The organism is Paenibacillus sp. J14 (genome assembly GCF_000518465.1).
Taxonomy (GTDB): Bacteria; Bacillota; Bacilli; order Paenibacillales; family Paenibacillaceae; genus Fontibacillus; species Fontibacillus barengoltzii.
The window spans coordinates 1-47,638 of record NZ_JADQ01000037.1; the positions used below are offsets into that span (position 1 = coordinate 1).

The following is a 47,638-nucleotide window of genomic DNA, read 5'->3' on the forward strand; positions in this document are numbered from 1 at the left end:
AAGCCATTTGGCCACTTCATCGCGATAATCGCCTCGATACAGTCGGCCTCGCTTTGAAAACGGCTACTGATAGATTTAAGCCCCATGCTCGTACCTAATTCCATGTCCGATCCCTCCAATTGAAGTTCCTCTAGTCACTGAATACGCACGTGAGTTCCCTTTTTTTCATTATAGCAAACATACGTTCTTGTATCAACTAAAAAATCCCAAATCTTCACGAAAAATGTGGATGTTCAGATCACTGTGCAGCCTTAGTTTAATCCCCCTGATCGATTCGCCAATTCTGAATCAAAGGGATAATCGTGCAAAAAGGGGGTTGGAGGGCTAGAGGGGCTAGAATCCCCTCTACTCTCTTCCCTAATCTCTCAATTCTGATCGAAAGGGATAATGGTGCAAAAGGGCACAACGAATCACAACGAATCACAACGAGGCACACAAAGGCACAATCTTCTATCGCGATCTCCGTATTCTGATCGAAAGGGATAATCGTGTAAAAGAGGCGTGCCGAAAGCCCAAAGTTCGGAGGCAGGCGGTGTCAAAAGGCGGCATTCGCCAATTTATACGGCGGGCGGGTAGTCGTCCATGATGCACGTGTCCCCTCAGCATATATTTATTAAGACCCAGGAAACGAAAGATTGAAATCCACGAAGATAGGATGAAGAACCTTGGAGAACGTCAACGAGAATCGATACGGCGAGGCTTATCAGGCCGGATACCAGGATGGGATTCGGTATGGCGGATGCCAGGCTGTGCTGGAACGCATTCCGCCGGTTTCTCGGCCGAAAGTGGACCTGCGGGTGCTGTATGTGCCTCAAGGGTTCGATGCGATTGACGAAGGGGTTCAGACGGCGCTTGCGGAGTTGACGCGGGAATGCATCGTTGCCTCACCGGAAATGATGCTGCAGGAAACCGAGCACCATCGTCCCGATCTGGTGCTGGTCATGAATTCGCTGCACATTTTTCCGCCTGATCATACTACGCAGTTGGAGCAGATCCGGAGAATGGGGATTCGGACCGCTGTTTGGTTCGTGGATGATCCTTATTTTACCGATGATACGACCGCGCTGGCTTTAAGCTACGATGTGGTGTTTACGCACGAAATCGAATGTGTGCCGCTCTATCGCTCCTTAGGGGTGCAAAGCGTACACCATCTTCCGCTCGCTGCGAATCCGCGTCAATTTCGGCCCATTCCGGCTAAGCCTGAATATCGCTATGATGTTTGTTTTATCGGTAATGCTTTTTGGAATCGAGTAGCCTTGTTTGATCGCTTAAGCTCGTTCCTGCAAGACAAACGCGTGCTGATCGCAGGATACCATTGGGATCGCTTGCCCAGATACGAGAAGCTGGCGAGGTTCATCCGCCCAGGGTGGGTTCCCGTTGAGGAGACGGTCCGTTATTACAATGCCGCCAAAATTGTACTCAACATCCATCGACCAACGCAAACCGGCCAGGACAACCGGAACGGGAGCGATACGCCTGGGAGTTCGATCAATCCGCGAACCTATGAAATTGCCAGCTGCGGCGCTTTTCAAATTACGGATATCCGCGGCGATTTAACCTCGTTCTATCGGCCGGGCTACGACATCGAGACGTTTCGAGATGAGGCGGAGTTAGAGGCGAAAATCCGCTATTATCTTGAGCATGATGAGGAACGACGCTTAATCGCTTGGCGCTCGCTGTGGACGACGACGGCGTTCCATACGTATATGGACCGGGTTAGCCGCCTGTTGGCTGCAGTCACCAAAAGCTAGTAGAGGAGTCAACCCACTGGAACTACCCCAACGAGAACCAACTATCAAGAACTCATCAGCTAGAACTATCCAACTAGATTCAACCTAGTAAAGGAGTGACCTTATGTTCATGGAAGAAGCGGCTGGCCATCCAACTCAACCCGTGATGAGCCCGGAGGAGAGCGGTAGAACCAACGGGTTCCGTGACGGCTATGCCGAGGGGTACCTGAGAGGAAGGGCCAGCTATATTGTCAGTCAACCGCGGCCGAAATTCCCGGTACGCAACTTAAAAATATTATATGTTGGCTCGGGGAAAGGATTTCCTTATTCTCCGATTGATGAGGCCGTAACTTCCACGCTCCGCACGTTAACTGCTGAAGTGATTACCGCTGTGCCGGGCGATTCGATACCGGATTTGGCATCGCTGCATAAACCGAACTTGCTGCTCGCCCTCGACGGCTTGGAGCTTCCTCTGGAACATGTCAACGCCGTGCGGGCGATGGGTATCCCTACGGCGATATGGTTTACGGATGATCCCTACTACACGGATCTGACGGTTCCGCTGAGTACGCAATATGATTACGTGTTTACTCTTGAACGAAATTGCGTTGATCTGTATCGCTCAGCCGGCTGCAGCCAAGTTCATTATTTGCCGTTTGCCGCCTTTCCGGAGCACTATCGTCCGACCTTGATGCCATCCCCGCACCGCCGCAATTTAAGCTTTATCGGTTCAGCGTATTGGAATCGGGTGAACTTTCTCCGGCCTATTTTTCCAGCGTTGATTGAACAAGGCTTAATGATTAACGGTATCTGGTGGGATCGGCTGCCGGAGTACCCGGACTATGTGGACCGGATCGAGCTGGGAAAATGGATGGGTCCGGTGGAAACCGCCGAAGTGTACAGCGGGTCGAAAATTGTACTGAACTTACACCGCTCCCCGTTTGAGGAGGATGTTAATAACAACAAAGCGGGTATCACAGCGGCGTCGCCAAACCCGCGGACGTTCGAAATTTCGGCCTGCGCAACGCTTCAATTGGTTGATTCGCGGGATGACCTAGCTTCGTTCTACGTCCCCGGCGAAGAAATTGAAACCTTCTCCTCGCCGGAGGAGTTGGTTGAGAAGGTGCGTTTTTATCTGAATCACGAGGAAGCAAGACGGGAAATTGCGTTGCGTGCGCTGAATCGGACCTTGCGGGACCATACCTATTCCAATCGGTTAGATCAGCTGCTAACCGTGATTTTCGGGTGAATCCAGTGAAGTGGAAGCTGGTTCCTGAGCCTCGGACAAACGCACAGGCAAAGGAGGGGCAATTGTGTCGGATAGAAAGAAGCTTCTGCTGTTCTCGCACGTGTGCAATTCCAGAAACGTAACCGGCGCCGAAAAGCTGTTGTTATTCAGCGCGAGAAAGCTGTCGGCTTATTACGACTGTACCATCGTGGTTCCAAGACAGGGCAGTTTGTCGGTGCTGGCCCATCGTTATGGGATTCGCACACTGCTGTGTGATAACCCGTTGATATACGCGATGTGTTCCCCGAACTCCAGTCTGTCTGGCGAAATCCATACGATTGCCTGGAGCGACTCGGTGCAGCGTACAATCGGATTGCTCCAAGAGGAGCGGCCGGATGCGGTACTGGTAAATACCAGCGTGAATGTAGCACCGGCGATTGCGGCTAAACAGTTGGGAATCCCTGTGATTTGGCAGATTACGGAGGTCATTGCATCCAATGAGTTTACGGCGGAAGCAGTGAATCTGATCGACAGATACAGCGATTTGATTGTTGGCATTTCCGAATCTGCCCTGCTTCCTTTCGCTGGAACGCAGGCTATGCACAAAACCGTATTGCTCTATCCTTCGTGGAACCCGGAGGATATCCATCCCGAGCTTTGGCCGGCACAACGCTGGCAACGAAGAGCACAATGGAAGATCAAACCGTCCGAATTTCTGGTCGGCTATATTTCCTCTTACCTGATTCCAGAGAAAGGTGCCAACCATTTTATCGAAGCAGCGCTGAACCTGGCGCACCGGTTCCCGGAGGCCAAATTCGTCATGATCGGTGCGGAAGTTCAACCTGAGTATTATCGGAGTTTAAAGCGAGCGGTACAGGGGTCACCGCATGGGCAGCGATTTATTTTTGTGAGTATGGAATACCATGTGGAATCCGCCTTTAGTGCGATGGACATCGTCGTTGTTCCGGGCATTCTGCCCGAAGGGTTTGGATTAACGGCGCTGGAAGCGATGATCTTCGGAAAACCGGTAGTAGCCTATGCTTCTGGCGGATTGCGCGAAATTTTGGAGTCGACAGGTAACGGAGCTTATCTGGTACCGACAGGAGACAGCCTTGGACTTGTGGAGAAGTGTGCAGAGCTCCTGTCTTCTTCGGAACTGTCCCGCAGCGTAGGGGAAAGGAATCGAGTTCAAGCAGAGGTTATGTTTGGCCCTGCTGCCTACGAGCTGCGGCTTCAAGAACTCGTTCAGCGGATGCAGGGATTGTCGGGGGTTGCCGTACCTCTGCCTGAGCCGGTCCCGACCACGACTTCCCCAGATGCGGCGGAGTATCGAGGCTCTGGATCGGCGGCGGGTGCAGCGAGTCCGTCAAGCCGCCGCAGACGAGTCAAATTGAAGCGAGCCAAACTGCGTAAGCGAAAATCCGGTGCGGGAAGGAGCTTCACCGCCCGACGCGGCGGGAAGCGACGCGCAAGTAAGACCACCCGGCGCAAGGCGGGGGGCACCCGGAAGATGAACCGAATCCGCCGCAAACCTAGCCGGAGAACCAGAAATCCCCGCAGGCAACGCGTGCGGAAACGCCAGAAATTTACAAGGAGATGAGTCAGCAAGGAGATGAGACCGTGAAGATCATGACCATTTTGGGGACCCGACCGGAAATCATTCGGCTCAGCCGGATCATCCCGTTGCTGGATCAATGGGCCGATAAGCATGTACTGGTGCATACGGGCCAGAATTTTACGGCTAGTCTCAGCGATGTTTTTTTCCAAGAGCTGGGTTTGAGACAGCCAGACTATGTCTTTCAAGATCAGCAAACGACGCTGGGCAGCCAATTAGCGGCGATGTTTGGCCAGATGGAGCAGATCTTGGAGGCGGAGAGACCGGACCGCGTATTGCTGCTAGGGGACACAAACAGTGCGTTGTGTGCCATACTCGCTGAACGTCTCGGTTATCCTGTGATCCACATGGAGGCGGGTAACCGCTGCTTCGACCTCGAGGTGCCTGAGGAGAAAAATCGGAAGCTTATCGATGCGGTGTCGACGATCAATATGCCATACACCCCGCAGAGCAAAGCTCATTTGCTGGCGGAGGGGGTGCCGAGCAACCGGATCGTGCTGATCGGCAATCCGATTTACGAGGTGATGAAGCATTACGCGCCTCAGATTGAAGCAAGCGATATTCTGCAGCGGCTGGGACTGAGAGAAGGAGATTATTATCTCGTGACGACCCACCGGGCGGAGAACGTCGATCGACCACCCTCCCTGCAAGCTATTATGGATGGGCTGAATCGAGTCGCAGAAATGTCGTCCAAACGGTTAATTTGCAGCATTCATCCTCGGACGAGATCGCGGATTGAACAGGACCTGAAGTTGGAGATGCATCCTTTAGTGGAATTTTATGAGCCGTTTGGTTTCTTTGATTTCGTGAAGCTGGAGAAGCATGCGCTATGTGCGTTGACGGACAGCGGCACCGTGCAGGAGGAATGCTGCATCATGCAGGTACCAACGGTAACAATTCGCCGTACGACAGAGCGGCCGGAGACCGTGGATTGCGGTAGCAACGTCGTATCCGGCATCGACGCCGGCAGAATCGCCGAAGCAGCGAAGATGATGTCCGGTATGGAACGTTCATGGCCTTGTCCTGAAGGATATTTGGAGGAGAAGGTCTCACAAAAAGTGGTCAAATTCGTGCTTGGGGGGAAGTTGAATGTTTAAAGATCAAGTGATTCTCGTCACCGGGGGGACCGGTTCCTGGGGTTACGAGCTGATCCGCCAGCTCCTCCCCCAAGACCCGAAGGAGATCATCATTTACTCCCGTGGTGAAGCGGCGCAGGTTGCGATGAGCCGCACCTTTCATGATGAGCGCCTGACGTTTCGAATCGGCGATATCCGCGATAAGGAGGCTTTGATCACGGCCTGCCAGAACGTGGACATCGTCTATCATCTGGCTGCTTTGAAACACGTGCCCATTTGCGAAGAGCAACCTGCTGAAGCGCTGAAAACCAATGTGGTCGGCACCCAAAACGTTATTGAAGCCGCCATTAAAAACAAAGTGAAAAAAGTCCTTTATATCTCTACGGACAAAGCGTCGAACCCCTCGAACTTCTATGGCATGACCAAAGCTATCGGTGAAAAGCTGGTTGTTTACGCCAACCTGATCCAGGATGAAACCCGATTTGTATGCATTCGGGGCGGCAACGTTCTGGGGACCAACGGCAGCGTGATTCATTTGTTCAAGCAGCAGATTCGGGAGCAGAAGCGGGTAAAGATCACCGATTTGGAAATGACTCGATTTTTCCTTACGATGCCGGAAGCGATCCAGCTTCTATTTAAGGCTTCTCGGGAGAGCATCGGCGGGGAGATTTTCGTCATGCTGATGCCAACCTGCCGGATTATCGATCTGGCGGAGGTGCTGATTGAGGCTTCAGGCATCCCCGATGTGTCGATTGAGGTGACGGGGATCCGCCCTGGCGAACGGATTCACGAGTTGCTGCTCAGTGAATATGAAAGCCGGTCGACCGTGGTATACGACAAGGAGTATCTGGTCATCATGCCTGCGCTCGAGATCGCGGGTCTGCGAGATCGTTACGGCCATTTGCCGCTCGTTCCTTACGGCGAGTTGAGTTCGGAACATGAGCTGATGAGCAAGGAGGAGATCCGCAACATGCTGGATAAAGGAGGATTTCTCTCATGAAATTGCTGATCCTTGGGGGCCATGGAATGGCCGGTCATGTATTGGTACGACATTTTCGCGAGAAGGAAGGCTACCAGGTGTTCTATACCTCACGCGACCCTGGTGACCGCAACTCATTGATCTTGGATGCCGGAGATATCGTCGCTGTCGATCAGGCGGTGCAGTTAGTTCGTCCCGATGTCATCATTAACGCGGTTGGGGTGCTAAATCAATTTGCCGACCAGGATAAAATTATGGCTTATCACATCAATGGATTTCTGCCCCACCGGCTGCGCCATTTAGCTGACAAAATCCATGCGCGCCTGATTCATATCAGTACGGACTGCGTCTTCCGCGGTGACCGTGGCAGCTATAAGGAGGATGATCAGCCCGACGGTGTCACAACGTATGCCTTAACGAAGGCGCTTGGGGAGATCCGTGACGCAGGACATCTGACCATCCGTACCTCCATTATCGGACCGGAGATTCGCCGTCATGGAATTGGTCTCTTTCATTGGTTTATGAATCAGAAAGGGAAGGTGTCCGGGTACCGCCAAGTCAAATGGAACGGCGTGACGACGATCCAGCTTGCGAAGACGATCGAATTGCTGTTGGACCGGCCCGTGTCCGGGTTGATCCATTTAGCGCATCCAGAGGTCGTCAGCAAATACGAAATGCTGCAAATGTTTCAAGAAATTTGGGGGAAAGACGACGTTGAGATCGAACCGGATGATGGCCCGAACCTCGACCGAACGCTGGTGAACACCCGTCCGGATGCGGTAGTCCCTCTACCTTCGTTCCGAAAGATGATAGAGGAAATGGCGGAATGGATGAAACAGCATGGGTGACCGGGCGACGGTTCTGATAACAGGAGCCGGCGGTTTTACCGGGCGTCATGCTTGCCAACGTTTTGCTGCCAAGGGATACCGGGTTTTCGCTATGGTCAGGAAGGCAGTCGGATGGCCTGTCAACGAGAAGTTAGAGTACATTCCGTGCGATTTGACTGACCGGGCAGGGGTCAAGCAGGCCATTGAGCAAACCCGGCCGCAGTACGTGCTGCACCTAGGCGGGAAAAACTCCGTCCCGGATTCCTGGGCTCAGCCCCTCCTCTACATGGAGAGTAATGTCATGACGACCCTATATCTGCTGGATGCGTTACATTCCTGCGGTCTGGGGGATACCCGTATCCTCGTAGCCGGTTCTCGGCTTAAATTTGGACTGGATCGGCCGCTTCATCCCACGCATCCTTATGGGTTAAGCAAAACTTTGCAAGAGGCGGCCGCTTTAGCCTGGGGGAAGTTGTTCCAACTTGGCGTGTTGATCGCCGAACCCGGCAACTTGATTGGCGCCGGTCCATCCACAGGGATATGCTCTCTGCTCGCCCGGCATATCGTCCGGCTGGAGCGGGGAGAGTCCCCTCTCCCTTTCCAGTTGTCTGCGGCGGATGCTAGGCGTGACTTCCTCGACGTACGTGACGCGGTGGATGCCTATGAAATGCTACTGCGCAAAGGGGAGATCGGAGAGGTGTATCCCGTCTGCTCCGGGCGAGAGCGAAGCTTGGCCGAACTGGTGGAGGACTTCGCACAGCTAACAACCGTAACGGATATGAGGATCCAAGCGGGTCCTTCATCCGGAAGCGGCTCGGCGTCCCCTGCCGAGCCGCCCCTTCCCCAGGCACTTTGGGACCTGGGGTGGCGGGCCAATGTGGCTTGGGAACAATCGCTGCTGGACATCCTGGACTATTTTCGCAAAGAGGGGGCCGCAACATTATGAATCCACGCGTGAGCATCATTATTCCGTTTTATAACTGTCCCTACATTGAACAGGCAGTGCAAAGTGCACTGAGTCAAACGTATCCGCACACAGAAATTATCGTTGTGGATGACGGTTCGACTGTCCACGCCGAACGGCTTGCGCCTTACCGCGGTCATATCTATTATTTGGGCAAGGCGAATGGAGGAACGGCCTCCGCGCTGAACCACGGAATCCGACACGCATCCGGGGAGTATATTGCGTGGCTTAGCTCGGACGATCTGTTCGCGCCTCAGAAAATCGAAATGCAATTAAATTTCATGCTAGGGCAAGGCGCTGAAATTTCCCACACCAATTTCCACTACATCGATGAACACGGCCGAATCACACAATACAATGCTGGCATGCAGCCCCTCGGCATGCGAGAGCTGGCGAACACGTTGTACAGCGGCAACCCGATTAACGGTTGTACGGTCATGATCAAACGCAGCTTGATTCAGCGTGTAGGCCTATTTGATGAAGGACTGCCGTACACCCACGATTACGATCTTTGGCATCGAGTCATGCTCTCTCGGACGGCTTTTCCTTATTTGAACGTTCCGCTTATCTCTTACCGACGGCATTCGGGGATGGGGACGCTGCGCCATCAGGCGGCGATTTCGGCGGAGATCCGGTTCATTCAGAACCGTTACCGGGATGCACTGACCCATCTCATAGCGACTTCATAACGATACTAGCGGGCCTGTCCAAGCTATCGACGAAGCCTAAGAAGACAAAATAAGCGGTTATCTTGATAAAGATGTCTATACCAAAACCTTCTTCGGTTCATAACCTGTACTAGATTACAAGAAGGTGGTGATTTAAAAGATGGGTGTCTTTCTTGATGCCAGAAGCTCCGTGAACTCCAACCAGCCTGGTTTCCCCGGAACTCCACTCACAGATACTCCTGCATTGTTCGGGATTATCGGGCTGCAAACGCAGAACGTTCCGAATCCGATCGTTGTGCTGTCGGGTACTATCGGAATTCTGGGAGACGTCGGCGATACGTTTACGATTGAAATCGTTCGCGGTGCTACGTACAACCCTGCCAACGTCATCTATACCCTCGACGGCGTAGTTAGCAGCGCCGTATCCACAGAAGTTACGTCTTTCGTAGCCGCCGACCTTCTGGCTCCGGCTGCTCCGGAAACCGTCTATACGTCCTTTATCTCTGGAGCAACAACGGCAGTCCGTAACGGTCCAGAATCATTAGTAGGCATTGCCCAACAGGGTTAGGTTGAACCCAGAAAGCCTGCCTCGGGGTGACCCGGGCAGGTTTTCTGCTAAACAAAGGATATCAGCTCCGATAGAAAAGGATTTGAAGGAATGAAGCGGCTAAAAATTTTGTTCGTAACGAAGGATTTCAGTCGGTATTTGGAACGGAATTTTCACTACATGCAATTGGAACTGCGAAAATATGCCGATTTAGCCTTGGATCATCGGGGCGGAGAGGTGCGGGCCATTCTCCGGCGAGCTCCCTTTCAGCCCGATTTTGTTCTGTTTAATGATCGGTTTCATGCCACGTATTGTCCTCCGGTTGAAGGGCTGGAACATCTGAAGTTACCCTGGGGCATGATCATGCATGATCTGCATGCCAAAGTCGAGCAGCGACGAGAGTTCCTGCGTCGACATCCTTCAGCCGCCATCTTTGTGATGTATCAGCAAGCGTTCCGGCAACGGTATCCCGAGTTTAAGGGCCGTCTTTATTGGCTGCCGCATTTTGTAGAACCTACGGTGTTCAGGGATTATCGGCGCCGGAAAAACATCAACGTTCTGCTTATGGGAGCAACGAACCCGAAGGTTTATCCGTTGCGCCATAAGATGAAGACGGCTTTGTCCGGATTTCCCGGCTTTGTGTATCACAGTCATCCCGGGTATACGAACTTCGATTCCGATGCCCAGGCGCTGGTGGCGCGAGGCTTTGCACTTGAAGTGAACCGATCCAAGATCTTCCTGACTTGCGATTCCAAATTCCATTATCCGCTTCGCAAATATTTTGAAGTGCTCGCCTGCAACACGCTACTGCTTGCATCCGAGAACGCTGATCTCCGTGCGCTTGGATTTAAATCTGGCGTGCATTATGTGGCGGTATCGGAGCAAGATTTTCTCGCCAAAATTCATTTCTATCTGCATCCCAACAACGAATCGCTTCGAGCCAAAATCAGCGGGCAGGGCTATGAGTTCGTTCGGGAGAAACATACAACCTCCGTTCGCACTCAGCAGCTGCTTCAAATGATCCGTTCCATCGTTGGTTAAATTTTTGCATTAGAGAAAGCCAGAGACTCGTCCTTATGTTCAAACTTCAAGCGAAAGGGGAGATGGATGTTGTCACGAATCATAGCCATAGTTGGTATGGGATATGTTGGTCTGCCATTGGCCGAAACGTACCTAGACCAAGGCTTTCGCGTTATCGGCATCGACAAGGACGAACAGAAGTTACAGCTGTTGCAGCAGGGGCGCAGTTACATCGCTGACGTTCCTGATGAAAAAATCCAACGATATACCGATGCGCAGCAATTGACGGTATCGTCGGACTTCGCCAAAATCGCAAGCGCAGAAGCGGTCATTATTTGTGTACCAACTCCGTTGACAAAGAAGCATGTGCCGGACATGACCTATCTGATCGATGCTGCCGAAAACATCGGAAAGCATCTTAAGCCCGGGCAGTTGGTCGCATTGGAAAGCTCTACTTACCCCGGAACCACTCGGGAAGTCATTTTGCCGCTGTTACAAAAAAGCGGTCTGAACCTCGGGACGGAGTTCTTTGTTGGATTTTCGCCAGAGCGGGTGAATCCCGGAAGCCGCCGTTACTCGCTGCGGGATATTCCTAAGATTGTTAGCGGAGTTACCACGGCTTGCGCAGATCGGATGGAAGAGCTATATCGTGCAGGATTTCGCACTGTGGTACGGGTATCCTCGACAGAAACGGCGGAAATGGCGAAACTGCTGGAGAACACCTTTCGTTTCGTAAACATTTCATTCATCAACGAGTTTGCTTTGCTCTGCGATCAAATGGGAATCAACGTTTGGGAAGTGGTGGAGGCCGCCTCCTCGAAGCCGTTTGGTTTTAAGGCGTTTTATCCTGGCCCAGGCGTAGGCGGACATTGCATCCCGGTGGATCCGATCTATCTGCAATGGAAAGCACAGCAGTTGGGAATGGAGAGTTCGTTCATCGAGCTCAGCACGCGGATTAACCGCGAAATGCCAAGTTACATTGTGTCCAGACTGCAAGAGGAAATGGACGGTTCCACTCTTGCTGGCAAGCGGATTTTGGTGCTCGGAGTTACGTTCAAAGAGGATGTCGCCGATATCCGCGAATCAAGCGTGCTTGAGGTGATCCGGCTGCTCATGGCCGCTGGTGCTGTAGTCGATTATCATGATCCGTTGATTCCCAAGGTGGAGATCGGCGGAACTCAGCTGCTCTCGGTGGAGTTGACAGCTGAGCGCTTAGCCTCCTCGGACGGTGTGTTGATTGCGGTACGTCACCGCGGATTACCGCTTGAGGAGGTCGTAAAGCACGCACGTTTCGTGTTCGATACTCGGAATGCAGTGGCCGGTATGCAAGGCAAGGCGCGGATCGTTAGGTTGGGGGGCGGAAAAACAGGATCCGCTCAAAACGGAATTTCTCGATGAATCTAGTTACGAAAGGAAGGTATATAGATGTTTAGAGAAAAAATCGTGTTAATTACCGGCGGGACCGGATCCTGGGGGAAAATGTTGACGAGGAGGCTCCTGCAAGAGGGACCGCGGGAAATTCGCATTTTCTCGAGAAACGAATACGCTCAGGTCTTGATGCAGCGGGAATTTAGCGGGCACGTCTCCATGCGCTATCTGATCGGCGATGTCCGGGATTACACGGCGGTGGAGGCGGCTTGTAAAGGAGTCGATTATGTCTTTCATCTCGCAGCGCTAAAGCATGTGCCGGTTTGCGAATTCCAGCCGGAAGAAGCGCTTAAGACCAATGTGCTCGGCACAGAAAACATCATTCGGGCGAGCATCGCGAATAAGGTTATCAAGGTGATTGACGTATCTACCGACAAGGCGGTGGATCCGACCAATACGTACGGGATGACCAAAGCGATCGGGGAGAAGCTGATGATTCGCGCCAACGATTTAAGTGAACATACCCGATTCACTTGTATCCGCGGGGGGAACGTGCTGGGGACGAACGGCAGCGTAGTTCCGCTGTTCATTAACCAACTGCGGGACGGGAAAGACTTAACGATTACCGCTCGAGAGATGACGCGCTTCTTCCTGACCTTGTCCCAAGCGATCGATCTTCTGCTCAAAGCGGCCACGACAGCCATCGGAGGCGAAACGTTCGTGATGAAAATGAAGGCTTGCCGCATCATCGATATTGCCGAGGTGCTTGCAGAGCATTATGTCGGACATCACGTTCCGGTGCAGGAAATTGGCATTCGGCCTGGAGAGAAGCTGCATGAGGTGCTGGTCTCCCGGTACGAAGCTCCTTATACACTCAAGTACAGCGATCAATATTATGTCATTCTTCCTCCCAGCTCCAAGGAGCTCATTGCCCATTATTCCAGCTTGCCTCGCGAACTGTTCTCTGAATACAATTCCAACGCTTCTTTGCTTGATAAAGCCGAAGTGGCAGAACTGCTGCGGGAGGGAGGGTTCCTGAACTGATCACGATAAGTTTATGTATGATTGTCAAGAACGAAGAAGCCCGTTTACCCGTATGCTTAAAGTCCGTCTCCGATCTGGTGGACGAAATAGTGATCGTAGATACGGGTTCGACCGACCGCACGAAGGCGGTTGCGGAGGAATTCGGGGCCAAGGTGTATGATTTCGCTTGGCAGGACGATTTTGCGGCTGCACGGAATTTCGCTTTCTCCTTGGCAACCTGTGAATATATTCTGTGGATGGATGCCGATGATGTGTTCACCGAACCCAACCGCGCCAAGCTCCTTCAGCTCAAGCAAAATTTGAGCTCCGACATTGACGCGGTTCTGATGAATTATGTGCTGCATGAGGAGGAACAGACCGGAGCGCCGCTGGCCTACACCCGGCGGAACCGATTAGTCAAACGGAGCCGGAAGTATCGCTGGATTGGCATCGTACATGAATACTTGGATATTCCGGATGGAAAGCAGCTGCTAACGGATATCGCTGTAACTCATCGCGGAACCGGGGGCCATTCCGGCCGAAATTTAAAGATCATCGAGCATCATTTGGCTTCCGGCGGTGAACTGCAAGGAAGACTGCGTTTTCATTTCGCATGCGAGCTCGCAGATGCTGGACGATATGAGGAAGCCGTACCGCAGTTTACGGAATTCCTTCTCGATCCGATGGCGAACCGGGATGATCTGATTCTGGCCTGCGCTCGTTTAGCGGATTGCTATGGTTTTTTGAGACGCGAAGGACAGAAACTGGAGACGTTGCTGCGATCTCTCCAATATCAAATTCCGAGTTCGGAAATTTGCTGTGCGATCGGAAGATGTATGGAGGATCGACAGGAATGGGCGATGGCAGTCTATTGGTACGGTCAGGCGTTACAGAATGCCCATGTTGGCAGTTGGACAGCGATCGTTCAGTCGGCGCCCCGAACCTGGTTGCCGCATAGTCGGTTATGTTTGTGTTATGCGCGGCTTGGCCATTTACGTCAAGCGTATGAACATAACCGGGAGGCACTTCGTTATTTGCCAGAGGATCCAGGCCTCCGTGAAAATGAGAAGAAGTTGAAGTTGGCTTTGGAAAATACGTCTACCTCATAGGCGGCTCCCCAATAGTATATGCATTTTGCAGAACAATTGCCGACAAAAGAACCTCCAGATTTCTGGAGGTTCTTTCATTTGTTTCTTTATTTTACTCCTAAGCTTTGCAACATTTGGCGGAAGGAATCAGCATATTGTTGCGGCGACAGCCACTGGTGGACATGCTGTTCCCCCATGCTGCGGATCTTCTCCCGCTGTCCGTGATGATCCATCAGCTCCAATGCGCCGGCAACCGCTTGGCCCACTTGCGGGTACGCGAAAAATTTTCCCGTCTCATTATGTTTGATAAAGAGACGTACACCATCCGAATCAGTGGTCAGCACGGGGCAACGGCAAGCTAATGCTTCGGCAACGGCATATCCGAAGCCTTCCAGCGTAGATGTGGAAATCATGAGTCCGCCGGAATCGCCGACGCGGGATAAATAATAGGGCATCTCCCGGTTGGGGGTATTCGGATACAATTTCAGGTTCGATTCTAATCTTAAGCGTTGAACATACTGCCAAAACTTGTTTTTCGTCTCCTCAGACGGAAGTTGATAATCGAGGAACATCCAAATTTCCATCTGTGGACGTTGACGGAGCAGGGCGGCCGCAATTTTCAGAAATAATTCCCAGTTCTTATTCGGGTCCAGACGTCCGACCCAAGCGATAATGGGTACCGGATACTTCGGTTGTGCGATATGACGGAAGTGCCGAGTATCCAGCGGATTCATCAGTACGAACTTGGGCAATGTGGGATAGTGGGTGGAGGCCAACTCCATCAAATGGGGGGTTGGAGGCATCAGCGAAGCCTGGCAATTTCGTAAGATTTCGTCCTTGCCTTCCCGAAGCGTCTGATCCGCTTGCTCCCGCGTGCCCAAGCCTTGAATTTCAAAAATTATCGGTTTGTGAAACCCAAGCCGGCGCAGCCGTTCGGGCATCCAATAATCCGAGGTAGCTATAACGGCATCATATTGCGGCAAACGTTGAGCGAGTTCGGCATCGCTTGGGTCCACCATTACGGGAATATTAGCCTGCTGCGTGTTGATGAGCCCGGTACCGGGACGCAAATACAAAATATGGCCTTCAATGTTCCGGCTTCTGAGCGCTTCGCAGCGCAAGCGGTTTAATGTTTCGACCCCGCCGCTCGGAACGTAAAACGTAAACAGCACTTTCATGGGCCAGCACCCCTTGAGGTTAATCAGCGTCTCAGATTTAGTGTACGCGTCATCTGATTTGGACGTGTGGGTAGATTTCCCGCGATAAAAGCCTGCAAAAGCTCAGGTGGCAGGTGGGTGGCTCGGTTATGTTTACCTGTATGACGACTACGGGATTTGGCGCATCATAAGTCCTGTTTCATACATTACTTTTTCGGATGGAGGTTGACTACATGCGAGGAGCGAAAGTCGTAAACTTATCGTTATCCGCAGCGTTAATTGCAGGGATGGCTTTAGTGGCAGGCTGCGGTGACGGAAAGGGCGACAATAATGTGCGTACGCAAAGCTTACGGGGCAATAACCGCAATTATGATGTCAATTCTTTGAACCCCGGCAACCGTCTGTTCTCCCGCAGCGCCGGCAGCGGACAGGATACGCGTATCCGTTCCCTGCGTTACAGCCCTGCGCTTAGCAACAAGGTGGCACAGCTTCGCGACGTTCAAACCGCACATGTCGTTGTTACCGACCGTGATGCATATGTAGGTGTCACACTCCACGGCATGAATATGAATGGCCGGACTAGCGCCTATGGTATGCAACGGCCAAACGGAGTGGGCCTGGGTACGACGAATGTTGGCGGGCCTTACGGTGCGGACTATGGTACCCGCGGGGCTGGGGACAACGGACTAGCTCGCGGCAACGATCGAGCCGGTTTGGGCGGGCTCTTTGACCTTGGACGCGGATGGTTTGGAACCGGGAACAACGTAAGCCGTAACAACAACGGCTCTATACAGGGCACCGGTACAACTGGCAACCGCTCCGGGTCGATGTATCCTGGGGGCAATATGGGCATGTCCAGCGTGAACCGAGGTACCGGAACGACAACAGATCGAATGGGTACGCGTGGAATGACGAACACCCCTTCGGGCTTCACGACAGGGAACGGGGCCTTGGGAGCTGGAACGAGCAACGTTTCCCAGGATTTGAAAAACCGGATCGAGGCTGCCATTAAGCAAACGGCACCGCATATCCGCAACGTTTATGTAACAAGCGATTCCGATTTTGTATCCACCATCGGCCAATATGCTACAGAGTCCCGTGGCGGAGGAACGCTGAACAACTACATCAGAGATTTTGAAACGATGCTTAACCGTGTATTCCCCGGCCGTGCAGGGACGATGACTGGACCAAACGGCTATGCGCCAACTAGACCTAATGCCGGCATGGGCAATGGGACAGGAACAGGTGCACGTGACATGAACGCCGGCTTCACCGGAGGGACGACCCGCTAACGGCGGTTTAACAGTAATGCCAAAAAGCGCGAGATGCGGGAAGAAATCTTCCTGCGTCTCGCGCTTTATCTTGTGTTTGGAGGATTTGGATTATTCGTGATCTTGGAATGCACGGCCTTTGACCCATACACGCTGCAGTTCCAAATCACGGTCAACCAACAGCAAATCCGCCTGTTTGCCGGTTTCGATCGAGCCGGTGTAATGATCGATGCGAATCAGCTTCGCCGGATTGACGCTGGCGGCTTCCGATGCGCGTTCGATCGACAATCCCACCTCTTGGACGAGATAGCGGAAACCGCGAATCATCGTTAACGTGCTTCCGGCTAACGTGCCTTCGCTGTCGCGCAGCGTGCAGACATTATTCTTCACGACAACCGGCAAATCACCAAGCATGTAGTCCCCGTCACCTAAGCCTGCAGCCGACATCGCATCGGTGATCAGGAGCAGGTTGCTGCCGGTCTTCACGCTGCTAAGCAGCCGGATGGCTGCTGGATGAACGTGAATGCCATCGGCAATAATTTCTGCGCTGATGCCCGGCGTACTCAGGATGGCCCCGGCGGTACCCGGTTTGCGGTGATGCAACGGCGTCATGGCGTTAAACATATGCACGGTGTGATTCAAGCCCACCTCGTAAGCGGCTATGATTTCTTCGTACGTGGCATCGGTATGTCCGGCAGCCGCGACGATTCCCTGCTTCCGCAAATAGCGAATCAACTCATGTGCTCCATCCCGTTCAGGCGCAAACGTAACCTGTTTAATTAGCCCCGGATACTGCTGTTCCCAGCCTTCGATCCATTCGCGATTCGGCGGGACGATGTGTTCGGGATTTTGGGCGCCCGGCCATTTCGGGCTGATAAATGGCCCCTCTAAATGTACGCCAACCAACTGGGCATAAGGCATCTCGCCAGCCATATATTGATGGACTTCTTCCAGCACGTTGTCGATCATCGCCTTCGGAAGGGTCATCGTTGTCGCCAACATCGATGTCGTTCCCTGACTGCAGTGAAGCTTCGTAATCGCGTCCAGACCTTGCTTGCTTGGTTTAGAGAAATCCTCCAGCATGCCGCCATGGACGTGCACGTCGATAAAGCCGGGCAGCACATAGCTGCCTTTGGCATCCATCGTCTCAACACCTGCGGCATGAGCTTCAGGCAATCCTGCGGTGGTGCCGACGTAAGTGATGACGCCGTCTTTCACCGCCACTGCGCCGTCGCGGAACGTCCCGCGCGGGGTGACAACTTCGGCATGAATCAGGTTGAAGGTACGTCCGGCGCTGCTCATCACAGGAATCTCCCCGCAGCTTGGTCAACGACGACAACTACATTCGGATGGGTTTGCAGCAGTGAAGCTGGACATTGGGTCGTGATCGGCCCCTTCAACGCTTTGGCGATAATCTCGGCTTTGTCTTCGCCTTTGGCCATAAGCAGGATTTGTTTAGCCTGCAGGATCGAGCCGATCCCCATGGTGAGCGCGTGAGTTGGCACCTCGTCAATGGAGTTGAAGAAGCGTGCATTCGCCAGCCGTGTGCGCTCTTGCAGCTTCACGACATGCGGTGGCCCCGTCAATTCATCTGCTGGCTCGTTAAACCCGATATGGCCGTTATGTCCAAGGCCCAGCAGCTGCAAATCGATTTGGCCAGCTTGATCCAGTAGTTTGGCATAGTCCTTGGCAGCTTGCTCAGGATCCGGAGCATTTCCCTCAGGGACATGCGTATTTTCAGGCAAAATATCAATATGATTAAACAGCTTCTCGTCCATGAAACGGCGATAGCTCTCTGGATGGTCTGCCGGCAAACCGATGTACTCATCCAGATTATAGCTGCTGGCTTGCTTAAAGCTGACGCTGCCTTGCTTATACAATTCGATCAGCTTCTCATACACTCCGACCGGCGTGCTGCCGGTAGCCAGCCCCAAAATCGCCCGAGGTTTAGATTGCAGGAGGCTTGCGATGATACCAGCCCCGGTTTCATTAAATTGCTGCTCACTGTTGGTTTTAATAATATTCAGCATTCGTGTTGCCCTCCTTGGGTTTTACGATAAATTTGAACATTCTGATACGAGCTCTCCAGCTTCGGAATGAAGTCCTCGAATTCCAAGCTGACCATGCCCGTAAATAAAATATCGATGACGTGCAGCTGCGCAATCCGCGAAGCCATATCGCCTCGGCGCATGCCTTCCTCTAACGAGGAGGAGAATAAAGCAATATCTGCAAGTGAAGCCAGAGAGTTGCTGCTGTACTGCGTGAGCGACATCGTGATAGCACCGCTGTCCTTGGCGCAGCGCAGGGCATCGATCGTTTCTGGCGTTTCACCTGAGTAGGAGATCGCCAACGCTACGTCGCCTTCGTTGAGCGAAGAGGCGGAAGTGATCTGCATATGGGAATCCGCAAAGGCGGTGCAGTTCTTACCGATACGCACCAGCTTCTGGTAAAAGTCCTGGGCGACAATTGAGGAAGTCGCCACACCGTACAGATCAATGCGCTTGGCGCAGCATAGTGCCTCAACGGCCCGAGACAGCTGGTTCATGTCCAGCAGCCGGGTGGTGTCGGTAATCGAGGCGAGATGGTTGGTTTCCATCGCTTCGACGATTTTTTGCAGGTCGTTGCCGGCGATGATGTCCTGGTAGTGGTTCTCGGCAGGCTTGTGAGCCAGCTCGGAAGCCAGCTTCATTTTGAAATCAGGGAAGCCTTTAAAGTGAAACGTCTTGCAGAACCTTGTCACCGTGGAGGGACTAATCCCGCACGCATTGGCTAGCTCTGTGATTCCCTGATGAATCACGGTGGCCGGCGACTCCAAAATGTATTCGCCCAGCTTGCGTTCCTGCGGCGACAGCGTCTCTAAGTGACTGGATACCGCATGCAATATGGGTGTCATAGATAAGTCCCTCCCTCAGGAAGTTCAGCCGTTGATAAGCTTGTTCGCTTTCTGCGAAAATAATTTTTATTAATTTTCTGCAGATTATGAAAATTATTTTGATATCTCGGTTTCATCATAAGCGATTTTCCCGCCCTTTTCAAGTAGGGTTGCCCGTCAAATGGCGACAGATTCCTTGAATTTTCGGTGTTCGCATAATACACTTTAAAAGCAGGGTTATTATCGGAGAGAGGAATGGTATTGTTGTCCTTTGATCTCGACAATTACATAGATCGGATCGAGTCGGTATGGACCCGTTCGTTTCGGAAAGTGAAGAGCGAATTAATGCACCATCAGGAACTTGGTCTGACGGGCCCGCAATTTCATACGCTGATGTTGATTGCGAAGAAGTCCAACTGCAATGTCAGCTATTTGGCTGACAAGCTGGAAGTGAAGCCCAGCGCGATTACAGTGATGGTCGATCGGCTGGTCCAAAGCGGATTCGTGGAGCGACGGCATGACGAACAGGACCGGCGGGCGGTGCTGCTGTCGGTAACCGAGCGGGGGGCCGAGGTGTTGGCGGAAGCTCGAAAGAAATCAAGGGAAGTATTGAAAACGCATTTATCCGTTCTCAGCCAACAGGAGCTGGAGATGATGATCACAATTTTGGAGAAGCTATCCAACAATTCCAAGGCGGATGAGGAACGGTGAACATTTTAACGGAAAGGAACCATGGAGATGAGCCGTGGTTCTTTTTTTATCTCCTGTTCTGATAGCGTACACGTAAGTTGCCGGGTTATGATAGACATAAGAATGTAAGCGTTATTTCATCAAACCGAAACGGAGGAGTTTCATGGAAAAATATATCTTGGCCTTGGATCAAGGCACAACGAGCTCGCGGGCGATTCTTTTTAACCGGCAAGGGGAGATTGTTCATTCGGCACAGCGAGAATTTCCACAGTACTTCCCCGAACCCGGTTGGGTTGAGCAGAATCCTAACGAGATTTGGGGCTCGATCCTGTCAGTGATCGCTTCCTGCTTATCCGAATCCGGGATCAAGCCGCGGCAAATTGCCGGAATCGGAATTACGAACCAGCGGGAAACGACGGTCGTCTGGGAAAAAGACAGCGGCACTCCGATATACCCGGCGATTGTCTGGCAGTCCCGGCAAACGGCGGCCATTTGCGAGGAGCTGCGGAATGCTGGGCATGACGCTTTGTTCCGAGCCAAAACGGGGTTGCTGCTCGATCCTTATTTTTCTGGAACCAAGGTCAAGTGGATCCTCGACCATGTCGAAGGCTCACGGGAGCGGGCGGCGAAGGGCGAGTTGCTGTTCGGCACCATCGATACGTGGCTCATCTGGAAGCTGTCCGGCGGACGCTTGCATGTCACCGACTATTCGAACGCTTCGCGGACGCTGATGTACAACATCCACGAGCTGACCTGGGACGATGAACTGCTTGCTCTGCTGGATATCCCAAAGGCGATGTTGCCTGAGGTGAAATCCTCCTCCGAAGTGTATGGCACCACGGTTCCGTATCACTTCTTCGGGGAGGAGGTGCCGATCGCAGGGGCGGCCGGAGACCAGCAGGCAGCTCTGTTCGGGCAAGCTTGCTTCCAACCAGGAATGGTCAAAACAACGTACGGAACCGGCTGCTTCATGCTGATGAACACCGGCAGCACCCCTGTCGTATCAGAGCACGGGCTGATTACCTCCTTGGCCTGGGGCCTAAACGGAAAGGTGGAGTACGCTCTTGAGGGCAGTATCTTCGTGTCCGGCTCGGCGATTCAGTGGCTGCGCGACGGGTTGCGCATGTTCCGGAACGCCAAAGACAGCGAGATGTATGCATCGCGCGTAAACTCCACGGAAGGTGTCTACGTTGTTCCGGCCTTCGTCGGTCTCGGCAGCCCGTATTGGGACAGCGAGGTTCGCGGCGCGGTATTTGGCTTGACGCGGGGAACGACGAAGGAGCATTTTATCCGGGCGACGCTTGAGGCGTTGGCTTACCAGACCAAAGACGTTCTTGGTGCGATGGAGCAGGATGCCGGATATGCTGTTCGGTCCATGCAAGTGGATGGCGGCGCGGTGGCAAACAACTTTCTGATGCAGTTCCAAAGCGACCTTCTTGGAGTTCCTGTAGAACGTCCGGCGATTGGCGAAACGACGGCGTTGGGCGCGGCCTTTTTGGCGGGTCTCGCGGTTGATTACTGGAGCGATATGGATGAAGTCGCGCAGTGCAAACGCCTGGAACGCCGGTTTATCCCAACGATGCCGCAGACTAGACGGGAAGCGCTCTACCAAGGCTGGCTGAAAGCGGTTCAGGCCGCGATGGCCTTCAAATAACGGGCCGCCCATTTCTATACGGCACCGCACCATTAACCCTGTTTCTTCATAAGATGTGTTGACTGTATCCCTGAACCTTGTTAAACCACAAAACCCGAGCAAGGAGGGGTGACGCATTTTGAAGAGCAGCGATCGTAACAGCAAATTTCTGTTAACTAATCGTGAACGAGAGGTCTTCGAGCTTCTCGTGCAGGATAAAACGACGCGCGACATTGCCGGGCAACTGTTTATTAGTGAGAAAACCGTCCGTAATCACATTTCTAACGTCATGCAAAAGTTGAATGTCAAAGGTCGCGCGCAGGCGGTTGTCGAGCTGATCAAGCTTGGGGAGCTGAAAATCTGACGGTGAACTACGTGTTCGTAGAAAGCCGCAAGCCTTCTTTTTCACCCCGCAAGGGGGAAAGGGAAGGTTTTTTTGTGCGCATTTTTCACCAATAAAAAAACCTCCAAGCATCCTATTCACATCAGATGCCGGAGGTTATTGGCTAAACGAACGTTGCTTACAGCGACTTCAAATAATGAACGATCGTGAGCAACCCTTTGTCGAAGTTCTCCAGGTTAAAATGTTCGTTCGGCGCATGCAGGTTTTCATCCGGCAGCCCGAAGCCCATCATCACAGCTGGAGCCGACAGGACGCGGGACAAGGTCTCGACGATCGGGATCGAACCGCCGTCCTTCGTAAACAGCGCCCGAGTGCCGTAAATGGCTTCGTAGGCATCGGCCGCTTTTTGCAGCATCGGATCTTCCGGGTTGCAGGTGAAGGCACGCGCTTTCTCGGTCGCTTTGACCTTCAAGGTTGCTCCCGGTTGCAGATGTTTGTGCAGATGCCGTTCGATGCGATCGATCGTGGCTTGCGGATCCTGGTCGCCAACAAGACGGCAGGTGATTTTGGCATGGGCTTCCTTCGGCAGTACCGTTTTGGTTCCTTCCCCTTGGAATCCGCCGTACACCCCGTTGAGTTCCAGCGTTGGCCGAGCGCCGGTCCGTTCGACGAAGGTGTACCCTGCTTCGCCAAACAGCTCCTTCAAGCCAAGGTCCTGCTTGAGCTTCTCTTCGTCAAATTGTTGCTTGGCGAACTCTTCACGTTCGAGTGCAGACAACTCGTGAACGCCTTCGTAGAAGCCTTCGACCGTGACTCGGCCTTGCTCGTCATGCAGGGAAGCGAGCAGCGATACCATCGCATGCAACGCGTTAGGGACGCCGCCGCCATAGGTACCGGAGTGCAAATCCGTGTTGGCGGTATACACCGAGACTTCCATCGCACACAAGCCGCGCAGGCCGATGCAGATCGCCGGTTTGCCCGGTGCCATCAGCGCGGTGTCAGAGATCAGGATCACGTCAGCGGCCAGCTTGTCCTGGTTCGCTTCCAAGAAGGCGGGCAGGTTCGGGCTGGTCACTTCCTCTTCCCCTTCGATGCAGAACTTAATGTTAACGGGAAGTTCTTTCTCCTGCTTCAAAATCGCCTCTACGGCCTTGATATGCATAAATACTTGGCCTTTATCATCTGTCGCTCCGCGGGCATACAGCTTGCCGTTCCGAATGGATGGCTCAAACGGCGGCGTCTCCCACAGATTCAGCGGGTCTACCGGTTGAACGTCATAATGCCCGTATACGAGAACGGTTGGCTTCCCAGGCGCATGCAGATGCTCGGCATAAACGATCGGATGCCCTGCGGTAGGATGAATCTCTACCGATTCCATCCCGGCGCGGCGCAACGCTTCGGCGATCCATTCGGCAGCTTTTTGCACATCGCCTTTGTGTTCGGACAAAGCTGAGATGCTGGGAATCCGAAGCAAATCGCCGAGTTCCTTCAAGTGTTGTTCACGGTTCGTATTAAAGTAAGCTTGATAATCCATCGTCAAATGTTCCTCCCGAACTAGAACTAGGTTTACCCGTATATTCTACACCTTTTTTGCCAAGAAAACGAATGATTGGGTAATGTCAGTCACCGCGCGGGCTTTTCGTTTCCTTAAATGCAACTTAAAAGAGATGTGCTTTTTTTCAGGAATATTTAAGGTAAATTCGATGGATATCTGGTAAAGTCAAGAAAGCACGACTGAATTGAATCTTGAACGCTTCAGAAGAAGGGAGTCGCAAAGACGTATGGACGAAAAAGAAAGAAATGAGCAGGGAGCAAATGATGGGTATGATACGCCGGTCATGGTTCCCATGAACGGGGAGACCGAGACTGCACCGGGACAAGCCCCACAAGCCCCGAAATCCAGCAATAAAGTATGGCAGATCGTTTCGTTGGTCCTGGCCGTTTTGCTGGTTGTGGTGTTGATCAAACCGCCGTTTGCAACGAATAAGGCTGAGGCCGTTGCGACGGTGAACGGTGTGGAAATTACGAAGGACCGGCTTTATGAAGAACTGGCTGCCAATGGCGGAGAGCAGGCGCTGACGAACCTCATCAATCAAGAGCTTGTGAACCAAGAGGCGGATAAGAAAAATATCACGATCACGGATGCCGATGTCGACACCGAAATCGAGACCTACAAAACCCAGTTCGGTTCGGAAGAAGCGCTGAATCAAGCTTTGGAACAATACGGGATGACCATGGACGATTTGCGCAAGCAGGTCGTGATGGAGCTGAAGCTGACGAAGCTGCTGGAACCGCAGATCAATGTCACCGATGATCAGGTGAAGGAAACGTTCGAAACCTATAAGGATTCCTTTAATACACCGGAACAGGTGCGGGCTTCCGTGATTTTGGTCGCAACCGAAGAGGAAGCGAAGGACATCGTGAAGCAGTTGAAGGAAGGCGCCGATTTTGCAGAGCTGGCGAAGAGCAAATCGTTGGATACGGCGACGAAGGATCAAGGCGGGGACACCGATTTCTTCGCCCGCGGCGAGAGAGAAGAAGCGGTGGAAGAGGCCGCTTTCAAGCTGGCCAAAGGCGAAATTAGCGACCCCGTTAAGACAAGCGAAGGATATCAGGTCATCAAAGTCACCGATAAGAAGGAAGCCCATACAGCAACGCTGGATGAGAAGAAGGACGAGATCCGCAAGACCCTGATCTCCCAACAGGTATCCAGCATGTCGGGAGCTTGGCTGGAGGATGTTCGCAGCAAAGCCCAAATCACCAATACGTTAACGGATGCAGCCGCAGCCGAGTAATTCGGTTGCAGAACGCAGCCCTTCAAACCGTCGGAGCAGAGCTTCGGCGGTTTTTGGCATGTCGGTTTCCGAATCCTGCACAGCAAGATCGCTTTGTGTTTCTGGAAATCTGACAGTACAATGAGGATACACGGATGCATTAAAGTACATCTCTAAATGGGACGGAATGCATGGAGGCAGGGGCACATGGCGGAATGGTATGAGCTAAGTTTCGGGGAAGATTATTTGCTGGTGTATAAGCACCGCGACGCGCAAGGTGCGAAACACGAGGTTCAGCGGATGATTCGCTGGCTTCATCTTCCTCTCGGCGCAAAGGTGTTGGATTTATGCTGCGGCATGGGCCGCCATTCACTGGCGCTGGCCGAAGCAGGGTACCAGGTGACCGGCGTGGATTTGTCAGAGGTATTGCTGCGCGAGGCGAGACGCCTCGACCCCGAAGGTCGGATCATCTGGCACCGAGCGGATATGCGCAAGTTGCCGTTTCAAAGCGGGGAGTTTGCGGCGGTGGTGAACTTATTCACTTCATTTGGATATTTTAAAGAGGACGAGGAGCAGATCAAAGTGCTGCGCGAAGCGTCTCGCGTTCTGAAGTCAGGCGGCCGCTTCCTTCTCGATTTTCTGAATCCTGCGTATGTTGCCGCTCATCTTGTTCCGTATTCGGAACGGGAGGACGAGGGGCAGCAGATTGTGGAACGACGTCGGATTGAAGATGGGTATGTCATCAAGGATATTGAAATTACCGCACCTGGCGGAGAGCCAAGGCATTACATGGAACGAATTAAACTGTACGAGTTGGATGATTTTCGGCAGATGCTGAAGGAGGCCGGTTTAACCTTGCAGAACGTTCATGGGGATTATGACGAAGAGCTTTACGATCCAAACACGTCTCGGCGCATGATTTTGGTGGGGGTGCGGGCATGACATTACTACCGGAAATCCAGCTCTGGGACCGGGAGCTCGTGGCCCGGGTTCCGATCTCGATGGCCCCTCCCCTTCGCCGGGTGAACAGCTATGTGCTAAAGGGCGATGAGGGGATTACCATCATCGATCCGGGACCGCGAACGGAGGAGACGATTGAGGAGTGGCGTGCAGCCTGGCAGGACCTCAGGATTTCGCCGCGCGACGTGACGCAAATTGTCTTAACCCACCATCACCCCGATCATTATGGCCTGGCGGGATATATGCAGGAAATCACCGGAGCGACCGTCTTCATGTCACCGCGGGCGTATGAAGAAACGCGGTTGATGTGGGGGCCGGAGAGCCGGATGCACGAAACGCTGCCTGATTTGTATCGGCGGCACGGAATGCCCGAATCATGGTACAGCCAGCTGCCGGGACACCTGAACGGCTTCTTTACCCAGGTGACTCCGGCTCCTGAAGTGACCTTCCTCCGGGAGGGGGAGTTGATCCAGATGGGGGGACGAGCCTGGTTGCCGATTGAAACGGCTGGACATGCTCCGGGGCACCTGTCGTTTTATCATGCCGAGCAGCAGCTGATGTTCTGCGGGGATGCGGTGCTGCCGCAAATCTCGCCCAACGTCAGCTTTCTGCCCGGCAGTGATCCGCAGCCGCTGCAATCATTCCTGGATTCGCTGGAGAAGCTGAGCGCTTACGAGGTGGCAACCGCCTATCCGGGGCACCGCCATCCGTTTGATTATTTTACAGAGCGTGTGCGGCTGTTGCTTGAGCATCACGGTGAGCGCCTCCTGCGCATCGAACGGTTGCTGCAGGAGCGGACCCAAACCGCCTTTGACGTTTGTACCGCCTTATTTGGCACAGAGCTGAGCATTCACCAAATGCGCTTTGCGATGTCGGAGACGCTGGCGCATCTCGTGGAGTTGGCCCGGCAAGGGCGGGTGGAAGAGCAAAAGACTGGAGCCGCTGAAACCGAGATCATCCGGTACGCTCCGGTGAGATAATCTAATAAAACCCAAAGAAGGACGGCTTGGATTTGCCGTCCTTCTTTGGGTTTCATGATGCGGCCTACCGCTCGGAGTCGAGGGATTCCTCACCGCGTTCTTTTTCCCGTTCGGCTTGTTTGCGATGGGCGATCCGGCTGCTGGCCGAGGCAGCAATGGCGCCGACAATGTCATCCAAGAACGTATTGCAAGGCCCCAATGTCTTATCGTTCAGCCGCTCCAAAATGCCCGGTTTCAGCTTATCGACATAACCGTAGTTGGTGAAGCCGATGCTTCCATACACGTTGACGATCGAGAAGGCCAGGATTTCGTCCACCCCGTACAACCCCTCGTCATTGGCAATCATCTCCTGCAGTTCAGGGATCAGCATCCCCTGCTCCGCCAAAATATCGAGCTGAATGCCGGTCAGTACCGCATTTTGCACTTCGCGTTTGGTCAGCACCTGCTCTACGTTATGTATGCACTCTTCCATCGTCAGGTTCGGGTAGTATTTTTGCTGCAAAAACATTACGAGTTCCGCGATTTGCTCCGTCGTTACGCCGCGCTTGTGCAGCCACTCCTTGGTGGCATCAGCGACCTTTTTGCTGTTCAGGCTGTAAGGCGCTTTGGCCTTTGGTTGTTCCATCCCCATACACTCTACTCCTCGTCATTAATAGTTGGATTGGCAAGATATGAAGAAGTTTGTCCAGATCCCGGAAAAATATAGTTATGTTTCGGGACAAGGCTCGTATATATAGTAATACAAACCTTAGCCAAATGAAAAACTTAGGGAGGCACGAGCAAAAATGAAATGGAACCGCCGATTACGAAATACGGCTGCCGCCGGGGCAATTACGCTTCCGCTGCTGCTGTCGGGCTGCGGTATGTTTGGGGGAAGCTCCGCTCAAATCGATCCTCCGCCTACCGATATTGAAACGCAAATGTTGGAAGGTCTGGATGCCGCGGAGCAGACAAGCTTTGCCCAGGAGGAAGCACTCTCTACAGTTTACTTGGTGAACGAGCATGGCTTGCTGGCCCCGGTCGCCTTGCACTTGCCTGATGGCGAGGCTTCGCTGAAGCTGAACCGGATGCTGGAGATGCTGGTGAAGGACGGCAAGTATGCGAGCCTCCTCCCGGTTGGTTTTAGCGGCATTCTTCCGGCGGGCAGTGAAGTGAAGGCTGTAACTGTTAAAAAAGATGAGAAGCTGGCTGTCGTCGAGTTTAACCAAGCATTTACGGGCTATGAAGCCGCCGATGAGCGCAAAATTCTTGAAGCGTTGACCTGGACATTGACCGGAACGCCGGATGTGGAGGAGGTTCAGCTATGGGTGGACGGGCAGAAGTTAAACGAAATGCCGGTGAACGGTACGCCGCTGGATCGGCCGCTTAGCCGTAATTTTGGGATTAATCTCGAAATTAAAGCAGAATCCGGCTTATCCCAACTAAGCCCGGTCATTGTCTACTTCTCCGCAGCAACGCCAGAGGGGGTTCAATACTTCGTCCCGGTGACGCGATTTGTCCCTGCCGACGGCGATCGCGTGAAATCCGCGCTCGGCGAGCTGCTCAAAGGGCCGCAACAAGGAGACGGCCTGGAGCGGGTCGTGACCGATAACACGAAGCTGGAAAGCGTCGAGGTCTCGAAGGACGGCATTGTGACCGTTGCGCTGAAGGACGATATGTTTGAAGCTGGGGAGAAGCTGCCAGCACAAATGCTGCAATCCCTGGTGCTGACGGTGACGGAGAACCGGGACGACAGCAAGGTGCGCATTTGGCTCAACGGTCAGAAGGAAGTTGTCGGCCTGGATAACCAGACCTACAGCGAACCGGTGATACGGCCGGAAACGATTAACGAAATCCCGCTGTAACTATGTTGTCCGCGGCACGCCCTACGATGCAAACCGGACCCTGCGAGGTGCAGGGTTCTTTTTTTTGGCCGAATGGAAAGGTGCTTTTATGCCCACACTTTGGTAGAATAGGGAAAGCATATTGACAGCAAGAACACGTAGGAGGCAGTAAAAGATGAGAAGCAACGGACGCCAGGCGGACGAGCGCCGGCCGATGAATTTAACCGTCAATGTTAATAAATACGCAGAGGGGTCTGTCTACATCGAGGTGGGCGATACAAAGGTGATGTGTACCGCTACGGTCGAAGAGAAGGTCCCGATGTTTATGAAAGGGCAGGGCAAAGGCTGGGTAACGGCGGAGTATTCGATGCTCCCTCGCGCAACTCAAACGCGGAACCAGCGGGAATCAGCCCGAGGGAAGCTGAGCGGCCGCACGATGGAAATCCAGCGGCTCATCGCCCGTGCACTGCGTTCGGTCGTCGATCTGCAGGCGCTTGGTGAACGATCTATCACGATCGATTGCGACGTCTTGCAGGCCGATGGCGGAACGCGGACGACGTCAATTACCGGGGCGTTCGTGGCGCTGGCGTTAGCGATGCACAAGATTGCTCAGAAGCACGCGCTGCCGAAGTTTCCGATCACCGACTTTCTCGCATCCGTCAGCGTAGGGATCGTTGGGGAGAACACGCTGCTGGATCTCAACTATGAGGAGGATTCCAAAGCGAAGGTCGACATGAACGTGGTGATGACTGGCAACGGCCAATTCGTTGAGGTGCAAGGCACCGGGGAAGAGAACCCCTTCTCCCGAGCGGAATTGGATCAAATGCTGGCGCTCGCCGAGAAGGGAATTCGGGAGATGATCGAGCAGCAGCGTGAGGCGTTGGGGCCGATTGCGCTGCTGATCGGAAGCGGGCAGTCCGGAACGGTGGTGTAAGCATGATCGAAGGAACGGAGATTATCGTGGCGACCCGGAATGCCGGGAAGGTGCGGGAATTTGCTCATGCCTTGGAGCCGCTGGGCAAAGAGGTTCGGAGCTTGGCTGACTATCCGGATGCGCCGGAAGTTGTGGAAGACGGGGCAACCTTCGCCGAAAATGCCCGCAAGAAGGCCAAAACGGTTGGCGACGCCCTGGGCCGTCCTGTCCTGGCCGACGATTCGGGCCTCTGCGTCGACCAGTTGGACGGTGCGCCGGGCGTGTATTCGGCCCGGTATGCCGGGGAAGGCGCCAGCGACGAGGATAACAACGAGAAGCTGCTCGCCGAGCTGGAGAAGCGGCGGCTGGGCGAGGATACGGAGCAGCCGCTGCTGAGCACGGCGCGTTTTGTCTGCCATCTGGCCTTGTACGACCCGGCCAAAGGGCAGTTTATCGAAGCCTCCGGCGAAGTGGAGGGCTGGATCACCTCCGAGCCGGCGGGCGGCGGCGGGTTCGGATATGACCCGCTGTTTTACCTGCCGGCGTACGAGAAGACCATGGCCGAGCTGACGCTGGAGGAGAAGCAGGCCATCAGCCACCGCGGTGCGGCGCTGCGGGCGTTGGCGGACAAGCTGAGCGGGACGGCTGCGGGGAAGTAGGCTGACGCACAGCCGCAGGCTTCGTGTGAAATTAACGGTAAAACCTGCTGTTAATTTCGCTTAAACTGGGGGGGACGGCCCAAATGCCCGAAATTAACGTTAGAAAATACCGTTAATGTATGTCAAAGAACTTAAGCCGGTCAAATTAACGGCAGGTTTTCCAGTTATTTTTCGCTTAGCTCTCATAAGCGACATCACAAAAAGCAAGTCAGGAACCTTGGGGAGGTTCCCGGCTTGCTTTTTCGCATTTCAATTACCGGATTTTCACGTTATATGTTTTCAGCCAGAAGTTCACCTGCGACAGATACGCAAACAGCTGCGGCCCGCTCATCAGCTGGCCGAACCAAGGCAGGTTAGAGGACGATTCCTTGGACGCGGCGATGGCACGAATTTTGTCCGCATTAATGAGCGGCAAGATCGGCGAGGTCGGGTCGTCGAGAATCTTCAGCATTTGATCGCGGACAGCCGTCAGGTAGTTCGGATTATGCGTTTTGGGATACGGGCTTTTTTTGCGGTAGAGAACGTCTTCAGGCAGAATGCCTTCCAGCGCTTTGCGCAAAATCCCTTTCTCCCGGTTCCCGGTCGTTTTGATCTCCCATGGGATATTCCAGACGTACTGCACCAGACGGTGATCGCAATAAGGCACGCGAACCTCCAATCCTGCCGCCATACTCATGCGATCTTTGCGGTCCAGCAGCGTTGGCATGAACCGGGTGATGTTCAGGTACGACATGACGCGCATCCGAGCCCGCTCCCCTTTTTCCCCTTCCAGCTTCGGTGTCTCTGCGACCGCTTCGCTGTAACGATCGGCGATATACTGTTCCGGTTTGATCCACTCGCGGATTTCCGGTGACAACAGATCTGCGCGCAGCCCGGTTGCCACCGACCACGGAAACGTTCCTGAATTGAGGAGCTCCTCGCGGTGGAACCATGGATAACCGCCAAAGACTTCGTCTGCGGCTTCGCCGGAGATGGCGACGGTGGCTCCTTTTTTGATCTCCCGGCAAAAAAGCAACAATGAGGCGTCCACATCTGCCATGCCTGGCAAATCGCGGGCAATCGTCGAGTCGGGCAGCGCCGCAACCAGTTCAGGCGTATCGAACTTGATGGCGTGATGGGCGGTCTGCAGTTCCTCGACCATCCGCTGGATCCACGGACCGTCCGCACCAGGCTGATAGCTGTGGGCTTGGAAATGCTTGTCGTTGTCGACATAATCAATCGAATACGTGTTAACTTGACCTTGGCCGGTCCGCTTGTAATAATCGACGGCCAGTGCGGTTAATGCGCTGGAGTCCAGACCGCCGGACAGCAAGGTGCATACCGGCACGTCGGAAATGAGCTGACGATCCATCGTGTCCTGCAGCAGCTGGCGAATCGTTGCGGCCGTTTCCTCCACATTGTCCGTATGCGGCTCGGCTTCCAGCTTCCAGTAAGCGTATTTGCGCAGCCCATTGCGGTTGAAGATCATGACGTGGCCTGGACGCAGTTCTTTTAGATCCTTGTACACGCCATGGCCCGGCGTCCGCGCTGGACCGATGACAAAAATTTCGGCAAGACCTTCGGGCCCGACGACGGGCTCGACCTTCGGATGGCGTAAGATCGCTTTAGGCTCGGAACCAAAGATCAACGTACCGTCAATTTCACTGTAGAACAACGGTTTGACGCCAAGGCGATCCCGGGCAAAAAAGACATGCTCCCGAACGCTGTCCCAAATGGCGAACGCAAAAATCCCATTCAGCCGGTAGACGCAATCCGGTCCCCATTCGATATACGATTGCAGCAACACCTCCGTATCACAGTTGGTACGGAACGTTCGGCCTCTCCGCTGCAGTTCAGCTTTCAGCTCCAGTGCGTTATAAATTTCCCCATTATATACAATCGTGAATACCGCATCTTCCTCATGAATAATCATCGGCTGTGCCCCGTTCTCGGGGTCCATGACGCTGAGGCGACGATGTCCGAAGGCACACGGGCCGGAAATCCAAGTTCCCTGGGCATCCGGTCCCCGTTTTTCCAGACAGGACGTCATGGATAACACCAAGTCCGATTCTTTCGTCAGGTCCCGGTTCCATTCGATAAAGCCGGTTATTCCGCACATTTTTGCTATCTCCTCTCCGCATTGCTTTACAGTCCCCGCTTGCCGACCGGGTGAAAAGTATTAACAAATTATGCCGAACGAGGGCATAAAATGTCTGTCCATTATGGAAAACTATGGCGTGGAGGCAGTATATCGCGAGCTGGAGCAAGGCATAAGAAGGAGGGCTAATTATGGAAAAAAGGACTTATTACGTTTCGGTACAAGGGCGATCGCTACTTGAAGATCCCGGTGCTGCCGCGTACGAATGGGAGATTCAAGCCACCCGGGAGGAGGCGGATCACCTGAGTCATATGCTCGAGCATTTGGGGGAGAAGGAGGAGAACGGATTTATGGCGTTTACCTATCCTTGGCCGGATACGCCGGAAGATGATGTCAATCGCAGCTACGAAAGCTATCTGAACGCGTTATATCGTGAAATTTACCGTTTAGGTACGGCAGAGACGCGGGCGCAGATGGAACGCTCCGGTTTTGCCGCGCAGCTGTAGCTGGTTTGGATGTTCACCAGAAAGGAGCGACGTCTGTGACCTATTACATCAAGGATGCGGAATATCGGCGGATGGATGAGCACCAAGGGCGGCCTTGTGCTGTGATCCAGGTGTATCCTGGTGCGGTGGGGGACCCTGAGCTTTTTGTCTATGTGGCACGTGCTGCGGACGGGAAAGGGTATGAAATTATCCGAATGATTCGCAGCGATGCCGACTTGGAGATCGACTGGTATGATAACGATCTGCATCAGGCGTTCTCCGAGGTGGCGGAGGAGCAGTTTGGCGATCAGGGCTGGCCGGAGCCGGAAGTTCAGCGGAAGGAGTTCCTGGAGAACCTGCTCGCGAAGGAGCAGATCGTTGCTCAATTGGAGCAGTTGCCCCGCTGACAAATGAGATGCCAAATTTATGCTAAAAACGCTTTGAAAAACAAAAAGGATGCGCTATAATAATTAACGCATCCTTTTTTTATAACGATGTGTCCCAGTAGCTCAGCTGGATAGAGCAACGGCCTTCTAAGCCGTCGGTCGGGGGTTCGAATCCCTCCTGGGACGTGACGAAACACTCTCCAAAACGGAGAGTGTTTTTACGTTTCCGGGAGGGTGAGAACCCCAGGTGGGGTTCGTCGGAGCGGGACCGCCCGCACAAGCAGGGCGGACAAGCGGAGACTCGAGCGGCGCGAGAGTACCCTGACGGGGACGTGCTAAAAAAGCACCCATATGGGTGCTTTTTGTTATGTACCGGGTCGGGCGAGAAGCCCTATCACACTAAATGGATTTTCTACGGTTATTTTGGCCGTTTTTGAGCAAAACCGAAGAATTAGCGGTAATTCCTACTGTTATTTCAGTTCAAATCAGCCACTGAGCAAGAAATCTGCAAAATTAACGGTAGATTTTCCCGTTAGTGCTTTGCCCATGAGAAAAAGCCAAAAATTAACGGTAAGATTTCCAGTTAATTCATTTCAATCTGGACTAGGGGAGGCACATATTAGCCACGGGACCCATACGGGACCCACCATATCTCCCCAATAAAATCAAAAAAACCCTTTGTTAATCAAAGGGCAAGAAATTGAAAAAAAGGTTATGGAGCGGGTGAAGGGAATCGAACCCTCGCCTCAAGCTTGGGAAGCTGGCGTTCTACCATTGAACTACACCCGCAAGAGCTAAGCAAGAAATATTATAACGCCAACACAAACAAGAATCAAGCCCCGCCATAAAATACTGGTGGGGCGTTCGATTTATTTTACGATGATTCTTCGGGATGCAGCCATCCCCCTCAATTCGACGTTCAAAGCCTCCTTTTCCTCGTCGTTAAGCTCCAGATGTAACCCATAATGGTGATTGGGGGGCTCCAGCTCTCTTTGCCAGCGGATTTCGCCGGAGAAAGTGCGATTCTCATCGCTTAAGCGAACATGCAATAGGACACGTATCACGTGGGAGGATGCGTGCAGATTCAATTCGGTGCGGACCCGGCAACCGGATTTGCTGATATCGATAAGCTCGATCTGCGCCGGTTTCAGGGGCAGCGCCTGCCCGTCAATCGACACAATTTCGAGCGATGCGGCGATCGGCGGATTCAGAGAGTAACGAAAAGGCTCAGTTCTTCTAGTGTTTATCATAAATAAAATTATAGCGAAAATTGTCGATCAGAACACCGTTTTTATTCTAAGAGGCACAGCAAAAAACCGCCGCAGCATGAAGCTGCCAGCGGTTTTGGTGATCTAGGCGTCAGGCCTTAACATTAACGGTCAGCTGCCGTACTAGACAGCAACGCTTGAAGGTCCGGCTCAATCTCAGATGGTTCGGTGCGAGCCGAATAACGCTTGACGATCTCGCCGTCTCGCCCAACCAGGAACTTCACGAAGTTCCATTCGATATCCCCTGTATCGTAAGGTTCTGGTGTATGCTCCCGCAGATAACGGTATAACGGGTGGGCGTTCTCACCGTTTACGTCGATTTTGGCGAACAGCGGGAAGGTGACCTGATAATTCGTTTCACAGAAAGCTTTAATCTCCGCCTCCGTTCCAGGCTCTTGTTCGGCGAATTGATTGCATGGGAACCCAAGCACGGAGAAGCCTTGATCCTTGTACTTGCTGTACAGTTGCTGGAGCCCCGCATAATGCGGTGTCAACCCGCATGCACTGGCGGTATTAACGATAAGCAACACCTGCCCCTGATATGGCGCGAGCGTCGTGGTTTCCCCCGTAATCGTACGGACTTCAAAATCATATAGGCGGCTCATCAGCTTACACCAAATCGCAGGCGTCCGCTGGCATCCAGTGAGCATCCTGCCCTTCCCATTTCACATTACAGCCGATCGGATTGGTTAACGGAATTGAAATTTCGCAACCAGTGGTAAGTTCCTCCAACACCCGATCCAGATCGTTGACCGTCATTTTGCTCGTGTCACGTGGGTTATCCACGCCGCGTCCCGTATAGACAAGCTTGCGGCCAGAATCAAAGACGAAGAAATGCGGCGTGCGCAGGGCCCCATAGTCTTTCGCTGCCGTCTGTTCCTTGTCTCGCAAATACACCCAAGGGAATCGATGCTGCTCCATCCGTTTAACCATGTGCTCGAAGGAGTCTTCCGGGTGAGTGTTCTCGCTGTTCGAGTTAATTCCTACGAACACGACCCCCCGATCCTTATACTTCTCCGCCGTTTGCCGCGTGACTTCATCGGAGCCGAGTACATAAGGACAGTGATTGCACGTAAAAAACACGACAAGCACCTTGGCCGAAGCAAATGATTCTAAAGAGTAGGTCTGGCCATCTGTAGCCGGCAGATTAAAGTTTGGAGCCGCACTTCCCAAAGATAACGTGAAACTCATTTACCATCACCTCTCACCTATTTTGATAACGGTTACTTCCATTCTACCTTAAATGTTTCGATCATCTCAAATTTTAAGAATGACCTGCCAAATAGCTGTCATAGATATGACACCTTGAAATTTTCTATTGTCTATTCTGTGAAAATGATGTAAAGTAGCTTATCAAACAAACAAATATTTTTTTATGTTAGTTAACTTAACACTTCAATTGACCATAGTTCGATAAATCGTCACTTTTAGCGAAATTACGGCAAAGAGAAATGTGATTTACCGTATATCGCTCATTGAATCCTTCTGCATAGGCTTCCGCTTTACTTGATTGCTGTGCGGAAGCGAAGATGTACATTCGTCCGCGTTGTAGAGACATTTCGAAGGTCGAGTGTCGTAACTTAGAGAAAGAGGGGCTAAGTTACACCTTAATGCTTTAGGAAATTACAGTGCGACAGATGAATTGTACATTTGTCTATTGTTGGCGGACATTGTCGAATTGCGAGATTCCATTTTCACGGGAAAAGAGGCTGTAAACATGATTCAACCCATTTTGCAGATTAAGGATTTGCATACCCACTTTTTTACGGACCGAGGCGAAATCCCTGCGGTGGACGGCGTGAACCTGTATGTGAATCCCGGCGAGGTGCTTGGTGTCGTTGGCGAATCGGGCTGCGGCAAAAGCGTTACCTCCTTATCGATCTTAAAGCTGATCCCTCAGCCGCCTGGCAAAATTACGGGAGGGTCGATCGAGTTTAAGGGGAAGGACATTGTTCCGATGAAGGAGCGGGAAATGCGAGCGATTCGCGGGAACTCGATTTCCATGATTTTTCAGGAGCCGATGACGTCGCTGAATCCGCTGTTTACCGTCGGCCAACAAATTGGGGAGACGGTTCGGCTGCACCGGGGGCTCAGCAAGAAGCAAGCACGGGAACATACCATCGACATGCTGAAAAAGGTTGGCATTCCTCGGCCGGAGGCCATCATCGATGAATATCCGCATCAACTCTCCGGCGGGATGAGACAACGGGTGATGATCGCGATGGCGATCTCCTGTAATCCGGAGTTGCTGATCGCTGACGAACCAACTACAGCACTCGACGTGACCATCCAGGCACAGATCCTCGATTTGATCCGGCGCTTGAATGAGGAGAACGGTACGGCCGTAATGATGATCACGCATGACCTTGGGGTCGTTGCCGAGATGTGCCACCGGGTAGCTGTGATGTATGCCGGCAAAGTGGTGGAGGAGGGCCCTGTGCGGGATATTTTTAAAAATCCGCTGCATCCCTACACCCAAGGGCTGATCAAGTCGGTGCCGCGCATGGACGAGGACCGCAAGCGCCTGTTCTCCATTCCAGGCAACGTGCCGATCCTGAACACCCGGATGAAAGGCTGTCGCTTTGCCGAACGCTGTTCGCATGCGATGCCGATTTGTTCGGAGCAGCTGCCTGAGCTGAAGGAATACGAAACGGCGCATAGCTGCCGGTGCTGGCTCCACGAAACGCCACAGGAGGAAGTTGTATGAGTGAACCCTTACTGCAAGTTGAACATCTAAAAAAATACTACCCTCTCGGGGGCGGATGGTTTGGCAAGTCCCAGCAATTCGTTAAAGCGGTCGATGACATCTCATTTACCGTGCACCGGGGAGAAACGTTTGGACTCGTCGGGGAAAGCGGCTGTGGTAAATCTACCACTGGCCGTTCCCTGCTTCGGCTGATTGAGCCGACCGGCGGCAAGGTGATTTTTGAAGGGGAGGACATCACGGCTTTGTCGCCAGAGGCGCTGCGCCGGAAACGCAAGGATATGCAGATTGTATTCCAGGATCCCTTCTCCTCGTTGGATCCTCGCCATACGGTGCAGCGGATTCTGGAGGAACCGCTGATCGTTCACGGCGTGGGCAATGCCAAGGAACGTAAACAGATGATCGACCGGTTGATCGATGTCGTTGGTCTGACGCAAAGCCATCTGCAGCGTTATCCGCACCAATTCTCCGGCGGTCAGCGGCAGCGGATCGGGATCGCCCGTGCATTGGCGCTCCAGCCAAAGCTGATTGTCGCCGACGAGCCGGTTTCCGCGCTGGATGTGTCGATCCAGTCGCAGGTGGTGAACCTGCTTCAGGATCTGCAAGAGGAGTTCGGGTTGACGTACATCTTTATCGCCCACGATTTAAGTGTCGTGAAGCATATCTGCGACCGGGTAGCGGTTATGTACCTCGGCCGGATCGTTGAGATTGCCGACAAACACAAGCTGTACTCGTCACCTCAGCATCCGTATACCCAGGCGTTGCTCTCCGCAGTTCCGCAGCCGGATCCGGACAAGAAGACCGAGCGGATTATTCTGCAAGGCGAAGTGCCCAGCCCGGCTAATGCGCCGGTCGGCTGCGCGTTTCATACGCGGTGTCCGATGGCAATGGACGTTTGCCGGACGCACCGCCCTGAGCTGGCTGAGACGGATGCGGGCCATTTGACGGCTTGCCATCTGTACACCGAAGTGAAGAACACAGGAAGCGCGAGCTTGGCATAAAGATGACGTTTTGAACTACCTCTAAAGGTTTATAGTCTGGGTACTATGCCCAGCTTTTTTATAAACAAGAAATTATATATTGGGATTCAGAAGGGAGCCACAAAATGAAAGCAAAGAGATGGAGTAGTGTTGTTCTTGTTACGATGCTGAGCGCCGCCATCGCCTTGGCGGGGTGCGGAGGCAGCAACAATGCCGGTGGCAGTAATTCCGGCGGAACGAATACGGGCGCGAATACGGAGGCAACCACTCCGACCGGTTCGGCCCAAGATACATTGGTTGTAGGCCGCGGCGGGGATTCCGCTTCTCTGGACCCAGCCATCGTAACCGACGGTGAATCTTTGAAAATCGCCCACCAAGTCTTTGATTCCTTGCTGGAGTACAAAGAAGGAACAACCGAGGTTCAAGGCTCGTTGGCCGAGAGCTGGACGGTATCTGACGACGGTTTGACCTATACCTTCAAGCTGCGTCAAGGCGTGAAGTTCCATGATGGTACGGATTTTAATGCGGATGCGGTTGTATTCAACTTCACCCGTTGGTCTGATCCAAACAGCGAATACAAATTTGAAGGCGACTCCTTTGACTACTATGATTCCATGTTTGGTCCAGACGGCAAACGCGTTATCAAGGAAGTAGAAGCGGTCGACGAGAACACGGTTAAGTTTACACTGAACCAACCGCAAGCGCCGTTCTTGCAAAACCTGGCCATGACCTCCTTCGGGATCGCCAGCCCAACGGCCATCAAGGAGAAGAAAGAAAACTTCAAGAACGAGCCGGTAGGTACAGGTCCATTCGTATTCAAAGAGTGGAAACGCAACGACTCGATTACGTTAGAGAAGAACCCGAACTACTGGAAAGAAGGGCTTCCGAAGCTGAACAAAGTGATCGTTCGCTCTATCCCGGATAACTCTGCTCGTTTCAACGCGCTGCAAAGCGGTGAAATCGATTTGATGGAGGACCTGAGCCCGGACGATCTGGCGACCTTGGAAGCGAACCCGGATCTGCAAAAGATCGAGCGTCCTTCCAACAACGTAGGTTATGTCGGCTTCAACCTGAAGAAAGAACCGTTTAACAACGTGAAAGTAAGACAAGCGCTGAACTATGCCGTTGATAAGCAAGCGATCATCGATGCCTTCTTCGCAGGCCAAGCTGAACCGGCTAAGAACCCAATGCCGCCGTCCCTGTGGGGCTACAACGATAGCATTGCTGATTATGAGTATGATCCAGAGAAAGCCAAAGCGTTGCTGGCTGAAGCAGGTTATCCGAACGGTCTGCCAGGCGAATATGTCTTCTATGCCATGCCGGTATCCCGTCCTTACATGCCAGATGGCAAGAAGGTCGCCGAAGTTATTCAGCAAAACTTTGAAGAAGTTGGCGTAAAAGTGAAAATCGAATCTCCGGAATGGGCCGTTTATCTCGACGATGCGCAAGCCGGTGAAAAAGACGATCTGTTCATGCTTGGTTGGACCGGTGACAACGGGGACCCAGACAACTTCCTGTACACACTGCTGGACAAAGACGCCATTCCGTCCAACAACTACACGTACTATTCGAGTGATGAGCTGCATGAGTTGTTAGTCGCTGCACAAATCGAAACCGATCAATCGAAACGTGAAGAACTTTACAAACAAGCGCAAGAAATCATTAAAGCCGACGCACCGTGGATTCCGCTTGTGCATACAACGCCGCTGCTGGCTGCAAAAGCGAATCTGAAAGGATACGTTCCGGCGCCGACAGGTACGGAATACTACAGCAACATCTATTTCGAATAACAGGCGGGATCTTAACGCCTCTGGCAGGTGAACCTCATCTTGAAAGCTTATATTTTGAAGAGAATACTCATCATGGTTCCTGTCCTAGTCGGCATGACGATTATCGTATTTTCCATTATCCATGCGATTCCCGGTGATCCTGCGGAAACGATTCTAGGGCAGAAGGCCACGGAGCAATCCAAGGAAGCGCTCCGCGAGCAACTGGGCCTGAACAATCCGTGGTATCAGCAGTATTTCTCTTACATGGGAGATTTGTTAAAAGGTGACCTGGGGCAATCGATCCGCACGAGAGTGCCGATTGCCCAGGAGATCACCCCCTATCTAGCGGCTACGGCGGAATTAACCGTGGCGGCGATGGCCTTTGCGATCTTCTTTGGCGTGAATGCCGGCATCATCAGTGCCTGGAAGCAGAATTCGTGGTTCGATTACATCTGTATGTTAATCGCACTGATCGGGGTATCGATGCCGATCTTCTGGCTCGGACTGATGGAGCAGTGGATCTTCTCGCTCAAATTGCATTGGCTGCCTTCCATCGGGCGGATGAATCAACGCGACCCGGTTGAAGCGGTCACGAATCTGTATGTGATCGACAGCATTATCGCTGGTCGCTGGGATCAGTTGTGGACGGTATGCAGACATCTGATTTTGCCAAGTATCGCGCTGGGGACAATTCCGATGGCGGTTATCGCTCGGATGACGCGGTCGAGTATGCTGGAAGTTATGAATTCCGATTTCGTTCGTACGGCCAAGGCCAAAGGGTTGTCGCAATTTATCGTCATCTATAAACACGCCTTGAAAAATGCTTTTATCCCCGTGCTGACGGTCATTGGTCTGCAAACTGGCGCATTGCTTGGCGGTGCGGTCTTGACCGAAACGATCTTCGCATGGCCAGGTGTGGGACGGTATATTTACGAAGCGATTAGCTCGCGTGACTATCCAGTCATTCAATCGGGCATTCTGGTTATCGCATTTATTTTCGTCATTATCAATCTGATCGTGGATTTGCTGTACGCAGCGGTCGATCCACGCATCCGTTACCGGTAAAGGAGGGAAACCATGGCAGAGGCAACTACAGCAAGCACAAACACCAGCACCGCCGTCCCGGCCGAGAAGGTTTCCGGACCTTGGCGCGATGCGTGGAAAGCGTTCCGCAAAAATAAAATCGCCATGGCCGGCCTGATCATGATTGTGTTTTTCATTCTGATCGCGATCCTGGCCCCGGTGATTGCTCCTTATGAATTCGATAAGCAGGTCCTGCGCGACCGCTTAAAACCACCGTCTTCGTCTCATTGGTTTGGGACGGACGATCTGGGGCGTGACCTGTTCACCCGCGTATTGTACGGGGCTCGAATCTCCCTATGGGTAGGGACATTCTCCGTGGTGGGATCGATCATTCTGGGGACGTTCCTTGGTATTCTGGCCGGGTTCTATGGCAAATGGATCGATATGGTGATTTCGCGCCTGTTCGATATTTTGCTGGCGTTCCCAAGCATTTTGCTGGCGATCGCGATTGTGGCCATTCTAGGTCCGTCGCTGCAAAATGCGTTGCTGGCTATCGCCATCGTCAACATCCCGACGTATGGGCGGCTGGTGCGGGCGAAGGTGCTTAGCTTGAAGAATGAAGAGTATATCACTGCAGCACGGGCAATTGGGATGAAAAACAGCGCGATTTTGCTGCGGCACATCCTGCCAAACAGCTTGACGCCAATCATTGTACAGGGCACGCTGGGGATCGCTACGGCGATTATCGAAGCGGCTGCGTTGGGCTTCCTAGGTTTAGGCGCTCAGCCGCCTACACCGGAATGGGGCAAGATGCTGTCTGACTCGCGTCAATTTATCGCCACCGCTCCGTGGACTGTAGTTTTCCCGGGGATTTCGATCATGCTGACGGTACTTGCCTTCAACCTGATGGGCGATGGTTTGCGTGATGCGCTTGACCCGCGGATGAAAAGTTAAATCTATCGTTATGAACTGCCGGGAGGTTTTCCGGCAGTTTTTTTGTGTGTTGTACCTAATATACGGGTCAACAGGTTTGCGGTTATAATTTAGGCATCGGATCAAGAGAATGGATAGGAGAGGGAGGCGGCAGAATGGCCAAAAAAGCGAGAAAGGTGACGATCGTTGGTTCCGGCCTGGTCGGTACGGCTTGCGCTTATTCGATGATTAATCAATCGATCTGCGATGAGATTATGATGATCGACCGGACGTATGATCGTGCGGTGGCACATGCGCTCGATTTGTCGCATTGCATGGACTTTACGCAAACCCGTACGAAGGTATATGCTGGCCGGCTGGAGGACTGCCGCGATATGGATGTGGTTGTGCTGACGGCAGGGGCGAATCCGAAGCCGGGGCAAACGCGATTGGATGTGCTGGGCGAGGCGGAGAAGATTACGCGGGATATCGTCAGCCGCATCGTAGAAGGAGGATTTGACGGCGTGTTTGTCGTCGCCGCGAATCCGGTGGATATCGTGACATATATCGTGCGCGAGGTGTCGGGGTTCCCGCGGAACCGGGTGATTGGCACCGGGACTTCCATCGATTCGGCTCGGCTCAAAACGTTGCTGTCGGAGGTCTTTGCTGTTGATCCACGCAGTGTAAACGGGTATGCGATGGGAGAGCACGGGGATTCGCAGTTTGTGGCCTGGTCGCATGTCACGATCGGCGGGAAGCCGCTACTGCATATTTTGGAGCAGCATAAGGAGCGGTTCCGCCACGTCAAGCTGGACGAAATCGCGCAAAAAACAAAAGATGCGGGATGGGAGATTTTTACCCGCAAGGGCAATACGCAGTTTGGGATTGGAAACGCGCTGGCTTATATCGTGAGATCCATCCTAAACGATGAACACAAAATCATCGCCGTTTCCGCTGTGTTGGAAGGGGAATATGGCCAAACCGGGGTTTGCTGCGGTGTGCCTGCCATTATCGGTGATGGCGGAATCGAGGAATTGCTGGAGCTGAACTTGACCTGGGAGGAACAGCAGAAATTTGCGCATTCCTGCGGCATTTTGAAGGCCGCGATTGCGAGTCTTCAACTCTAGTCAGGTTAAGCTGCCGTCGGTTGGCGGCTTAACAGAGCATCCGTTCATTGGGGAACGGATGCTTTTTTTATTTTTCCTGGAGAGGCAGTGATGCTGGGTTTAAGTCGCGGGAAGGATGGGGAATCCGGCTGAGGACTGTTCTGTGCCTATTTCACCTTTTTATATAGTAGAGAAAAGAAGGGAGGAACGGTGATATGAGTGATTTCGTGATTCGTAATTTGGCGGAGCTCGGGGATCGAGAAGCCGCGCAGGCGGCGGAGATTTTTGTGGAGGGCTTTTACGATTCGCTGCGATATTTTACTTCGGACCGGGACAAATTAGCGAGGGCTCTTGTGCATGCTTTGGTGAGAGAGCAGTTTTTTGTCGCCTTGGAGGAGGGACAGGTTCTGGGGATCTTCGCGTATTCCGCAGGACAGAAGCGGGCTTTCCGATTTCAACGGGCTGAGCTGCAGCAGGAACTTGGTTGGATGAAGGGAAGTTTGTTTTATTTTCTGGTCCGTCGGGAGTTGGAAAAACCGCTGCACTTGGCGGAGGGACAGTGTTATTTCGAGGCGGTTGCTACGGCTAAGCAAGCACGAGAGCGTGGGGTCGCCAGCCAACTGAACCATGAGCTGATCTCTCGTTTGGGCTATGACGATTATATTTTGGAGGTAGTGGATACCAACACTGCTGCGGTTCGCTTGTATGAGCGACTGGGATATGTCGAGTTTCGGCGGAAGCCGCAGCGCTGGTTTCGGAAGCAAACGGGGTTTAATGCCAGGGTGTATATGAGATGGATGGGAGATCAGGCTCAATCTGAATAAGGCGTGGTCAATTTAGGTCTGGACAAGAACGTATATTCGCATTATGATGAGGGCATCATGTTCGAAGGAGTGTTGCGGATGCCTTATTTTAAAGCCAGCCAAGCAGAACTTTATTATGAGGAGATGGGCTCCGGGCGGCCGATCGTGCTGATTCATGGATTTACGCCCGACCATCGTCTGATGAGCGGCTGCATGGAACCGATATTTGAGAACCGCGCGGGCTGGAGAAGAATTTATCTTGATTTGCCGGGCATGGGACAGTCGAAGAATTACGCGGGGATTGAAAGTACGGACGAAATGCTAGATGCGGTGCTGGAGTTAATTGATGCCTTGGTGCCGGAGTCGTGTTTTGCGGTAGTTGGAGAGTCTTACGGCGGGTACTTAACGAGAGGGATCATCGCTCGTCGTTCCGAGCGAGTTGAGGGAGCGGCGTTTATTTGTCCCTTGATCGTACCGGACCCGGCTCAACGGGAGCTGCCGGACCATACGGTGATTTACGAGGATCCGGCGCTGAGTAATGAACTGTCTCCCGAGGAGTATGAGGACTTCCGCTCGATGAGCGCGGTTATTGATCGACACACTTGGGAGAGATATGCGAAGGAGATCGTTCCCGGCTGTCGAGTGGCAGATTCCGCTTTTTTGGACAAGATTCGGGCGCGGTATGGGTTTTCTTTTTCGATCGATCAAGAGACGTTTGACGCCCCTTCGTTATTCCTGCTTGGCCGTCAGGATACGTCAGTGGGATATGCGGATGCACTTCGCTTATTAGATCAGTATCCACGGGGGACGTTTGCGGTCGTAGACCGGGCTGGGCATAACCTGCAGATTGAGCAGGAGAACATGTTTAACGCGCTGATGAACGAGTGGCTGGATCGAGTGGAGGAAGCTAGGGATAAGGAATGATGAAATGAGACAGGCTTGTGGTGAGACTTGAATTGGCGGGTGTTGCCGGATGATGAGATGTTAGAGGGAGGGTTCTAAGTGTACGAGCTGAAGACCAAAGAGAACGACAACAGCGTCATCGAGTTCATTGAAGGGGTAGCCGATGCGAAGAAGCGGGAGGATGCCTACCGATTGCTGGACGTTTTTACGGAGACCACGGGCTACCCGGCCAAAATGTGGGGTTCCAGCATCATCGGCTTTGGCTCCTACCATTACAAATACGCCTCCGGCCACGAAGGGGATGCGCCGTTGGTGGGCTTCTCGCCTCGGAAGGCGAAGATCAGCCTGTATCTTGCCTCGAATGATCCTGAGCGAGACGCTTTGCTGGAGTCCTTAGGCAAGCATACCCAAGGCAAAGGGTGTGTCTACATTAATAAAGTCGCCGACATCGATGTGGACGTACTGCGCAAGTTGATCCGCCAGTCGGTCGAGCACCTGCGGAAATTGTATCCGAATGATGAGGAGAAGAGCTAGCTGGTAAGCGGCTCTTTTTTTATGTTGGAAGTGGTAAGGGGGCGGTCGTCAGAGACGTCGTCTGCCTTTACCTGTCGTTTGCCTTGCCCGTTGGTTATCTGCCGCGATTGGTCGTCATTAGGCATCTGATTTACCGCGGTCATGAGTCGTGAGTCGGCTGGTTAACAGGCATCTGCCTTATCCATGGTCATGAGGTGTGAATCGACTGGCTATTAGGTATCTGCCTTACCGCGGTCATAGGTCGTGGAATCGACTGGTTATTAGGTATCTGCCTTACCGGGGTCATAGGTCGTGGAATCGACTGGTTATCAGACCTCTCGCCTTGCCCCCGCCCGCCGTGATGTCCGTCATGTTCGTGATGGTTTACCAGTCCCCTTTATCGGTCTTCATCCGAGTCGTCGGTTGGATATACTCGAAAAATCGAGTATATTTTACTGGGAAGTGGCACTTCCGGGCAATTATATATGAAATTTCATGCTTATTTGGACCTTTAGTGGCCTAGAAGCCAAAATGTATATGAAAAATCGAGTAGAATTCATGATTTCGGCCGTTTCTGTCTAATTATATATGAAATTTCGAGTAAAATTCGGCTACTTCTGTATCCTGCTCTAACGCACCGCTCGAGACTCCGCTCCTCCGCCCCACTCACGCGGGCGATTTCGCTCCGACGAACCCCCATCTGGGGTTCTCACCCAACCTGGGACTATAAAAAAAGAGCACCTCTACGGGTGCTCTTATCTCACGTCCCAGGAGGGATTCGAACCCCCGACCGACGGCTTAGAAGGCCGTTGCTCTATCCAGCTGAGCTACTGGGACATCTCAAATATGAAAAACACAAGCAAAAAAGATTATATCATATGTCAGATTGAGGGGCAATAACTTACAACGAAAAATTAACCTTCTTCAGATGGACTGGTGACACACCGCACATAAACAGGGCAATCTCGTCGAACTGATTCCCGCTCAACCTCACCTAAATCACCATTAAAACCACCACTCACCCCCTGCTCAAATCTCCCCTCTATCCCAGTTCCACCCAGACCATTTGTCCAAGATTTTTGCCTTCGCAGGGGACTGTGCTATAATCTCAATTAATTGTGATTCGGAGGAGAAAGGAGGTACCCTTATCAGCAGTTCACGACCCGATGAGAAAGACAACATTGTCTTGTTTCCCAAAACGTTGGACTATTACCAGATCGAACTGACCCGTATGCTGGAAACCGAAAGATATGGGGAGGCGGTAGAGCTCCTGCAATTTTTACTGCAATGCCAAGGAGAGGATCCGAGGCATTATGAGGAATGGCGAGCTTTATTGGACTGGCTGACCGGCGCATTTCCTGCGCTGAAAGACGGCATTTCGGAGGCTTCAGAACTACAACACATCGAGGAAGACGAGGAAACCGAGGAAATGCTCGCTCGCCGGCTCGCGGAGGCCAAGCTGGCCGAAGATGCGGGTTATACGGACAAGCTGTTGGCTGCCGTGAGGGACAAGCCGCTCTCGGAGCAGACGTTTCTTGCCCTGGAACAGCTTGCCTACCTGGATCGCCCCGAGATCGATGACGCGCTGATTGGCTGGATCAGCCGGGAGGAGATGCATCCGCTGCTTCAATATCGGGTACTGCAAACCCTGCGCCGCCGCGGAACGACGGGCACCCTGGTAATCATGCGCGGAGGGGAGCGGGTGGAAGTCGAGATTGAAGCAGTTCCGCTCAAGCCTGACGATTTTCCGCCGGCCGTACAAATGGTGTTGGATCGCGTAGGCGACCAGACACAGGTGCATGATCCGACCCTTTACTATTTCGCTCAGGAATTATGGACACAGTTCGTCATGGTATTATATGGTACGGCGGATTACCGCTCGCTCTTGGTTGAGGAAGATGCGATCATCGATATTTGGGCGGCAGCGCTGCATCAGATGGTGGCAGATAGCTTGTCCGGCAGCCAAACGGATGAGGAGATTCGCGCCATGTACGGCATTACCGATGGACTGCGGCTGCGATATGAGCAAGTTTGCCGAACGATTGGCAAATTCGTTGCCTCGGGACGAATCCACGGCATGTAAGCACCGGGTGGAGTGCAGGAGTAGATCACTCTATCAACCTTGCACAATAGAATCCGGTTTGCCCAATACCTGGCTGTGGCTCGGCTCCGTGTCAACTCATATAAAAATGTTACCGAAGGATAATGGTTCACTCACGTAATTTTGTTACCCAGTGGAGGCTGTTACATAGCCTCCACTGGGCGCGTAGCGGAGGCAGNCGTCACGGGNTGGGAAAGCAGCGCTTCCAACTGATTGTGTAATGCAAGCGGATCTTGGGAAGTCTGATACGCCTGTAACCGTTGGGTTTGTTCTGGTCGTAGCACGCCCAATTCGATTAACCGGGCAACGGGTGTTTTGGCCGTGTCGAATGTTTTCTTTACACGAGCCCCGCGACGCTCCTTGCCGATCAGCTTGCGAGTGGGCAAGCAGCAATTGAAGT

General features: G+C 52.9%; 45 protein-coding genes, 3 tRNA genes and 1 pseudogene. 36 read left to right on the plus strand and 13 right to left on the minus strand.

Annotated features, from left to right (window positions below):
- Positions 1–104: pseudogene (locus tag M891_RS26170) on the minus strand (transposase); the annotation flags it as partial.
- Between the two features lie 561 nt (positions 105–665).
- On the opposite strand from M891_RS26170, the gene M891_RS0114355 reads away from it, so the two are divergent.
- The 13 genes from M891_RS0114355 (at position 666) to M891_RS0114415 (ending at position 14,154) form a co-directional block, all read left to right on the plus strand.
- Positions 666–1,751 (plus strand): CgeB family protein, encoded by a 1,086-nt coding sequence (locus tag M891_RS0114355; RefSeq protein WP_028539336.1) that lies wholly within the window; start codon positions 666–668, stop codon positions 1,749–1,751.
- A 103-nt stretch (positions 1,752–1,854) separates the two neighbouring features.
- The gene (locus M891_RS0114360) at positions 1,855–2,979 is read left to right on the plus strand and encodes a CgeB family protein (protein WP_028539337.1); all 1,125 of its coding nucleotides are present in this window, start codon (positions 1,855–1,857) and stop codon (positions 2,977–2,979) included.
- Positions 2,980–3,043: 64 nt separating this feature from the next.
- Positions 3,044–4,558: a glycosyltransferase family 4 protein gene (locus M891_RS23975; protein WP_232228348.1), complete on the plus strand. Its 1,515-nt coding sequence runs from the start codon at positions 3,044–3,046 to the stop codon at positions 4,556–4,558.
- A gap of 20 nt (positions 4,559–4,578) precedes the next feature.
- On the plus strand, positions 4,579–5,670 hold the full coding sequence (wecB, locus tag M891_RS0114370; RefSeq protein ID WP_028539338.1) for a non-hydrolyzing UDP-N-acetylglucosamine 2-epimerase: 1,092 nt from the start codon (positions 4,579–4,581) through the stop codon (positions 5,668–5,670).
- Positions 5,663–6,649: a polysaccharide biosynthesis protein gene (locus M891_RS0114375; protein ID WP_028539339.1), complete on the plus strand. Its 987-nt coding sequence runs from the start codon at positions 5,663–5,665 to the stop codon at positions 6,647–6,649. Before wecB ends, M891_RS0114375 begins: the two co-directional genes overlap by 8 nt.
- Positions 6,646–7,476, plus strand: coding sequence for an SDR family oxidoreductase (locus M891_RS0114380; RefSeq protein ID WP_028539340.1), 831 nt, complete (start codon positions 6,646–6,648; stop codon positions 7,474–7,476). Before M891_RS0114375 ends, M891_RS0114380 begins: the two co-directional genes overlap by 4 nt.
- The gene (locus tag M891_RS0114385) at positions 7,469–8,401 is read left to right on the plus strand and encodes an NAD-dependent epimerase/dehydratase family protein (RefSeq protein ID WP_028539341.1); all 933 of its coding nucleotides are present in this window, start codon (positions 7,469–7,471) and stop codon (positions 8,399–8,401) included. Before M891_RS0114380 ends, M891_RS0114385 begins: the two co-directional genes overlap by 8 nt.
- On the plus strand, positions 8,398–9,108 hold the full coding sequence (locus M891_RS0114390) for a glycosyltransferase (protein ID WP_028539342.1): 711 nt from the start codon (positions 8,398–8,400) through the stop codon (positions 9,106–9,108). Before M891_RS0114385 ends, M891_RS0114390 begins: the two co-directional genes overlap by 4 nt.
- A 139-nt stretch (positions 9,109–9,247) precedes the next feature.
- The gene (locus M891_RS0114395; RefSeq protein WP_028539343.1) at positions 9,248–9,655 is read left to right on the plus strand and encodes a hypothetical protein; all 408 of its coding nucleotides are present in this window, start codon (positions 9,248–9,250) and stop codon (positions 9,653–9,655) included.
- Between the two features lie 90 nt (positions 9,656–9,745).
- The gene (locus M891_RS0114400; protein WP_028539344.1) at positions 9,746–10,675 is read left to right on the plus strand and encodes a glycosyltransferase; all 930 of its coding nucleotides are present in this window, start codon (positions 9,746–9,748) and stop codon (positions 10,673–10,675) included.
- Between the two features lie 66 nt (positions 10,676–10,741).
- Positions 10,742–12,052: a nucleotide sugar dehydrogenase gene (locus M891_RS0114405; RefSeq protein ID WP_028539345.1), complete on the plus strand. Its 1,311-nt coding sequence runs from the start codon at positions 10,742–10,744 to the stop codon at positions 12,050–12,052.
- A gap of 27 nt (positions 12,053–12,079) precedes the next feature.
- Positions 12,080–13,066, plus strand: a complete 987-nt coding sequence (locus M891_RS0114410) for a polysaccharide biosynthesis protein (RefSeq protein ID WP_028539346.1) — start codon at positions 12,080–12,082, stop codon at positions 13,064–13,066.
- 17 nt (positions 13,067–13,083) lie between these two features.
- Positions 13,084–14,154, plus strand: a complete 1,071-nt coding sequence (locus tag M891_RS0114415; RefSeq protein WP_036700590.1) for a glycosyltransferase family 2 protein — start codon at positions 13,084–13,086, stop codon at positions 14,152–14,154.
- Between the two features lie 86 nt (positions 14,155–14,240).
- Here M891_RS0114415 and M891_RS0114420 read toward each other — a convergent pair whose 3' ends face one another.
- Complete coding sequence (locus M891_RS0114420; protein ID WP_028539348.1) at positions 14,241–15,311, minus strand: glycosyltransferase family 4 protein; 1,071 nt, start codon at positions 15,309–15,311, stop codon at positions 14,241–14,243.
- 212 nt (positions 15,312–15,523) lie between these two features.
- Between M891_RS0114420 and M891_RS0114425 the strand changes: the two genes are divergently transcribed.
- Positions 15,524–16,582, plus strand: a complete 1,059-nt coding sequence (locus M891_RS0114425; RefSeq protein ID WP_028539349.1) for a YhcN/YlaJ family sporulation lipoprotein — start codon at positions 15,524–15,526, stop codon at positions 16,580–16,582.
- A 90-nt stretch (positions 16,583–16,672) separates the two neighbouring features.
- Here M891_RS0114425 and nagA read toward each other — a convergent pair whose 3' ends face one another.
- Genes nagA through M891_RS0114440 form a run of 3 tightly spaced genes read right to left on the minus strand, consistent with a single transcriptional unit; the run spans position 16,673 to position 19,454 of the window.
- Entirely contained in the window at positions 16,673–17,863 is a 1,191-nt protein-coding gene (gene nagA / locus M891_RS0114430) for an N-acetylglucosamine-6-phosphate deacetylase (protein ID WP_028539350.1), read from the minus strand.
- Positions 17,863–18,591 (minus strand): glucosamine-6-phosphate deaminase, encoded by a 729-nt coding sequence (gene nagB / locus M891_RS0114435; protein ID WP_016311069.1) that lies wholly within the window; start codon positions 18,589–18,591, stop codon positions 17,863–17,865. The genes nagA and nagB overlap by 1 nt, the downstream gene beginning before the upstream one ends.
- Positions 18,585–19,454 (minus strand): MurR/RpiR family transcriptional regulator, encoded by an 870-nt coding sequence (locus M891_RS0114440; protein WP_028539352.1) that lies wholly within the window; start codon positions 19,452–19,454, stop codon positions 18,585–18,587. Before M891_RS0114440 ends, nagB begins: the two co-directional genes overlap by 7 nt.
- Before the next feature lie 234 nt (positions 19,455–19,688).
- Between M891_RS0114440 and M891_RS0114445 the strand changes: the two genes are divergently transcribed.
- The 3 genes from M891_RS0114445 (at position 19,689) to M891_RS0114455 (ending at position 22,120) form a co-directional block, all read left to right on the plus strand.
- Complete coding sequence (locus M891_RS0114445) at positions 19,689–20,144, plus strand: MarR family winged helix-turn-helix transcriptional regulator (RefSeq protein WP_016311071.1); 456 nt, start codon at positions 19,689–19,691, stop codon at positions 20,142–20,144.
- 142 nt (positions 20,145–20,286) lie between these two features.
- Complete coding sequence (gene glpK, locus M891_RS0114450; RefSeq protein ID WP_016311072.1) at positions 20,287–21,777, plus strand: glycerol kinase GlpK; 1,491 nt, start codon at positions 20,287–20,289, stop codon at positions 21,775–21,777.
- 118 nt (positions 21,778–21,895) lie between these two features.
- The gene (locus M891_RS0114455; protein ID WP_016311073.1) at positions 21,896–22,120 is read left to right on the plus strand and encodes a helix-turn-helix domain-containing protein; all 225 of its coding nucleotides are present in this window, start codon (positions 21,896–21,898) and stop codon (positions 22,118–22,120) included.
- Between the two features lie 157 nt (positions 22,121–22,277).
- Here M891_RS0114455 and M891_RS0114460 read toward each other — a convergent pair whose 3' ends face one another.
- Positions 22,278–23,633 (minus strand): dipeptidase, encoded by a 1,356-nt coding sequence (locus M891_RS0114460; RefSeq protein WP_028539353.1) that lies wholly within the window; start codon positions 23,631–23,633, stop codon positions 22,278–22,280.
- 247 nt (positions 23,634–23,880) lie between these two features.
- On the opposite strand from M891_RS0114460, the gene M891_RS23980 reads away from it, so the two are divergent.
- From M891_RS23980 to M891_RS0114475, 3 genes are all read left to right on the plus strand, one after another.
- The gene (locus M891_RS23980; RefSeq protein ID WP_232228349.1) at positions 23,881–24,894 is read left to right on the plus strand and encodes a peptidylprolyl isomerase; all 1,014 of its coding nucleotides are present in this window, start codon (positions 23,881–23,883) and stop codon (positions 24,892–24,894) included.
- A 186-nt stretch (positions 24,895–25,080) separates the two neighbouring features.
- A complete protein-coding gene (locus M891_RS0114470) occupies positions 25,081–25,815 on the plus strand; it encodes a class I SAM-dependent methyltransferase (protein ID WP_028539354.1) in 735 nt (244 codons plus the stop codon).
- Positions 25,812–26,813, plus strand: a complete 1,002-nt coding sequence (locus tag M891_RS0114475) for an MBL fold metallo-hydrolase (RefSeq protein WP_028539355.1) — start codon at positions 25,812–25,814, stop codon at positions 26,811–26,813. Before M891_RS0114470 ends, M891_RS0114475 begins: the two co-directional genes overlap by 4 nt.
- A gap of 64 nt (positions 26,814–26,877) precedes the next feature.
- Here M891_RS0114475 and M891_RS0114480 read toward each other — a convergent pair whose 3' ends face one another.
- Positions 26,878–27,444, minus strand: a complete 567-nt coding sequence (locus M891_RS0114480; protein ID WP_174844455.1) for a phosphatidylglycerophosphatase A family protein — start codon at positions 27,442–27,444, stop codon at positions 26,878–26,880.
- Between the two features lie 154 nt (positions 27,445–27,598).
- Between M891_RS0114480 and M891_RS0114485 the strand changes: the two genes are divergently transcribed.
- The 3 genes from M891_RS0114485 to M891_RS0114495 all read left to right on the plus strand — a co-directional run bounded on the left by M891_RS0114485 (position 27,599) and on the right by M891_RS0114495 (position 30,208).
- The gene (locus M891_RS0114485) at positions 27,599–28,657 is read left to right on the plus strand and encodes a GerMN domain-containing protein (protein ID WP_028539357.1); all 1,059 of its coding nucleotides are present in this window, start codon (positions 27,599–27,601) and stop codon (positions 28,655–28,657) included.
- A gap of 154 nt (positions 28,658–28,811) precedes the next feature.
- Positions 28,812–29,570, plus strand: a complete 759-nt coding sequence (gene rph, locus M891_RS0114490; protein ID WP_016311080.1) for a ribonuclease PH — start codon at positions 28,812–28,814, stop codon at positions 29,568–29,570.
- Positions 29,571–29,572: 2 nt separating this feature from the next.
- The gene (locus M891_RS0114495; protein ID WP_028539358.1) at positions 29,573–30,208 is read left to right on the plus strand and encodes an XTP/dITP diphosphatase; all 636 of its coding nucleotides are present in this window, start codon (positions 29,573–29,575) and stop codon (positions 30,206–30,208) included.
- Positions 30,209–30,461: 253 nt separating this feature from the next.
- Here M891_RS0114495 and asnB read toward each other — a convergent pair whose 3' ends face one another.
- Complete coding sequence (asnB, locus tag M891_RS0114500) at positions 30,462–32,306, minus strand: asparagine synthase (glutamine-hydrolyzing) (protein WP_028539359.1); 1,845 nt, start codon at positions 32,304–32,306, stop codon at positions 30,462–30,464.
- Between the two features lie 170 nt (positions 32,307–32,476).
- On the opposite strand from asnB, the gene M891_RS0114505 reads away from it, so the two are divergent.
- From M891_RS0114505 to M891_RS0114515, 3 genes are all read left to right on the plus strand, one after another.
- Positions 32,477–32,791 (plus strand): hypothetical protein, encoded by a 315-nt coding sequence (locus M891_RS0114505; RefSeq protein WP_016311083.1) that lies wholly within the window; start codon positions 32,477–32,479, stop codon positions 32,789–32,791.
- Between the two features lie 35 nt (positions 32,792–32,826).
- Entirely contained in the window at positions 32,827–33,177 is a 351-nt protein-coding gene (locus M891_RS0114510; RefSeq protein WP_016311084.1) for a hypothetical protein, read from the plus strand.
- A 91-nt stretch (positions 33,178–33,268) separates the two neighbouring features.
- A tRNA-Arg gene (locus tag M891_RS0114515) sits at positions 33,269–33,342 on the plus strand.
- 529 nt (positions 33,343–33,871) lie between these two features.
- Here M891_RS0114515 and M891_RS0114520 read toward each other — a convergent pair.
- The 4 genes from M891_RS0114520 to M891_RS0114535 all read right to left on the minus strand — a co-directional run bounded on the left by M891_RS0114520 (position 33,872) and on the right by M891_RS0114535 (position 35,615).
- Positions 33,872–33,945, minus strand: a tRNA-Gly gene (locus tag M891_RS0114520).
- A gap of 80 nt (positions 33,946–34,025) precedes the next feature.
- A complete protein-coding gene (locus tag M891_RS0114525; RefSeq protein WP_016311085.1) occupies positions 34,026–34,406 on the minus strand; it encodes a PilZ domain-containing protein in 381 nt (126 codons plus the stop codon).
- 122 nt (positions 34,407–34,528) lie between these two features.
- A complete protein-coding gene (locus M891_RS0114530; protein WP_028539360.1) occupies positions 34,529–35,029 on the minus strand; it encodes a glutathione peroxidase in 501 nt (166 codons plus the stop codon).
- A 4-nt stretch (positions 35,030–35,033) separates the two neighbouring features.
- The gene (locus M891_RS0114535; RefSeq protein ID WP_028539361.1) at positions 35,034–35,615 is read right to left on the minus strand and encodes a thioredoxin family protein; all 582 of its coding nucleotides are present in this window, start codon (positions 35,613–35,615) and stop codon (positions 35,034–35,036) included.
- A gap of 526 nt (positions 35,616–36,141) precedes the next feature.
- On the opposite strand from M891_RS0114535, the gene M891_RS0114540 reads away from it, so the two are divergent.
- The 9 genes from M891_RS0114540 to M891_RS0114580 all read left to right on the plus strand — a co-directional run bounded on the left by M891_RS0114540 (position 36,142) and on the right by M891_RS0114580 (position 45,158).
- The gene (locus tag M891_RS0114540; protein WP_028539362.1) at positions 36,142–37,131 is read left to right on the plus strand and encodes an ABC transporter ATP-binding protein; all 990 of its coding nucleotides are present in this window, start codon (positions 36,142–36,144) and stop codon (positions 37,129–37,131) included.
- Positions 37,128–38,129 (plus strand): ABC transporter ATP-binding protein, encoded by a 1,002-nt coding sequence (locus M891_RS0114545; protein WP_028539363.1) that lies wholly within the window; start codon positions 37,128–37,130, stop codon positions 38,127–38,129. Before M891_RS0114540 ends, M891_RS0114545 begins: the two co-directional genes overlap by 4 nt.
- A 104-nt stretch (positions 38,130–38,233) precedes the next feature.
- Positions 38,234–39,898, plus strand: coding sequence for an ABC transporter substrate-binding protein (locus M891_RS0114550; RefSeq protein ID WP_028539364.1), 1,665 nt, complete (start codon positions 38,234–38,236; stop codon positions 39,896–39,898).
- Positions 39,899–39,937: 39 nt separating this feature from the next.
- Positions 39,938–40,942 carry an ABC transporter permease gene (locus M891_RS0114555; RefSeq protein ID WP_028539365.1) on the plus strand — a complete coding sequence of 335 codons (1,005 nt, stop codon included), beginning with the start codon at positions 39,938–39,940 and terminating at the stop codon, positions 40,940–40,942.
- Positions 40,943–40,954: 12 nt separating this feature from the next.
- Complete coding sequence (gene nikC, locus M891_RS0114560; protein WP_028539366.1) at positions 40,955–41,854, plus strand: nickel transporter permease; 900 nt, start codon at positions 40,955–40,957, stop codon at positions 41,852–41,854.
- 134 nt (positions 41,855–41,988) lie between these two features.
- Complete coding sequence (locus tag M891_RS0114565) at positions 41,989–42,939, plus strand: L-lactate dehydrogenase (protein WP_016311093.1); 951 nt, start codon at positions 41,989–41,991, stop codon at positions 42,937–42,939.
- 194 nt (positions 42,940–43,133) lie between these two features.
- Positions 43,134–43,742, plus strand: a complete 609-nt coding sequence (locus M891_RS24685; protein ID WP_028539367.1) for a GNAT family N-acetyltransferase — start codon at positions 43,134–43,136, stop codon at positions 43,740–43,742.
- A 78-nt stretch (positions 43,743–43,820) separates the two neighbouring features.
- The gene (locus M891_RS0114575; protein WP_028539368.1) at positions 43,821–44,645 is read left to right on the plus strand and encodes an alpha/beta fold hydrolase; all 825 of its coding nucleotides are present in this window, start codon (positions 43,821–43,823) and stop codon (positions 44,643–44,645) included.
- Between the two features lie 78 nt (positions 44,646–44,723).
- A complete protein-coding gene (locus tag M891_RS0114580; protein WP_028539369.1) occupies positions 44,724–45,158 on the plus strand; it encodes a DUF1801 domain-containing protein in 435 nt (144 codons plus the stop codon).
- A 742-nt stretch (positions 45,159–45,900) separates the two neighbouring features.
- Here M891_RS0114580 and M891_RS0114585 read toward each other — a convergent pair.
- Positions 45,901–45,974 (minus strand) — tRNA-Arg (locus tag M891_RS0114585).
- 349 nt (positions 45,975–46,323) lie between these two features.
- On the opposite strand from M891_RS0114585, the gene M891_RS0114590 reads away from it, so the two are divergent.
- Entirely contained in the window at positions 46,324–47,220 is an 897-nt protein-coding gene (locus M891_RS0114590) for a hypothetical protein (RefSeq protein ID WP_084628900.1), read from the plus strand.
- Positions 47,221–47,638: the final 418 nt, after the last annotated feature.

What these genes read in the sequence shown, in the direction of transcription:
- M891_RS0114460 (WP_028539353.1), bottom strand. Translation starts at nt 23,633, where the DNA reads ATGGATTATCAAGCTTACTTTAATACGAACCGTGAACAACACTTGAAG.
- M891_RS0114505 (WP_016311083.1), top strand. Translation starts at nt 32,477, where the DNA reads ATGGAAAAAAGGACTTATTACGTTTCGGTACAAGGGCGATCGCTACTT.
- M891_RS0114535 (WP_028539361.1), bottom strand. Translation starts at nt 35,615, where the DNA reads ATGAGTTTCACGTTATCTTTGGGAAGTGCGGCTCCAAACTTTAATCTG.
- M891_RS0114390 (WP_028539342.1), top strand. Translation starts at nt 8,398, where the DNA reads ATGAATCCACGCGTGAGCATCATTATTCCGTTTTATAACTGTCCCTAC.
- M891_RS0114415 (WP_036700590.1), top strand. Translation starts at nt 13,084, where the DNA reads ATGATTGTCAAGAACGAAGAAGCCCGTTTACCCGTATGCTTAAAGTCC.
- M891_RS0114480 (WP_174844455.1), bottom strand. Translation starts at nt 27,444, where the DNA reads ATGGGGATGGAACAACCAAAGGCCAAAGCGCCTTACAGCCTGAACAGC.
- M891_RS0114410 (WP_028539346.1), top strand. Translation starts at nt 12,080, where the DNA reads ATGTTTAGAGAAAAAATCGTGTTAATTACCGGCGGGACCGGATCCTGG.
- M891_RS0114540 (WP_028539362.1), top strand. Translation starts at nt 36,142, where the DNA reads ATGATTCAACCCATTTTGCAGATTAAGGATTTGCATACCCACTTTTTT.
- M891_RS0114575 (WP_028539368.1), top strand. Translation starts at nt 43,821, where the DNA reads ATGCCTTATTTTAAAGCCAGCCAAGCAGAACTTTATTATGAGGAGATG.
- M891_RS0114380 (WP_028539340.1), top strand. Translation starts at nt 6,646, where the DNA reads ATGAAATTGCTGATCCTTGGGGGCCATGGAATGGCCGGTCATGTATTG.
- M891_RS24685 (WP_028539367.1), top strand. Translation starts at nt 43,134, where the DNA reads ATGAGTGATTTCGTGATTCGTAATTTGGCGGAGCTCGGGGATCGAGAA.
- M891_RS0114495 (WP_028539358.1), top strand. Translation starts at nt 29,573, where the DNA reads ATGATCGAAGGAACGGAGATTATCGTGGCGACCCGGAATGCCGGGAAG.
- M891_RS0114475 (WP_028539355.1), top strand. Translation starts at nt 25,812, where the DNA reads ATGACATTACTACCGGAAATCCAGCTCTGGGACCGGGAGCTCGTGGCC.
- glpK (WP_016311072.1), top strand. Translation starts at nt 20,287, where the DNA reads ATGGAAAAATATATCTTGGCCTTGGATCAAGGCACAACGAGCTCGCGG.
- M891_RS0114385 (WP_028539341.1), top strand. Translation starts at nt 7,469, where the DNA reads ATGGGTGACCGGGCGACGGTTCTGATAACAGGAGCCGGCGGTTTTACC.
- nagB (WP_016311069.1), bottom strand. Translation starts at nt 18,591, where the DNA reads ATGCTGAATATTATTAAAACCAACAGTGAGCAGCAATTTAATGAAACC.
- M891_RS0114470 (WP_028539354.1), top strand. Translation starts at nt 25,081, where the DNA reads ATGGCGGAATGGTATGAGCTAAGTTTCGGGGAAGATTATTTGCTGGTG.
- M891_RS0114405 (WP_028539345.1), top strand. Translation starts at nt 10,742, where the DNA reads ATGTTGTCACGAATCATAGCCATAGTTGGTATGGGATATGTTGGTCTG.
- M891_RS0114420 (WP_028539348.1), bottom strand. Translation starts at nt 15,311, where the DNA reads ATGAAAGTGCTGTTTACGTTTTACGTTCCGAGCGGCGGGGTCGAAACA.
- M891_RS0114485 (WP_028539357.1), top strand. Translation starts at nt 27,599, where the DNA reads ATGAAATGGAACCGCCGATTACGAAATACGGCTGCCGCCGGGGCAATT.
- asnB (WP_028539359.1), bottom strand. Translation starts at nt 32,306, where the DNA reads ATGTGCGGAATAACCGGCTTTATCGAATGGAACCGGGACCTGACGAAA.
- M891_RS0114525 (WP_016311085.1), bottom strand. Translation starts at nt 34,406, where the DNA reads ATGATAAACACTAGAAGAACTGAGCCTTTTCGTTACTCTCTGAATCCG.
- rph (WP_016311080.1), top strand. Translation starts at nt 28,812, where the DNA reads ATGAGAAGCAACGGACGCCAGGCGGACGAGCGCCGGCCGATGAATTTA.
- M891_RS0114360 (WP_028539337.1), top strand. Translation starts at nt 1,855, where the DNA reads ATGTTCATGGAAGAAGCGGCTGGCCATCCAACTCAACCCGTGATGAGC.
- M891_RS0114445 (WP_016311071.1), top strand. Translation starts at nt 19,689, where the DNA reads ATGGTATTGTTGTCCTTTGATCTCGACAATTACATAGATCGGATCGAG.
- nagA (WP_028539350.1), bottom strand. Translation starts at nt 17,863, where the DNA reads ATGAGCAGCGCCGGACGTACCTTCAACCTGATTCATGCCGAAGTTGTC.
- M891_RS0114425 (WP_028539349.1), top strand. Translation starts at nt 15,524, where the DNA reads ATGCGAGGAGCGAAAGTCGTAAACTTATCGTTATCCGCAGCGTTAATT.
- M891_RS0114395 (WP_028539343.1), top strand. Translation starts at nt 9,248, where the DNA reads ATGGGTGTCTTTCTTGATGCCAGAAGCTCCGTGAACTCCAACCAGCCT.
- M891_RS0114400 (WP_028539344.1), top strand. Translation starts at nt 9,746, where the DNA reads ATGAAGCGGCTAAAAATTTTGTTCGTAACGAAGGATTTCAGTCGGTAT.
- M891_RS0114375 (WP_028539339.1), top strand. Translation starts at nt 5,663, where the DNA reads ATGTTTAAAGATCAAGTGATTCTCGTCACCGGGGGGACCGGTTCCTGG.
- M891_RS23980 (WP_232228349.1), top strand. Translation starts at nt 23,881, where the DNA reads ATGGACGAAAAAGAAAGAAATGAGCAGGGAGCAAATGATGGGTATGAT.
- M891_RS0114440 (WP_028539352.1), bottom strand. Translation starts at nt 19,454, where the DNA reads ATGACACCCATATTGCATGCGGTATCCAGTCACTTAGAGACGCTGTCG.
- nikC (WP_028539366.1), top strand. Translation starts at nt 40,955, where the DNA reads ATGGCAGAGGCAACTACAGCAAGCACAAACACCAGCACCGCCGTCCCG.
- M891_RS0114530 (WP_028539360.1), bottom strand. Translation starts at nt 35,029, where the DNA reads ATGAGCCGCCTATATGATTTTGAAGTCCGTACGATTACGGGGGAAACC.
- M891_RS0114550 (WP_028539364.1), top strand. Translation starts at nt 38,234, where the DNA reads ATGAAAGCAAAGAGATGGAGTAGTGTTGTTCTTGTTACGATGCTGAGC.
- M891_RS0114545 (WP_028539363.1), top strand. Translation starts at nt 37,128, where the DNA reads ATGAGTGAACCCTTACTGCAAGTTGAACATCTAAAAAAATACTACCCT.
- M891_RS0114565 (WP_016311093.1), top strand. Translation starts at nt 41,989, where the DNA reads ATGGCCAAAAAAGCGAGAAAGGTGACGATCGTTGGTTCCGGCCTGGTC.